Origin of the sequence: Photobacterium ganghwense, from assembly GCF_017329545.1 — a bacterium.
Lineage (GTDB): Bacteria > Pseudomonadota > Gammaproteobacteria > Enterobacterales > Vibrionaceae > Photobacterium > Photobacterium ganghwense.
In genome coordinates, this window is the sequence record NZ_CP071325.1 from 2,590,889 (window position 1) to 2,648,559 (window position 57,671).

Annotated in this window: 57 protein-coding genes and 1 tRNA gene; 22 read left to right on the forward strand and 36 right to left on the reverse strand. The window is 49.2% G+C overall.

Annotation, left to right across the window (positions count from 1 at the left end; genetic code table 11):
- Positions 1-1,506, forward strand: a complete 1,506-nt coding sequence (locus FH974_RS11795; protein WP_207103293.1) for a tyrosine-type recombinase/integrase — start codon at positions 1-3, stop codon at positions 1,504-1,506.
- 31 nt (positions 1,507-1,537) lie between these two features.
- On the opposite strand, the gene FH974_RS11800 is transcribed toward FH974_RS11795, so the two are convergent.
- Positions 1,538-2,389: a hypothetical protein gene (locus tag FH974_RS11800; protein WP_207103294.1), complete on the reverse strand. Its 852-nt coding sequence runs from the start codon at positions 2,387-2,389 to the stop codon at positions 1,538-1,540.
- A 38-nt stretch (positions 2,390-2,427) separates the two neighbouring features.
- On the opposite strand from FH974_RS11800, the gene FH974_RS11805 reads away from it, so the two are divergent.
- Positions 2,428-3,557, forward strand: a protein-coding gene (locus tag FH974_RS11805; protein ID WP_242551828.1) for an IS3 family transposase whose coding sequence is annotated in 2 segments (ribosomal slippage) — positions 2,428-2,680 and positions 2,680-3,557 — 1,131 coding nt in all. Because the reading frame shifts where the segments join, the coding sequence is not laid out codon by codon here.
- On the opposite strand, the gene FH974_RS11810 is transcribed toward FH974_RS11805, so the two are convergent.
- Together FH974_RS11810 and FH974_RS11815 are read right to left on the reverse strand one after the other, a co-directional pair.
- Entirely contained in the window at positions 3,538-3,798 is a 261-nt protein-coding gene (locus FH974_RS11810) for a hypothetical protein (protein WP_207103295.1), read from the reverse strand. The two genes, FH974_RS11805 and FH974_RS11810, sit on opposite strands and share 20 nt — an antisense overlap.
- A 111-nt stretch (positions 3,799-3,909) precedes the next feature.
- The gene (locus tag FH974_RS11815) at positions 3,910-4,464 is read right to left on the reverse strand and encodes a recombinase family protein (RefSeq protein WP_207103296.1); all 555 of its coding nucleotides are present in this window, start codon (positions 4,462-4,464) and stop codon (positions 3,910-3,912) included.
- A 628-nt stretch (positions 4,465-5,092) separates the two neighbouring features.
- Here FH974_RS11815 and FH974_RS11820 point away from each other — a divergent pair.
- Positions 5,093-5,668, forward strand: coding sequence for a MarR family transcriptional regulator (locus FH974_RS11820; RefSeq protein WP_207103297.1), 576 nt, complete (start codon positions 5,093-5,095; stop codon positions 5,666-5,668).
- 439 nt (positions 5,669-6,107) lie between these two features.
- On the opposite strand, the gene FH974_RS11825 is transcribed toward FH974_RS11820, so the two are convergent.
- From FH974_RS11825 to zipA, 6 genes are all read right to left on the reverse strand, one after another.
- A tRNA-Ala gene (locus FH974_RS11825) sits at positions 6,108-6,183 on the reverse strand.
- Positions 6,184-6,459: 276 nt separating this feature from the next.
- Positions 6,460-7,884, reverse strand: coding sequence for a glutamate--tRNA ligase (gene gltX, locus FH974_RS11830; protein WP_047883872.1), 1,425 nt, complete (start codon positions 7,882-7,884; stop codon positions 6,460-6,462).
- A gap of 173 nt (positions 7,885-8,057) precedes the next feature.
- Positions 8,058-8,258: a hypothetical protein gene (locus tag FH974_RS11835; protein ID WP_047883873.1), complete on the reverse strand. Its 201-nt coding sequence runs from the start codon at positions 8,256-8,258 to the stop codon at positions 8,058-8,060.
- Between the two features lie 384 nt (positions 8,259-8,642).
- On the reverse strand, positions 8,643-10,019 hold the full coding sequence (locus FH974_RS11840) for an OprD family outer membrane porin (RefSeq protein ID WP_207103298.1): 1,377 nt from the start codon (positions 10,017-10,019) through the stop codon (positions 8,643-8,645).
- 503 nt (positions 10,020-10,522) lie between these two features.
- On the reverse strand, positions 10,523-12,538 hold the full coding sequence (ligA, locus tag FH974_RS11845; RefSeq protein ID WP_207103299.1) for an NAD-dependent DNA ligase LigA: 2,016 nt from the start codon (positions 12,536-12,538) through the stop codon (positions 10,523-10,525).
- Positions 12,539-12,660: 122 nt separating this feature from the next.
- Positions 12,661-14,055, reverse strand: coding sequence for a cell division protein ZipA (gene zipA, locus FH974_RS11850; RefSeq protein ID WP_207103300.1), 1,395 nt, complete (start codon positions 14,053-14,055; stop codon positions 12,661-12,663).
- Positions 14,056-14,508: 453 nt separating this feature from the next.
- Here zipA and cysZ point away from each other — a divergent pair, with 453 nt between their 5' ends.
- From cysZ to crr, 5 genes are all read left to right on the forward strand, one after another.
- Positions 14,509-15,270: a sulfate transporter CysZ gene (gene cysZ, locus FH974_RS11855; RefSeq protein ID WP_207103301.1), complete on the forward strand. Its 762-nt coding sequence runs from the start codon at positions 14,509-14,511 to the stop codon at positions 15,268-15,270.
- 216 nt (positions 15,271-15,486) lie between these two features.
- Positions 15,487-16,455, forward strand: a complete 969-nt coding sequence (gene cysK, locus FH974_RS11860) for a cysteine synthase A (protein ID WP_047883878.1) — start codon at positions 15,487-15,489, stop codon at positions 16,453-16,455.
- 314 nt (positions 16,456-16,769) lie between these two features.
- Positions 16,770-17,027: a phosphocarrier protein Hpr gene (gene ptsH / locus FH974_RS11865; RefSeq protein ID WP_047883879.1), complete on the forward strand. Its 258-nt coding sequence runs from the start codon at positions 16,770-16,772 to the stop codon at positions 17,025-17,027.
- A 53-nt stretch (positions 17,028-17,080) separates the two neighbouring features.
- On the forward strand, positions 17,081-18,808 hold the full coding sequence (ptsI, locus tag FH974_RS11870; protein ID WP_047883880.1) for a phosphoenolpyruvate-protein phosphotransferase PtsI: 1,728 nt from the start codon (positions 17,081-17,083) through the stop codon (positions 18,806-18,808).
- Between the two features lie 40 nt (positions 18,809-18,848).
- Positions 18,849-19,358, forward strand: a complete 510-nt coding sequence (gene crr / locus FH974_RS11875) for a PTS glucose transporter subunit IIA (protein ID WP_047883881.1) — start codon at positions 18,849-18,851, stop codon at positions 19,356-19,358.
- 342 nt (positions 19,359-19,700) lie between these two features.
- On the opposite strand, the gene FH974_RS11880 is transcribed toward crr, so the two are convergent.
- Complete coding sequence (locus FH974_RS11880; RefSeq protein ID WP_047883883.1) at positions 19,701-20,594, reverse strand: Dyp-type peroxidase; 894 nt, start codon at positions 20,592-20,594, stop codon at positions 19,701-19,703.
- Positions 20,595-20,771: 177 nt separating this feature from the next.
- On the opposite strand from FH974_RS11880, the gene FH974_RS11885 reads away from it, so the two are divergent.
- Entirely contained in the window at positions 20,772-22,370 is a 1,599-nt protein-coding gene (locus FH974_RS11885) for a GGDEF domain-containing protein (RefSeq protein ID WP_053061725.1), read from the forward strand.
- Between the two features lie 119 nt (positions 22,371-22,489).
- Here the strand turns inward: FH974_RS11885 and FH974_RS11890 are convergent, their stop codons facing one another.
- Positions 22,490-22,897, reverse strand: a complete 408-nt coding sequence (locus tag FH974_RS11890; RefSeq protein ID WP_047883884.1) for a hypothetical protein — start codon at positions 22,895-22,897, stop codon at positions 22,490-22,492.
- A 5-nt stretch (positions 22,898-22,902) separates the two neighbouring features.
- On the reverse strand, positions 22,903-23,364 hold the full coding sequence (locus FH974_RS11895; RefSeq protein WP_047883988.1) for a DUF2919 domain-containing protein: 462 nt from the start codon (positions 23,362-23,364) through the stop codon (positions 22,903-22,905).
- Positions 23,365-23,943: 579 nt separating this feature from the next.
- On the opposite strand from FH974_RS11895, the gene FH974_RS11900 reads away from it, so the two are divergent.
- From FH974_RS11900 to FH974_RS11910, 3 genes are all read left to right on the forward strand, one after another.
- Complete coding sequence (locus tag FH974_RS11900; RefSeq protein ID WP_047883989.1) at positions 23,944-24,306, forward strand: DUF2956 domain-containing protein; 363 nt, start codon at positions 23,944-23,946, stop codon at positions 24,304-24,306.
- Positions 24,307-24,394: 88 nt separating this feature from the next.
- On the forward strand, positions 24,395-24,880 hold the full coding sequence (locus FH974_RS11905) for a DUF1499 domain-containing protein (RefSeq protein WP_084712459.1): 486 nt from the start codon (positions 24,395-24,397) through the stop codon (positions 24,878-24,880).
- 70 nt (positions 24,881-24,950) lie between these two features.
- Positions 24,951-25,139, forward strand: a complete 189-nt coding sequence (locus tag FH974_RS11910) for a hypothetical protein (protein ID WP_047883885.1) — start codon at positions 24,951-24,953, stop codon at positions 25,137-25,139.
- Between the two features lie 169 nt (positions 25,140-25,308).
- Here the strand turns inward: FH974_RS11910 and FH974_RS11915 are convergent, their stop codons facing one another.
- The 6 genes from FH974_RS11915 to napF all read right to left on the reverse strand — a co-directional run bounded on the left by FH974_RS11915 (position 25,309) and on the right by napF (position 29,875).
- Positions 25,309-25,443, reverse strand: a complete 135-nt coding sequence (locus tag FH974_RS11915; RefSeq protein ID WP_084712460.1) for a TIGR02808 family protein — start codon at positions 25,441-25,443, stop codon at positions 25,309-25,311.
- Positions 25,444-25,467: 24 nt separating this feature from the next.
- Positions 25,468-26,043 (reverse strand): NapC/NirT family cytochrome c, encoded by a 576-nt coding sequence (locus FH974_RS11920; RefSeq protein ID WP_047883886.1) that lies wholly within the window; start codon positions 26,041-26,043, stop codon positions 25,468-25,470.
- Between the two features lie 25 nt (positions 26,044-26,068).
- On the reverse strand, positions 26,069-26,539 hold the full coding sequence (locus FH974_RS11925; protein ID WP_207103302.1) for a nitrate reductase cytochrome c-type subunit: 471 nt from the start codon (positions 26,537-26,539) through the stop codon (positions 26,069-26,071).
- 85 nt (positions 26,540-26,624) lie between these two features.
- The gene (gene napA / locus FH974_RS11930; RefSeq protein ID WP_047883888.1) at positions 26,625-29,111 is read right to left on the reverse strand and encodes a periplasmic nitrate reductase subunit alpha; all 2,487 of its coding nucleotides are present in this window, start codon (positions 29,109-29,111) and stop codon (positions 26,625-26,627) included.
- On the reverse strand, positions 29,108-29,380 hold the full coding sequence (locus FH974_RS11935) for a chaperone NapD (RefSeq protein ID WP_047883889.1): 273 nt from the start codon (positions 29,378-29,380) through the stop codon (positions 29,108-29,110). Before FH974_RS11935 ends, napA begins: the two co-directional genes overlap by 4 nt.
- Positions 29,381-29,383: 3 nt before the next feature.
- A complete protein-coding gene (gene napF, locus FH974_RS11940) occupies positions 29,384-29,875 on the reverse strand; it encodes a ferredoxin-type protein NapF (RefSeq protein WP_047883890.1) in 492 nt (163 codons plus the stop codon).
- A 380-nt stretch (positions 29,876-30,255) separates the two neighbouring features.
- Here napF and narQ point away from each other — a divergent pair, with 380 nt between their 5' ends.
- Together narQ and FH974_RS11950 are read left to right on the forward strand one after the other, a co-directional pair.
- Complete coding sequence (gene narQ, locus FH974_RS11945; RefSeq protein WP_047883891.1) at positions 30,256-31,953, forward strand: nitrate/nitrite two-component system sensor histidine kinase NarQ; 1,698 nt, start codon at positions 30,256-30,258, stop codon at positions 31,951-31,953.
- A 4-nt stretch (positions 31,954-31,957) separates the two neighbouring features.
- Positions 31,958-32,584, forward strand: a complete 627-nt coding sequence (locus tag FH974_RS11950; RefSeq protein WP_047883892.1) for a response regulator — start codon at positions 31,958-31,960, stop codon at positions 32,582-32,584.
- A gap of 73 nt (positions 32,585-32,657) precedes the next feature.
- On the opposite strand, the gene FH974_RS11955 is transcribed toward FH974_RS11950, so the two are convergent.
- Positions 32,658-32,939 (reverse strand): winged helix-turn-helix domain-containing protein, encoded by a 282-nt coding sequence (locus FH974_RS11955; RefSeq protein ID WP_047883893.1) that lies wholly within the window; start codon positions 32,937-32,939, stop codon positions 32,658-32,660.
- Between the two features lie 227 nt (positions 32,940-33,166).
- Positions 33,167-33,808 carry an outer membrane protein OmpW gene (gene ompW / locus FH974_RS11960; RefSeq protein WP_047883894.1) on the reverse strand — a complete coding sequence of 214 codons (642 nt, stop codon included), beginning with the start codon at positions 33,806-33,808 and terminating at the stop codon, positions 33,167-33,169.
- A 459-nt stretch (positions 33,809-34,267) separates the two neighbouring features.
- On the opposite strand from ompW, the gene FH974_RS11965 reads away from it, so the two are divergent.
- The 5 genes from FH974_RS11965 to FH974_RS11985 all read left to right on the forward strand — a co-directional run bounded on the left by FH974_RS11965 (position 34,268) and on the right by FH974_RS11985 (position 37,177).
- On the forward strand, positions 34,268-34,666 hold the full coding sequence (locus FH974_RS11965; RefSeq protein ID WP_047883895.1) for an MAPEG family protein: 399 nt from the start codon (positions 34,268-34,270) through the stop codon (positions 34,664-34,666).
- Positions 34,667-34,735: 69 nt separating this feature from the next.
- Entirely contained in the window at positions 34,736-35,089 is a 354-nt protein-coding gene (locus FH974_RS11970) for an ArsC family reductase (RefSeq protein WP_207103303.1), read from the forward strand.
- A gap of 14 nt (positions 35,090-35,103) precedes the next feature.
- Positions 35,104-36,234 (forward strand): succinyl-diaminopimelate desuccinylase, encoded by a 1,131-nt coding sequence (gene dapE / locus FH974_RS11975; protein ID WP_047883897.1) that lies wholly within the window; start codon positions 35,104-35,106, stop codon positions 36,232-36,234.
- Positions 36,235-36,241: 7 nt separating this feature from the next.
- The gene (locus tag FH974_RS11980) at positions 36,242-36,940 is read left to right on the forward strand and encodes a M15 family metallopeptidase (protein ID WP_047883898.1); all 699 of its coding nucleotides are present in this window, start codon (positions 36,242-36,244) and stop codon (positions 36,938-36,940) included.
- The gene (locus FH974_RS11985) at positions 36,941-37,177 is read left to right on the forward strand and encodes a DUF2897 family protein (RefSeq protein WP_047883899.1); all 237 of its coding nucleotides are present in this window, start codon (positions 36,941-36,943) and stop codon (positions 37,175-37,177) included.
- Positions 37,178-37,383: 206 nt separating this feature from the next.
- On the opposite strand, the gene FH974_RS11990 is transcribed toward FH974_RS11985, so the two are convergent.
- From FH974_RS11990 to frsA, 4 genes are all read right to left on the reverse strand, one after another.
- A complete protein-coding gene (locus FH974_RS11990; RefSeq protein ID WP_047883900.1) occupies positions 37,384-38,640 on the reverse strand; it encodes a glutamate-5-semialdehyde dehydrogenase in 1,257 nt (418 codons plus the stop codon).
- Between the two features lie 23 nt (positions 38,641-38,663).
- Positions 38,664-39,854, reverse strand: a complete 1,191-nt coding sequence (proB, locus tag FH974_RS11995; protein ID WP_242551829.1) for a glutamate 5-kinase — start codon at positions 39,852-39,854, stop codon at positions 38,664-38,666.
- A 113-nt stretch (positions 39,855-39,967) separates the two neighbouring features.
- The gene (crl, locus tag FH974_RS12000) at positions 39,968-40,372 is read right to left on the reverse strand and encodes a sigma factor-binding protein Crl (protein ID WP_047883901.1); all 405 of its coding nucleotides are present in this window, start codon (positions 40,370-40,372) and stop codon (positions 39,968-39,970) included.
- Positions 40,373-40,557: 185 nt separating this feature from the next.
- Positions 40,558-41,817 (reverse strand): esterase FrsA, encoded by a 1,260-nt coding sequence (frsA, locus tag FH974_RS12005; RefSeq protein ID WP_084712461.1) that lies wholly within the window; start codon positions 41,815-41,817, stop codon positions 40,558-40,560.
- 230 nt (positions 41,818-42,047) lie between these two features.
- Between frsA and FH974_RS12010 the strand changes: the two genes are divergently transcribed.
- Positions 42,048-42,365, forward strand: a complete 318-nt coding sequence (locus FH974_RS12010; RefSeq protein WP_242551830.1) for a hypothetical protein — start codon at positions 42,048-42,050, stop codon at positions 42,363-42,365.
- Between the two features lie 151 nt (positions 42,366-42,516).
- On the opposite strand, the gene gpt is transcribed toward FH974_RS12010, so the two are convergent.
- The 3 genes from gpt to vcdP all read right to left on the reverse strand — a co-directional run bounded on the left by gpt (position 42,517) and on the right by vcdP (position 44,989).
- Complete coding sequence (gene gpt, locus FH974_RS12015) at positions 42,517-42,975, reverse strand: xanthine phosphoribosyltransferase (protein WP_047883903.1); 459 nt, start codon at positions 42,973-42,975, stop codon at positions 42,517-42,519.
- 53 nt (positions 42,976-43,028) lie between these two features.
- Positions 43,029-44,318, reverse strand: coding sequence for an NCS2 family permease (locus tag FH974_RS12020; RefSeq protein ID WP_047883904.1), 1,290 nt, complete (start codon positions 44,316-44,318; stop codon positions 43,029-43,031).
- A 581-nt stretch (positions 44,319-44,899) separates the two neighbouring features.
- Positions 44,900-44,989 carry a small protein VcdP gene (gene vcdP / locus FH974_RS26525; protein WP_479724821.1) on the reverse strand — a complete coding sequence of 30 codons (90 nt, stop codon included), beginning with the start codon at positions 44,987-44,989 and terminating at the stop codon, positions 44,900-44,902.
- A gap of 387 nt (positions 44,990-45,376) precedes the next feature.
- On the opposite strand from vcdP, the gene FH974_RS12025 reads away from it, so the two are divergent.
- Both FH974_RS12025 and FH974_RS12030 read left to right on the forward strand, forming a co-directional pair.
- The gene (locus FH974_RS12025; protein WP_047883905.1) at positions 45,377-47,020 is read left to right on the forward strand and encodes a methyl-accepting chemotaxis protein; all 1,644 of its coding nucleotides are present in this window, start codon (positions 45,377-45,379) and stop codon (positions 47,018-47,020) included.
- Positions 47,021-47,152: 132 nt separating this feature from the next.
- Positions 47,153-48,613, forward strand: a complete 1,461-nt coding sequence (locus tag FH974_RS12030; protein ID WP_047883906.1) for an aminoacyl-histidine dipeptidase — start codon at positions 47,153-47,155, stop codon at positions 48,611-48,613.
- 285 nt (positions 48,614-48,898) lie between these two features.
- Here FH974_RS12030 and dinB read toward each other — a convergent pair whose 3' ends face one another.
- The 9 genes from dinB to FH974_RS12075 form a co-directional block, all read right to left on the reverse strand.
- On the reverse strand, positions 48,899-49,990 hold the full coding sequence (dinB, locus tag FH974_RS12035; RefSeq protein WP_047883907.1) for a DNA polymerase IV: 1,092 nt from the start codon (positions 49,988-49,990) through the stop codon (positions 48,899-48,901).
- 223 nt (positions 49,991-50,213) lie between these two features.
- Entirely contained in the window at positions 50,214-50,435 is a 222-nt protein-coding gene (gene nqrM, locus FH974_RS12040; RefSeq protein ID WP_047883908.1) for a (Na+)-NQR maturation NqrM, read from the reverse strand.
- A gap of 9 nt (positions 50,436-50,444) precedes the next feature.
- The gene (locus FH974_RS12045; protein WP_047883909.1) at positions 50,445-51,467 is read right to left on the reverse strand and encodes an FAD:protein FMN transferase; all 1,023 of its coding nucleotides are present in this window, start codon (positions 51,465-51,467) and stop codon (positions 50,445-50,447) included.
- A 140-nt stretch (positions 51,468-51,607) separates the two neighbouring features.
- On the reverse strand, positions 51,608-52,831 hold the full coding sequence (gene nqrF / locus FH974_RS12050; protein ID WP_047883910.1) for an NADH:ubiquinone reductase (Na(+)-transporting) subunit F: 1,224 nt from the start codon (positions 52,829-52,831) through the stop codon (positions 51,608-51,610).
- 22 nt (positions 52,832-52,853) lie between these two features.
- A complete protein-coding gene (gene nqrE / locus FH974_RS12055; RefSeq protein ID WP_047883911.1) occupies positions 52,854-53,450 on the reverse strand; it encodes an NADH:ubiquinone reductase (Na(+)-transporting) subunit E in 597 nt (198 codons plus the stop codon).
- A 7-nt stretch (positions 53,451-53,457) separates the two neighbouring features.
- Entirely contained in the window at positions 53,458-54,090 is a 633-nt protein-coding gene (locus FH974_RS12060) for an NADH:ubiquinone reductase (Na(+)-transporting) subunit D (RefSeq protein ID WP_047883912.1), read from the reverse strand.
- The gene (locus tag FH974_RS12065) at positions 54,083-54,877 is read right to left on the reverse strand and encodes a Na(+)-translocating NADH-quinone reductase subunit C (protein WP_047883913.1); all 795 of its coding nucleotides are present in this window, start codon (positions 54,875-54,877) and stop codon (positions 54,083-54,085) included. The genes FH974_RS12060 and FH974_RS12065 overlap by 8 nt, the downstream gene beginning before the upstream one ends.
- Positions 54,867-56,111, reverse strand: a complete 1,245-nt coding sequence (locus FH974_RS12070; RefSeq protein WP_047883914.1) for an NADH:ubiquinone reductase (Na(+)-transporting) subunit B — start codon at positions 56,109-56,111, stop codon at positions 54,867-54,869. The genes FH974_RS12065 and FH974_RS12070 overlap by 11 nt, the downstream gene beginning before the upstream one ends.
- Before the next feature lie 3 nt (positions 56,112-56,114).
- A complete protein-coding gene (locus FH974_RS12075) occupies positions 56,115-57,455 on the reverse strand; it encodes a Na(+)-translocating NADH-quinone reductase subunit A (protein ID WP_047883993.1) in 1,341 nt (446 codons plus the stop codon).
- Positions 57,456-57,671 lie beyond the last annotated feature (216 nt).

Sequence of the window (57,671 nt, forward strand, 5' to 3'; positions counted from 1 at the left end):
ATGAAGTACATTCAACGAAGAAACAAGCAATACCATTTCCGCTTCAGAACCCCTCTGCACCTAAATTCAATTGGTTCTATCCCATCTGAGATTACCAAAAGCCTTAAGACTGACAGTTATGTCATTGCCTGTGCTAAAGTCTCAGCAAAGCTTCCTCTCATCAGCAGAATCAAAAACATGAAAGATACATCTTGCCTATCAGAACTCTTCAATGAGTTAACCAACTTTGATGACATTGACAGCAAGAGTGCTTCCTATCGTGACAAACATCGTAATGACTACCAATACGACTGGTACTCTTTCCATGAGCGAGATGTAGGTTCCTCCCTTCAAAATGGTGGAGGTTTCGATTTTAGTGATGTAACCAGTACTCAGCCCAACACAGAAGATAAAGCTCTCATAAGAGATTTTGAACGACTCTATCTTAGGCTGGTGGAGGCAAGAACTGAAAGGTTCTACAACGGTACAACTGAACAGTTCGACTATTTAATTGAACGAGCCAACTCACTTCTCCCTCAACAGGGTGACACCTTATCCAATAGCGATAACAAGCCTCCTTATCTGCTTTCTCAGGCATGGAGTGACTACACAAAAACTAAATCGTGGACATCAACCAAAGGACGTGAGTTTCAACGACACTACGAATTCATGAGTGCTTATTTCGGTGATACCGATGTCAGAGGTCTAACCAAGCAAGATTTGCGTGCAAGCTTAAACCGCTATTGCGAACTGCCAAAAGTAGACCGCAAGCCGTATTATCAGTGGTCAATGGACAAGCTTATCAAAGTAAAACCCGAAGAAGTAAAGCCAGAACAACGTATAAAAGAATCAACAGCGATTGCTTACCTCAAGACGATGCAAGGCTTCTTCAATCAGTTTCTGTTTAAAGCCAACGACATTTATAAAACATCACCTACAGATGGTATTTCAATGGATGTAGATGACTGCCGATACGGTGTTTACACCGATGAAGAGATACAGAAATTTGAACAATTTGCTCTATCAGCGAAAGAACCATACCAAAAATGGGTCATCTTATTAGCTATTTATACAGGAGCAAGGCTGAGTGAAATTTGTACATTTTTGGAACAAGGACACCAGACAGATGAAGCTACTGGTATTCACTATTTCTTCTTAAAAGAAGGTAAATCCAAACACGCTATTAGGGCAGTACCTATCCACCCTAAGCTGATAGAAAATAGCATCCTCGAACAAACCCAAGTCACCATTAAAGCAGGTAGTATTTCAAAAGATTTCAACAAATGGCGGGAACAATTATCAATTTCCAAACAAGATGGTGATGGCTATGACAAAGTTTTCCATTCATTCCGCCACACATTCATTACGAAATGCTACGACAAAGGCGTACAGCAAGACCTAATACAAACGGTTGTCGGACACAGCAAAAACTCAGGAATTACCAATAGATACAATCACTCACAATCGCTAAAGCAGCTAAAGCTATTGCATGATGAAGTGATTTTAAAGGTAAATTATTACAAGTAATAAAAGTACCACGTCATTGTGGCACTCTCAATCAATTTAGAGCTCGCTTGCTCTCAACTTCAAGAACTTCAGTTTTAGCCTTAGGCATCTGCAGTTCCAGCTTATTGACATACTTTTTGGTATCATTTTCTTCAAGGCGAGAAATCACTACATCCCAAATTTTCTGTCTTGTCTCTAAGTCAATAACTCCATCAAACCCTAAGTGACTATTTCCAAACAACATAGAGTATGCAAAAACAGTAGGAATCAACCATTTAGCTTTATCCCCATTTGCACCTCTAATCATACTCCAGATTTCACCTGGAGAATGAAATTGAGCTTTGGTTGTAACACTCAACAACCCATTATCAAGGTACTGGCTGAAAACCTCCTCAAAGTTGTTAATCTCAACACCATTAGCTATAGCTTTACCGATAACTTCGATTTCATTGAGTAACTTAAACAGGTTCATAACTGCATAGCTTTCGATGTCATTTTCAGTTGCTATTTTAATCGAAAGGTACAGATTCCCATTAGCCTTGAATGCAGGATAAATGGAGTGATGCAACGCTTGCCAATGCTTATCAAGATTAGTTACGGTTTGACGAGCTCTTAAACTTTGAGCCAAGCCGTAAGGTAACTCACTTCTTTTTATCACAGGCCCCCAAGAAACCTTACGACGCAAGTGCTTATCCATGTCAACTTTACGACCTGTTTCATTGTCGTAAACAATTGAAATTATTTCCCTCTCTATGTATGGCTTACTAGTTATCACGCCATACCTAACAGCCGAACGCCCAACCGAAAGAACCCAATCACCTTCCTCCATTTCATAAATGAAGGATTTTGCCTGCATTAGCTGTGTATTTGCTCTGACCTGCCCCCCGCTTTCTAATCCAGCCAAAACTTAGTAATGTTCATCTTATAAGAAGGAAGGTGAATATGAAGAAGCGATTCAACGAACAGCAGATCATTGCCATTATCAAGGAAGCAGAAGCGGGATTGCCCGTTAAAGAATTATGCCGCAAGCACAACATTTCCGATGCCACATTCTACCTCTGGCGTAAAAAGTACGCGGGTATGGATGTTTCCGATACCCGTCGCTTGAAAGCATTGGAAGATGAGAATGCCAAGCTCAAGAAGCTATTGGCGGAATCCATGCTTGATGTTGATGCTTTGAAAGCGGCTCTTAACCAAAAGTATTGACCGTCGGAGACAAGCGCAAGGCTGTGCATGTAATGCAGGAAGTCACCACGATTTCGGAACGCAAAGCCTGTCTGCTCGTCGGTATAAATCGCGCATCAATGAGATACAAACCTCAAGCTAAAAAGAGTGATGTGGAGTTATTGGCTCGCATACAAGAACTGGCACTCGAGAGAAAACGGTTCGGATATCGCCGTATTCACCGTCTTCTCCGACGGGAAGGGACAGAGGTTAACCATAAGCGCGTTTATCGGCTTTACCGAGAGGCTGGACTGGCCGTTCGCAAACGGAAGCGAAGGAAATCATTATGTGTCGGGCGAGAGCAACTGTTACTTCCCTCACAGTCCAACCATACCTGGTCAATGGACTTCGTCATGGATGCACTCAGTTCTGGCCGTAGGATAAAGTGCCTCACTATCGTTGACGACTTCACGAAGGAGTGCCTGGATATTACTGTTGCATCAGGAATTTCTGGGGATGAAGTGGTTGCCATACTTGAGGCTATTGCAGCTTTCCGAGGTTATCCTGAGGCTGTTCGAACAGATCAGGGGCCTGAGTTTACGGGTAAAGCTCTCGACCAGTGGGCTTATGATCATGGTGTCATTCTGAAGCTGATACAGGCTGGTCAGCCAACCCAGAATGCTTATATTGAAAGCTTTAACGGCAAGTTCAGAGACGAGTGCTTAAACGAGCACCTGTTCAGAGACTTGAGCCATGCTCGTAAACTGATCAGTGACTGGCGCATTGACTACAATGAAAATCGTCCCCACTCATCAATTGGATACCTAACCCCCTCTGAATTTGCAGTACTAACACGTTCAGGGCTAAACAGTAACGTAACTGACATTACTAAAGAAATGTTGGATTAGTTATTGGGGGCAGGTCAGCTCTTTTAAATTGCTCTTTTTTTGTATAAAGCTTTAGAAAGTCATCCCTAAGCCCCCCAAAATCAGGGACAAAAGATTCACCATTTATAGAAGATGGTAACTCCAGCTTATTGAGATGACTTAAGGCTATAATCCCTGTATTAGTAAAATGGTCATAGTATCTGCCTGAATCTGCTCGAACCAACCAATAACGTCTTTGCTTAGGCACCTCAAAAATGTTCATCACAACTCCAGTTAATCAATCTAAATTTTTCATTAAGTTATGGGCTAACTTATAAAATAACAACATGTTACATTGAAACAGTTTGACTAACTTTCGATACCGTCAAAATTTCTACATCTCTCCCTCTCTCAACAACCGATACAATGTAGCCCTACCTATTCCAAGCTGTTTAGCTGCTTGAGCTTTTGGAACACCGTCATCCAAAAGCTCCTGTATGTCCTCTCTAGTCACTCTAGCTTTAGGTCTACCGATGTGCTTACCTGCTGCCTTTGCTGCTGCTATGCCCTCAGCCTGACGCTCTTTAATCAGTTCCCTTTCCATCTGTGCCACTGCTGCCAGTATCCCTAATACACCTTTCTGTGCTGCACTCATAGCACCATCGAATCTCATTCCTTCCTTATGGAACTGTACTGACACACCTTTTTGGTTCATCAGTTCCACCAGCTCAACAGCATCACCTGCACCGCTACGACAGATACGGTCTAAGCTATGGACATGCAGCACATCACCATCTCTGACATACTCCAAGCATGCCTGTAGCTGTGGCCTGTCTACTGTCTTAGCTGACACCTTTTCCCCGAACACCTTATCTAACTGCACATCAGCTAACTGCCTGCTGGTGGACTGCCCTACTGTACTTACTCGTATGTATCCAACGTGTGCCATTTGTCTCCCCCTGTATCAAAACCTCTAAATACTTTCAGGATTACACGTATCAAAAATCAAAGCCAATACTTTTGAGACACTCTTAGATACAGTCTCATAAGGTATGCTTTTGATACAAATAAAGTAGCATTGAATGCATACAGTGACAGGCAGAAAGGCTAGGTCTGCGGAAATCCTGAGAGATTTTCAATCTGATGAGTAAGACCACTAAATTGCGAGCCCCCTATTTTTTAGGAAAAATTTAAAATGTGTCATTTACCTTGCCACACCTCCCCCGCCACTCTGTTAAGTACAGAGCCCAAAAAACAATAAATTACAATACAAAACGCAGTACTACAAATTGACAAACGTGTCAATTTTTGTTAACATTATCAATTGGTAATAGATGTACCAAACAATGAAGACGAGAAGCACACCCCCGATAGTGATTCACTATCTCAAATGGGTGTGTTTTTTTGTTGTTTTTTCTGTGTTGTTTTCGGTGATTCGTAATAGATGCTTAAAAAGCACTTATCCAATTTATTAAGTATTTCAATAGAATAGCATCCCACTCACCAAATCACCGTAAGGCACTGATTTAAAATAGGAATAAAGAAAACCCACCGTCCCAAAAACTAAAGGAGAATACATGTCCAACAAAGGAGAATACGTACTAACCAATCGTGAAATGAATTTGTTACTAGCCTTAGTTCAATCACTAAGAAAAGGAGCAAATAAAATCTTTGACAAGAAAGATAATTGCTTTACAAACAAAAGCTTCAGAGAACTAGAAAAGCTGACAGACAAGTCCAAGAGCAGTCTTCAACGATTATTCCAAAAACTGGAATCAGAAGGTCTCACCCGTACAGTAATCAATGTGCAAAATGAAGAAGTTCTTATGCTAAAGCCTTCATTTCTACCCTGCTCATACTCTATGTACGAGACTTATTTCAAGAATGCAATGTTCCACCTTGGTAGCCATAAAAGCGCCTGTGAATGGGCTTCAAGATGTCGTAAAGATTACACGCTATACGACTACACTGACTTCTGCCCCACTAAAATCACCGAAATCAATGACATCAATACAGGTGAATTAATCATTACTGGGGTAAACAAAATACGTCCTTTAACTCTTCTTGAAGTTAAGAAATGGAACGAGTACATAGTCTCTGAATCCATAACAGACAGAACAAAACGAAGACAGTCTGTTGCCACAGCTGCGTAATGCGTTAAACGACGTTGCGACACTAATTGCAACACAATCAATAAAACGCTATGATGGCAATGCAAACTAAAACATTAACTTTCAATAAGTTACATAGCGCCATGCCGTCCCACCAACCCCTCCTAAGGGGAAGGCCACAGGTTCGACTCCTGTAGGGAGCGCCATCAAATATCAAAAAGCCCGGTACTCAGCTGTACCGGGCTTTTTTGTTTAGTTCAGCAAAAGGCCTTTTTGTACACCTGTTTCGCACACCAGCGCCCGCTCTCTTACTCCTTCAGTACAAACCGTGTCACCGACGCTTCTGTACCATCACCTCAGCCGCTCATAGGACCTAAAGTAAAAACCGTTGGGAAGAACCAAAAAGCATCGCAGCTAACCCATCCGAACTTTTTAAAGGCTATAAAGCAAAAAACCCCGCCAAAAGGCGAGGTTTTAAATTTGGTGGAGCTAAGCGGGATCGAACCGCTGACCTCTTGCATGCCATGCAAGCGCTCTCCCAGCTGAGCTATAGCCCCAAATTGTGGAATAGATAATAAAAACTTAATGAAATCATGTCAATGAACAAAAAGCCTCTCTCAGCCCCCATGATTTAAAAGCGTTAAACAAATCACAATATCCTTTGTTTTTTGGTTGTTTATCCACCACAAATTAACCCAAACGGGCTACGTCGATACAAAGCCAACGATTGACAACCGCTGCTTGAAATCTGATTAGAGAATAAAAAAACCGGAGCAAAAGCTCCGGTTCTACGCTATCCATAGGTCAAGACAACCTCGATTAAGCAGATATTATTAGCTGTTAGCTTCACGCTCAGCAATGTATGCCAGTGCCATTTGGATACGAGCCATAACACGCTCTTTACCAACCAGGCACATGACAGCATCAACAGATGGAGACTGACCAATACCAGTAACGGCAACACGCAGTGGCATACCCACTTTACCCATGCCCAGATCCAGCTCTGAACACGTATCCTGAATCACCTGATGCAGGTTTTCTGTTGTCCACTCACTCAGTGCTTCTACTTTTGCCAGCGCCAGTTCCAATGCGTCTTTCGCAACAGGACGCAGGTGTTTCTTCGCAGCACCGGCTTCAAATTCACTGAAGTCCTGGTAGAAATAGCGAGATTGCTCAGCCAGTTCAATCAGGGTGTTACAACGTTCACCGACCAGCTTGATCACATCCGTGATAGCCGGACCTGAAGTGATGTCGATTTCTTTTTGATCCAAGTGCCATTGCAGGTATTGCGCAACGTACTCTGGCTCAGAATGCTTAATGTAGTGATTGTTCAACCACAGTAGCTTATCAGTGTTAAATGCCGATGCTGATTTGCTGATGGCATCCAGGCTGAATAGCTGAATCATTTCTTCTTCAGAGAAGATTTCCTGATCGCCATTAGACCAGCCCAGACGTACCAGGTAGTTCAGCAGTGCTTTTGGCAGGTAACCGTCATCACGGTATTGCATCACACTGACCGCACCGTGGCGTTTAGACAGTTTCGCACCGTCATCGCCCAGAATCATGGCACAGTGTGCAAACTCAGGAATAGGAGCGCCCAGCGCCTTGTAAATATTGATTTGGCGAGGCGTGTTGTTGATGTGGTCTTCACCACGAACAATGTGCGTAATGCCCATGTCCCAGTCGTCAACCACTACACAGAAGTTGTACGTTGGGCTGCCATCGGTACGACGAATGATCAGGTCATCCAGCTCGGTATTGGAAATTTCGATGCGGCCACGGATATGGTCATCAAAAACTACCGTACCTTCCTTCGGATTACGGAAGCGGATACAGAATGGTGTTTCTTCTGTCGCCGCAGCATTAGCTGCGATCACTTTCGGGTGGTTCGCATCGTAACGAGGCTTTACGCCAGCAGCCATCTGCTCTTCACGAATTTCGTCCAACAGCTCTTTCGGGCAGTAACACTTGTATGCTTTGTCTTCTTCAAGCATCTGGTCGATCAGCTGGTTATAACGATCAAAACGTTTGGTCTGGTAGTATGGGCCCTCGTCCCAGTTCAGACCCAGCCAGTTCATCCCCTCAATAATGGCATCGATCGCTTCCTGAGTTGAACGTTCCAGATCTGTATCTTCGATACGCAGAACGAATTCACCGCCCGTATGTTTCGCATACAACCAAGAATAAAGAGCCGTACGAGCACCACCAACATGCAGAAAGCCTGTTGGGCTCGGAGCAAAACGCGTTTTAACCGTCATGAATAATACCTAATTAATCGAATCGCCAGGCGAACACCCGGCCCAGAAAATGGCAACTAGTTTAGCACTTGAGACGCGGAAGGAAAATATTGCAGAGAGTATGTCTGGACTGGAAAGCTAATATCGGGAGCAGAAGGGACAAGCCCTCCTGCTTCTAACCTGTTAATGCGAGGTTAGATAACACTTTTTCCGCCTTTTTGCTGGCAGATATGCAATGGGACCCAAGATTCAGTCACCTTGCCTTGCTCGTTTTCTACCATACAACGGTAAATGGGCATTGCCGGTGCACCACCTGATCCCTGATTAGCTATCGCTAAGCCGGAATTTACTGCCCCCAGCAATCCAATCGTCAAAACAACCCACTTCAGTTTCATGGTTAACTCCTTAATTTCCGGTTATTGTCACATAAGGTGTTTAACAACCACTGCATTTGAGATGCTTTAACAGTATAGGTCAGTAAAAAACAACTACTCTCATAGCATATTATTTTTCGAAACGAAGTAAATCACTGTCTCGACGCTGGTACAAGAGACTGAGATTTATAGATAATTTTTAATTCTAAATATCAAACAAAAAAGACACTCTGATTTCCGTCTTTTATGTGTATTTTTCACACTTTATAAAATATCCGCCGTCGCCAAAATCTCACTCACAACACTCAGGACATCTCCCCCCAACGGTAAGCAGCATACCTGACGCAAACATAAAAAGAGCCAGCCCGAAGGCTAGCTCTTTTATAGGCAGTGTAAAACGTTCGATTACTTGATGGTAAATGGCAGGGTCAAGGTAACCTTAATGTCAGACTCGTCTTGGAACAGGTTTGTCCAACCCGTCCAGTTTGGCGTATCTGTATCGTTCACGTATTCGGTGTAGTAGAAACCAATATTAGCGCCTTTCAGAGCACCGTTTTGGATAGCGTAGTTGGCAAACACACTACCTGAGTACTCGAACAGGTCATCCAGGCCATCAACATCTGAAGATGCCATACCCGCCGCGGCACTGAAGCCTGCACTGAAGCCTGGCGCACCCAAATCGCTGAAGTCACGGTTTACCGAACCAAACACGGCAAACTCGCCATCGTGGTTAAAGTCAGAGCGGTTGTTCCACCAGATATCGTAAGCGCCGTTAGAACCGCCGTACTGGCTGGTCAGACGGTATGCAAAGTTACCCATGCTGTTCGAAATATCTGTCGAATCGGCAATGGTGTAAGTGGCTTCGGCACGTACTGTGTACTGACCAAATGTTTTGGCTGACAGGAAAGCCAGGTGGAAAGCCGTGTCGTCATACTGCTCATCATCATCAATTACGTAAAGCTGTGGAGAGAGGTACCAGCCGTTATCCAGCGTTTGCTTCAGTTTGATGTGTGCATTTTTACGATCGCCGTCGGTCAGACCGGCATATGCCACATCCAGCAGCAAACCATTCCCGAAGGTGTAGCGTGCACCCAGCGAGTAGGCATCGCCAGCATCTTCGTTTTTCGTCGTTCTCAGTTCATAAGTATCTTTGAACCATGGTGCCTTATAACGCGTTGCGTATACCGCCCCCAGCTCTAAGCCCCCCACAGAGAAGCCTAATTCACCACCTAGGTAAGTACCGGCCGCATAACTCCAGTTCACCCCCATGGCAGTAGGAACGCTTGGTTGGAAGTAACCCAAACGCGCCTTGGCATTTTCACCCAGCTTAAACTTCGCAGCCACAGTCTGATAGCTAACACCATTGCTGTTACAATCAGTCCAGACATCAGAACAAGAATTAGAACTCGCATTCTTATCGAACGGGTTATTGACGTCCCAGAAGTTCATCTCGTGGTCAGCACCACCGTTCTGCCACATGTCAAAGGTCGCATAAACGTTCAGGTCTAACCCCACCACCCCTGAAGCATAACCGGAGCTAAAGCCCAAGTTTGTGTAGATAGAACCATGGTCAAGGTTAGTTTCTTTATCTGTGTCACTACCGGTCACAGGATCGTAGTTACCACGAGTACGATCGCGCATCCAGAAGTTCACGGCACCGTTGATGGTTGAATCTTCAAAAAAGCCTTCGGCATGAGCCACTGGCGCAGTCGCCATTGACATACCCGCGACAAAACCGATTACAGCAGCACTCAGAGCAGAGCGCTTGAATAGTTTTTCCATGGAATAACTCCTAAATAATAACTAGCTGTTTTGTTCACGTACCTCAGTTGGCCGCCGTAGGTACGCAACAAATTCATTTTTGAGTGCACAGTCCAACTGCGCTTAGTTCACAACTAAGACTACTTTCGCAGCAAAAAACATCAAACATAACTTAATTAATTCTTTAAAAAATATGACTGAGTGCAAATATTCAGGGTGTTCGGTGATCGTGATCAAAAAAGTTCAATCACACAAACAGACAAACAATAAAACACTGAATATCAACAACTTACATTTATTTCACGTTAATAAGTTGCGAGCTAGACAGAAAGAAACGAGCGTTTTCTGCAATTGATTACATTTTCAAATCCTTTAAGAAAACGATTTTTGCCGAAAAATATTTTTCAAATGAAAAAAGATTGAGAAAAATGAGGAGAAAATAAAAAGCCCTAGATAAATCAATACCTGGGGCTTGTTGGAGATATTACAAATTGTAAAAAAAGAAATTAACGAAATTGACGATATTAACGAGAAATGACGTTTATCAGGGTTTGCTCATCCCAAATTTCGATGCCCAACTCCTGTGCTTTTGCCAATTTTGACCCAGCCGCTTCACCAGCCACCAGCAAATCGGTTTTCTTTGAAACACTCCCCGTTACCTTTGCCCCTAACTTCTGCAGTGCGGCTTTGGCATCAGAGCGACTCAGCTGAGATAAGGTACCTGTCAATACCACCGTTTTGCCATCCAATGGCAACTCAGCATCTTCATCGGGTTTTTCAATAGCTGGCCAGTGAATCCCCACCTCAAGCAATTCTCGGATCACACTGAGGTTGTGTTCCTCACGGAAGAAGTTATAAACATGAGCAGCAACAATAGCCCCTACATCAGGCACCTTCATTAACTGCTCTTCAGTGGCATTCTCGAGATTCTCCAGCGTTTCAAAGTAATTCGCCAGGTTTGCCGCTGTCGCCTCTCCTACTTCACGGATTCCCAAAGAGTAAAGGAAACGGGGCAGTGTGGTTTCTTTTGAGGCCGCAAATGAATCGACTAACTTCTGTGCGGATTTAGGCCCCATACGATCCAGCACCGTGACAACCCCCGCCGACAGCTTGAACAAATCCGCCGGGGTCGTCACCATTTCCCGTTCGATCAACTGCTCTATGACTTTTTCGCCGCAGCCATCAACATCCATTGCTTTGCGTGACACGAAATGCTTTAGTGCTTCCTTACGCTGCGCGCGGCAGATCAGCCCACCAGAGCAACGGGTTACTGCTTCACCTTCGACACGCTCGACATGTGAATCACAAACTGGGCACGTTTGTGGGAATACGATTGGCTGAGCATCTGCCGGACGGCGACTTGTTACAACCGATGCAACCTGAGGGATCACATCACCCGCTCGGCGAATAACCACGGTATCGCCGATCATCACACCCAGCCGCTCAATTTCGTCAGCATTGTGAAGGGTCGCGTTACTGACGGTTACCCCCCCGACAAATACCGGTTCCAGTTTTGCTACCGGAGTAATGGCACCAGTTCGGCCAACCTGAAATTCAACATTTCTGAGTACTGTCAGCTCTTCCTGCGCCGGGAATTTATAGGCAATTGCCCAGCGAGGGGCTCGCGCAACAAAACCCAGTTGCTGCTGTAGCTCAATAGCGTCCACCTTGATCACGACACCATCAATTTCGTATGGCAGTGACTGACGCTTGTCACCAATATCCTGGTAGTAAGCAATGACTTCTTGAATGTTATTCAGCTGTCTGACTTCCGGACACATCGGCAGCCCCCAGTTTTTCAACTGGACAAGACGCTGGTACTGGCTCTCTGCCAGCTCCATGCCCTCAACAACACCGACAGAGTAAGCATAAAAATGAAGCGGGCGAGTTGCCGTGATCCGAGGATCCAACTGACGCAGACTGCCTGCAGCTGCATTACGTGGGTTGACAAAAGTTTTTTCGCCTTTCTTGCGGGCCTTCTCGTTCAGATCTTCAAAACCCTGCTTCGGCATGAAAACTTCACCGCGCACTTCCAGACGACGAGGCCATCCTTCGCCACGAAGACGGAGAGGAACAGCACGGATCGTACGTACATTTTCGGTAATATTTTCACCGGTTGTACCGTCACCACGGGTCGCAGCCTGAACCAGTATGCCATTCTCATACATCAGGCTCACCGCCAGACCGTCCAGCTTCGGCTCACAGCAGTACGTCAATGATGCGGCATCCGGTAGCCGATCTTTCATGCGTTTTTCAAACGCCATCAGCTCCTGATCATCAAATGCATTGTCCAGCGACAACATAGGGATCTCATGCTGGATTTGAGTGAAAGCGGCTAAAGGCTGTCCACCGACACGTTGGCTTGGGGAATCGGTGGTGATCAGCTCAGGATGTTCAGCTTCCAGTGCCAACAGCTCCTGCATAAGGCGATCGTATTCTGCATCCGGAATCTCCGGGTTGTCTTCAACGTAATAACGGTAACCGTGGTAAGCAAGTTGTTCACGCAGCTCAGCCAGCTGCTGCTGAATATCATGGCTCATTGTGTTTCCTATCCTCTGCCGGGCTCGGGTTAATCATGAAAAAGCTGGCCCGGTATAAAAAACAAAGCCCTTTATACTGTGGCGTATAAAGGGCAATTTATTCTGCTCTCTGATGAGATTAATCAGACGTTCGTATAGCGATGCGCTTTTTCACGATACTGGCTGATACGGCGTGGGGTGATCAGAGAACGCTCGTGATCCAAAACATCCGCCCCCAGCGTGTCAGCAATGCGCTGAACGGTTTGCAACATCAGATTAAAGTGCTCATCGGCCCGCCCTGCTTCCGCTGGCAACATCAGATAAAAAGCAACCCCCGGGGTTTCAAAATTATCGCTGCCGCCTTCTGGGAAGTGAGCCGGGTGCACCATGTTGGTCACGGTGAAAATAATCGGCCCAGTCCCCGCTTTGTCCAGGTGACGGTGGTAAACCGAATTCTCACCAAAAATCAGGTTGTTTTGCTCAAAAGCATTGAATAATTTACTGCCGCGCAATGTGTGACCGTTACGAGCATGCACACCCAGCATCAGATAATCTGGTGGCAGCACTTCTGGTTCTGGTTCCGGAATCACTTCAGGCTCCACAATGACGGGCTCGGCGACTACTTGCTCGACAGGAACTGCCTCCGCCGGGTTGATTTGCGCAGCATGGCTGATTGGCGCAGCAGGTACATCCACAGGCACAACGTCTGACTGAGCTTGGCTATCGGACTCTACAGGCATAAACGCCATCTGGTGTGCTGTCGCCTGAGGTTGCTTCTCGGCTTGCGGTACAACATGCTCGCTTTCTTCTACGATCGGTGCAAATGTCGGTTCCGCGCGCACAGGCTTATTAGCCGCTGCTTTCGAGGCAACCGGCTGTGGCGCAACGGTTTGCGATGCTGTAGTCGTTCGTGTTTGTGACGCGATTCCCTGAGCAGAAACGGTTTCAGAAACGATTGCTTGATGCGGTGCCATCGCTGGAATCACCGCCTCCGAAGTCACAGTCTCAGGTACAGCCGCTGTTTGTGGTGCATGAACTACAGGCTGTAGCGAGTGCGGTTGCAGCTCTGGCGTAGGCGCAACTTCAACAAAGTCAGTTGGTGACGAAACCACGGGTTGTAGCGCCATTGGTTCTTGAATCACTGGCTGCTGAATACTAGGTTGCTGGATACCAGGCTGTTGGATCGCAGGCTGCTCAGTGACAGGTTGTTCAGCAACTGGCTGAGGTGTGGCCTGAGTAGAAGGCTGCACGTCTAACAACGGGTCAACGTCCAGTTTGGCACCGAAATGCAATTCAGGTTCTTTTCGTTCCGGTTTAACCGGCTCCGGTTGCGGGCTTTCATGGTTCACGACACGTACTGAGCCCACACCATCTTTATCAAACCCGTCAGAGTCCCGAGATGATTCACTCAGCTTGCCCAGCGGTTTTTCGCTAAACTTCGCGGGCTTTTCCTTTCGACTGCTCCACAGACCATGCAGCAACAATGCTGCAATCGCGAGTGCACCAACAATAATTAGAACCAGACGCAATTCCTGCATATGAATACTCTGAATTTACTCGTTTCCCCATCAAGGGGTGAATCAACATTTCTGGTATCCCCCGGTATCGGCGATCCGGTAAGTACCGTGACACAAAAACCCGGTTGCAGTTTTCTCGTTTATCGCACTGACTCAGCAGACACGTAATTTGACGAACCATGTAGCCGGATTTATTACCCATGTGATTTTCTTGTTATCAAGAAAAATACACATCGGCAATCATTACTGTATCAAAACTCAAAACATAATGAGAAGGCGAATATGCTTAATCGTGTAAGATAGTGCTATCGAGCACAAAATCGACCACTCCTTGAACAATTTTACGGCGGCTTGACCTGTCAACAGCCCATGTAGATTGCGTCTTTCCGCTACACAACGTTAATATGCCCTCATACCCAACAAGGCTCATTAACGTATTCAGAGCCGTTGCCCTTTATTCGCCAAGGAGCTTTTATGCAATCACCGCGTCCTATTCAATCGCCATTAAGCGGTGCCGGATACTTTTTCCGTGGCCTGTCGCTGGCAATGCAGCCGGGAACCCGGCGTTTCGTCCTGTTCCCGTTGCTGATCAACATTGTGCTTTTCGGCACCGCGTTTGGTTTTGTTCTAAGTCAGCTAGACGTCTGGATCAGTGGCTGGATGGACAAACTGCCAAGCTGGCTGGACTGGCTGTCATACGTATTGTGGCCTCTCATTGCTATCGCAGTACTGGTTACCTTCTCTTATATATTCAGCACCATTGCCAACTGGATTGCCGCACCCTTTAACGGCTTACTGGCTGAGCACCTGGAAGCCAAGCTAACCGGTAACAAAGCCCCTGATGCCAGCATTGCCACGGTCATGAAAGATCTGCCGCGCATCATGCACCGCGAATGGGTGAAGCTGAAATACTACCTGCCAAAAGCAATTGGTCTGCTGATCCTGTTATGGATTCCGGCCATTGGTCAGACGCTTGGCCCGGTGTTGTGGTTCTTGTTCAGCGCCTGGATGATGACAATCCAGTATGCGGACTACCCATTTGATAACCACAAAGTGCCCTTCCCAGCGATGCGCGATGCGCTTAAGCAAAAACGCGGGAAGTCGCTGAGTTTCGGCAGTCTGGTCATGCTGTGTACCATGACTCCAATCCTGAACCTGTTCGTCATGCCGGTTGCCGTCTGTGGTGCAACAGCGATGTGGGTGGATAACTACCGCAATCAGTATCGCAATTACTGATTCTCGTAACAAAATACCGCCAGAAAGCGAACCGGAAACGGTTCGCTTTTTACGTTTTGTGGCCTAGGTTTACATTTATTAACATGCACCCGCCCTGCCAATCTGAATGCGTCCTTTATAACAATAAGATATAACCACAAATTCCTTTTCAAACGTCTATCTGAGATTATGCTTAGAGTGTCATTTAATTTGAGCGTGTTACGAAGGAACGACACAATGAGCAAAATTTACGAAGATAACTCCCTTACTATTGGTAATACCCCTCTTGTTCGCCTTAATCGCGTCAGTAAAGGTAACGTTCTGGCTAAAATCGAAGCCCGTAACCCAAGCTTCAGCGTTAAATGCCGTATTGGCGCCAACATGATCTGGGATGCCGAGAAAAAAGGGATTCTGAAAGAAGGCGTGGAACTGGTCGAACCAACCAGTGGTAACACCGGGATCGCCCTGGCCTTTGTTGCCGCTGCACGTGGCTACAAACTGACTCTGACCATGCCTGAGAGCATGAGCCTTGAGCGCCGTAAGCTGCTGAAAGCTCTGGGTGCAAATCTGGTTCTAACCGAAGCCCCGAAAGGGATGAAAGGTGCGATTGAAAAAGCCGAAGAAATTGTCGCTTCAGCACCTGAAAAATACCTGCTTCTGCAACAGTTCAACAACCCAGCCAACCCGGAAATCCACGAAAAAACAACAGGCCCGGAAGTTTGGGATGCCACTGACGGCGAAATTGATGTGTTCGTATCCGGTGTCGGTACCGGTGGTACGCTGACAGGCGTCAGCCGTTACATCAAGCGCCAGAAAGGTAAAGCAATCACAACCGTTGCGGTTGAACCAAGCGAGTCACCAGTGATCACGCAGGCCCTGAACGGTGAAGAACTGAAACCAGCTCCTCACAAAATCCAGGGGATTGGCGCAGGCTTCATCCCAGGCAACCTGGAGCTGGATTTGATTGACGAAGTGCAACAGGTCAGCTCTGAAGACGCCATTGACATGGCACGTCGCCTGATGGAAGAAGAAGGCATTCTGGCAGGTATCTCATCCGGTGCGGCTGTTGTTGCAGCAAACCGTATTGCAGAGCGTCCAGAGTTCGCAGGTAAAAACATTGTTGTCATCCTGCCAAGTTCGGGTGAACGTTACCTATCTACTGCCCTGTTTGCCGGAATTTTCACCGAAAAAGAAACGCAACAGTGATCACAGTTTTAACGGATAACGTGATCTGAGTCATCTTAAAGCCCCCTAGCAGGGGGCTTTTTTGTTGCAATTCAGGCGTAGCTCTAATATAAATCCGGTGTGTTTTATTTCCAGCCTCAAAATAAAAGGTCAAAAAACGACCTGAAAGAGACATGGAAAGCGAGAAAAGTCACAAAACATTGACTTGGATTAAACTCAGGCACCGGATTGTTAAGGTAGTTTATACTCCAGATTAGCGAGCATAGCTTAAAAGGGTTAAGCTTACTTTCAGTTACGTTAAGATTAAATAAATAATATTTGTATCGGGGTGAAAAATGTATCAAAAGCAAGTTGAGATCACTGCAGAAAACGGTCTACACACTCGTCCAGCTGCTCAGTTCGTAAAAGAAGCAAAAGGCTTTGACGCAGACATCACAGTGACTTCAAACGGCAAAAGCGCTAGCGCTAAGAGCCTGTTCAAGCTTCAGACTCTAGGTCTAGTAAAAGGCACAGTAGTAACCATCTCTGCTGAAGGTACTCAAGCTCAAGAAGCTGTTGACCACCTGGTTGCCCTAATGGACGAACTGCATTAATCCGCAGCCCGTTTATTACTTTTCCTAGTTATACGTCAAATTAAGGTAAGGCTATGATTTCAGGTATCCTGGCATCTCCTGGTATTGCTTTTGGTAAAGCACTACTACTGCAGGAAGAAGAGATTGTTCTGAACAAGACTCCTGTTTCTGCAGACCAAATCGAGAATGAAATTCAGCGTTTCTTCGATGCTCGAAAAAAATCTTCTGAGCAACTGGAAGTAATCAAGGAAAAAGCGCGTGTTACCTTCGGTGAAGAGAAGGAAGCCATCTTTGAAGGCCATATCATGCTGCTGGAAGACGAAGAGCTTGAAGAAGAAATCATAGCCTTCATTAAAGACAACAAAGCATCAGCTGACTACGCTATCTACTCTATTATCGAAGAGCAGGCCGTTACGCTGGAATCTCTGGATGACGAATATCTGAAAGAGCGCGCTACCGACATCCGTGATATCGGCAGCCGTGTTGTGAAAAATGCTCTGGGTATTAACGTTGTTAACCTGAGTGCCATCAATGAAGAAGTGATTCTGGTTGCCAACGACCTGACACCTTCTGAAACCGCACAAATCAACCTGAACTACGTTCTGGGCTTTGTGACTGATATCGGTGGCCGTACTTCCCACACCTCCATCATGGCACGCTCTCTGGAGCTTCCAGCCATCGTTGGTACCAACAACATCACAGCGAAAGTGAAGAACGGCGACATGCTGATTCTTGACGCAATCAACAACCAGATTGTGATCAACCCGTCTGATGATGAGCTAACCAAATTCAAAGCAATCCGTGATCAGTATCAGGCTGAAAAAGAAGAACTGGCGAAACTGAAAGATCTGCCGGCAATTACGCTGGACGGTCACCAGGTAGAAGTCTGCGGTAACATCGGTACAGTTAAAGACTGTGACGGTATCAACCGTAACGGCGGTGAAGGTGTTGGCCTGTACCGTACTGAATTCCTGTTCATGGATCGCGATGCCCTTCCAACTGAGGAAGAGCAATACCAGGCTTACAAAGAAGTGGCTGAAGCCATGCACGGCGAGCCTGTGATTATCCGTACTATGGATATCGGTGGCGACAAAGATCTGCCATACATGGATCTGCCAAAAGAAATGAACCCGTTCCTGGGTTGGCGTGCGGTACGTATCAGCCTGGATCGTCGTGATATCCTGCGCGACCAGCTGCGCGGTATCCTGCGCGCGTCTGCCCACGGCAAGCTACGCGTTATGTTCCCGATGATTATCTCTGTTGAAGAAATCCGTGAACTGAAAGCAGCTATTGAAGAGTACAAAGCAGAACTGCGTGCTGAAGGTCTGGCGTTCGATGAAAGCATCGAAATCGGCGTGATGGTAGAAACCCCTGCTGCGGCGTCAATTGCGCACCACCTGGCTAAGGAAGTAGACTTCTTTAGTATTGGTACGAATGACTTAACCCAGTATACTCTTGCGGTTGACCGTGGTAATGAGCTGATTTCACACCTTTACAACCCACTGTCACCTGCGGTCCTGACCGTGATTAAGCAAGTTATTGATGCTTCTCACAAAGAAGGCAAGTGGACCGGTATGTGTGGTGAGCTGGCCGGTGACGAGCGTGCGACCCTACTCCTGCTGGGAATGGGCCTGGACGAGTTCAGCATGAGCGGAATTTCTATTCCACGCATTAAGAAGATTATCCGCAACGCGAACTATGCCGATGTGAAAGCCATGGCTGAGCAAGCGCTTGCTATGCCTACTGCCGCTGAAATCGAAGCGCACGTAGAAAAATTCATCGCAGAAAAGACCATCTGCTAAGATAGCTGCAGATAAAATAACAACGCTTAGGAGCAACGATATGGGTCTGTTTGACAAATTGAAGAAGCTGGTTTCTGACGACAGCGCTGAGGCTGGTGCAATTGAAATCATCGCGCCACTTTCTGGTGAAATTGTAAACATTGAAGATGTGCCAGATGTGGTTTTCGCTGAGAAAATCGTTGGTGACGGTATCGCTATCAAACCAGCTGGTAACAAGATGGTTGCCCCTGTAAACGGTACTATCGGTAAAATCTTCGAAACTAACCACGCTTTCTCTATCGAGTCTGACGACGGCATCGAACTGTTCGTTCACTTCGGTATTGACACTGTTGAACTGAAAGGCGAAGGCTTCACTCGCGTCGCTGAAGAAGGTCAAACAGTGAAAGTGGGCGACACTATCATTGAGTTCGATCTGGCACTGCTGGAAGAAAAAGCGAAATCTACTCTGACTCCTGTTGTTATCTCTAACATGGATGAAATCAAAGAGCTGAACAAGCTTTCTGGTGCAACCACTGTTGGTGAAACGCCTGTGCTGCGCGTTAAGAAATAAGACAACATCTGTTGTAGATAGCCACTCGCTATTGTGACATCAAAGCGCTGCCTTCGGGTGGCGCTTTTTGTTTGTCTGACATTGTGTAGCGCCCTGCCGCAACACAAACATAAAAAAGCGAGAGGCTTTGCTCTCGCTTGCTTTGATTCTGTAAAGCCTGCTTTTCTGAGTGTCTGATAGACTCCAGGAGGGCGATGTATATATCGCCCATTTTTCCTAATTCCCCGTGCTCTGCAGAGTCGCCCGCTGTCGCAACAGCATGGCAATCCACTGACCGGGGCAGAACATACACTCAAGCTTGGTACCGGCGCGACCTTGCCGGGATCTTTTCTGCCAGGCTGATTACAGAGACTGCAACATTTCCATTGATGGAGCGAAGAAATACGCCCCGGTAACCGCAGATGTAAAGCGCAGCAGTTGGTCAGTTTTACCGTCAGTATGGCCGTACATGCTTTCCAGCATCGCTTTAAAGTTATGCTGAGTATTGCAGTAAGCAATGAACAACAGGCCATGGTCGCCGCTGACAGTGCCGTATGGCAGGCTGTGACGAACGATTTTCAGCCCTTTGCCTTCTTCTTTAATGTCAACACGGCCAACATGAGATGCTGCAGGAACGTTCTCCAGCTCTACAGAATCTGGTTTGGTACGGCCAATCACTTTTTCCTGAGCCTGAATATTCAGTCGATTCCAGGCTGGCAGGTTATGAACAAAGCGCTGCATCATCACATAACTGCCGCCCGCAAATTCGCCATCCTGAATCAGTGCCACATCAGCACGCGCTTCACGGGTTTTCGGATTTTCCGTACCGTCAATAAAGTCCGTCATATCACGGGCATCCAAGTATTTGAACCCGTAAGTTTCGTCCAGAATGTCCAGCTCTTCCGCTACCGGTTCCATGAACTTGCGTAGCAGGTAGAAATTAAGGTCATGACGACTAGAGTTAACGTGCAACAGAATATCACCACCAGTTGCCGGAGCTGTAATCGCTCCCTCACCTAACGCAGTAAACTCATCAAACTGAGCCGGACAGCCTTTTTCCATCGTCAGCCAGAAAGGTTTACCGAATGCCACAGAGGCACGCAAATCCGCATGTTGCTGGCTATTGACACTCTCAACCAGATCATGAAGTTTCTGGCACTGCTCGACCAAAGCGTGTCGGTCACCTTTAACATTCATGACCACATACAGTGCAAATGGACCGGCCTCTGGCAAAATTAGGGGTTGTGCAGTTGCCATATCTTTCTCCTGTTATTGCTCTCATTGCGCTTCGCGCTTTTCAGTCCGTTGATTATAACGCGTTTTCCATCACTATCGTTGATCATTGTCAGCGGTCGCAAAAATCCGTGTTCGCCTTTACATCTTTGATTAAGTTGTTGAAAATAATGAACACCATTAAGCGCGCATTTGCATATTGTGAAATTCAGCCCTTTTCTCTTCCTTTTATACAGTCTGATTGCCTGGCCATCCTTCGCGCTTGAATCTGTCACGTTGCAATTGCGCTGGCATCATCAGGCGCAGTTTGCCGGTTATTACATGGCACAGGTAAAAGGTTTTTACCGTGAAGCTGGCATCAATGCCACGATTGTTCCCGGCGGAGAGGGAATTAATCCGCTCGAGCAGGTAATGAATAACCGGGCGGATTTTGGCGTTGGCAATACGGAGGTGCTGATCGGCTTCGGACAAGGCCAACCGGTTACCGCGCTGGCGGCCATTTACCAGCACTCACCGTCGATATTATTGGCCCGCTCCGATAGCCAGATTGATACCCTGACCGATCTGAAAGGCAAGCGGGTGATGATGTTTGCCGGCAGTACGGATGCCGAGCTGATCAGTTTGCTGACTGGCAACCAGATTCGCCTGAATGAGTTCGAGGCGGTGAATACCTCAGGGAATATTCAGGATCTGTTATCCGGCCGGGTCGACGTTTTCAACGGCTACCTGAATAATGAGCCCTACCTATTGAAGGAGTCGGGAGTCAAACCGGTGATCTTCCAGCCGGCTCAACATGGCATTGATTTTTACAGTGATATCCTGTTTACCCATCAACATACCACAGAGCAGAAACCGGATCTGGCAGAGCGATTCCGAACAGCCAGTATCAAGGGTTGGTACTATGCACTGTCCCACCCGGAAGAAACGCTGGATGTGATCGAATCACATTATCCGTCGCGAAAAACCCGTGAGCATCTGGCCTACGAACTGGAAACATCACGCCCGATGATCCTGGCTGATTTGATCGAAATTGGCCATATGAATCCCCATCGCTGGCAAACCATTGCCGATCAGTTGAGTCGGCATGCTCTGATGCCACCAACAACAATCAATGCACAGTTCCTGTTTCACTACGACTCCCCTGACGCTGACAACCACCTTCTGGCGATTGCTAACTCGGTATTTATCTTACTGGGCTTAGCGATGACTGCGGCTTTTCTTTACATCAAAAACGCCCGCCTCAAACGTGAAGTCAGTTTGCATAAACTGGCCAGAGAGCGGGCAAACCGTCAGGCACGCCGGGATCCATTGACCGGGGTTGCAAACCGGGTCGCGCTTCGGGAGATGTTGTGGGAAAGCATCTACAAGCCAAAGAATAAACAAGCTTGTCCTGTGTTACTGTTTATTGACCTGGATAACTTTAAAACGGTCAATGATACTTACGGCCATCAGGTAGGTGACATGGTGTTGCAGCAGTTTTGCCAGCGGGTGAAAGCGTTGTTGTCCGGAAGCGATGCTTTTTTTGCCCGGCTCGCAGGGGATGAATTTGTCGTTTTACTGCCCGACGCCCCCCACTCTGCGGCCGAGTCGCTGTCCCAACAGCTCAATCAACTGGCAACTGAACCCTTTCAGATGGGCAAGCAGTCAATACACATTGGCGCCAGTATCGGGGTCACCCGCTACCGGCAGGGAGACACACCAGATTACTTCTTATCCCGGGCTGATACCCAGATGTACAAAAACAAAAAACGCTCCCGACAGGAGCGCTCTTCTTCTGAGTTACCGATCTCTGACCAGTAAGGCAACTCAAATCATTTTTTTAGACCTACTTTTAGACCTACGCATACACCCGCGCGGCCAATCTTTAACGCAAAAAGCAGGTGCAAAAAGTAGGCGTAAAAATAAAGCCAAATCGTCGTTTAGACTGATGTCACGGCAACTTGCAGCTTCAGTTGTTTTTCCCCTTCACTGTCTTGCCCTTCATACAAAATCGGGGTATCCAGTCCAGTGGAAAGGGTTGGAGCAATCAGGGTTCGCCAGCCGCCATCATCAAGTCGCTCCTGCACCTTAAAGGCAATCTTCACTTGTTCGGCGGAGACTTCTATCAATTCAGCACTCCCCACCAATTCGCGTTGATTCTGGCCAATTTCATCCAGTGTGCCAAAAAATACCGTTTCTTCACCTGGCAACAGCGACAGTGACGTATTCACCGACCGGGTCATACCTGCCCCAGTCAGCTCAAAATTAACATCCAGCAACCAGTCAGCCATGGCTAACGGGCTTAATAACGCACTAAACAGAACCAGGCCTTTACCCCAATCGTTCATGTTTGTTACCTCTCTATGGGCTTGTCGGCAAATGTGTTTCTGACCCGAGAACTTCTGAGTAAGTAACCGCCCAGCCATAGCGTCAGTAACAGGCTGATAGCTCGGGTCCAGCTGAACGCCCCGTGGGTCAGGATCAGCTGATGCATTTGCAACGCACAATCTGTGATATATGCCAGCAACAGGATGATTTTCCCCCGCTGCCAGATAAAATTAATGACTTTGTTGTTCTTATATCGGTGACCGGACAACCACATCAGCAACATTGCCGGGAGGCCGATCGCCATTGCCAGGTACAAGTTCTGTGGCAACGGATACAATGTTTCCAGAATCCGGGCTCCTTGCTGTCGACTGGCCCCTGCAATAATAAAAACCAGCCAGCCTTTTGCGCTGAAAAACAGAGTTAGCCATAACATGGCTGAAGGTTTCAGCAGCCCGTGACGGTCATAGGCTTCAATCGGGTATAACACCGTATTTCCCCAAACAATTGCGATTTCAAATGGCGTTTCACATGCTAATGACTGACATGCCATTTGCTGACGTCATACCTTATGACTCAGGCATGTCATCGACTTGCTACATGCGACTTACTCTATGCAATGGAGGCTGATGTGATCATTTTCAACACCAGCGCAGGTCAACGGTGTTTTCTGCTATATCTGACCGGTTTACTCAAGATAAGCCTTTATGATTATCGCACCAGCAGCCGTGGTAAATTCTGTGCTTTAACGCACTTTAAAACAGTTCAACTTGTAGCCAAGTTCACGTTTTTACGTTAAGTAACACACAAATTTCTAGTTTTATTACACAAGTCACATTGGGGATAATTATGCACCACCTCCCGAACCCCCCCTAATAATTCATTACTTTTCATTGCGTTAAAGATAAAAATAAAAATTCACACTTGGGCAAAATTCATTCACACAATGAAATATTTTTACGTGTTGTGTGATCACTTTTCATTGCCTATCGCATTAGCTTTCCCGCTGACGGAGGGTATAATTTGCCTCTGATAAATGATTCGACATTACACAACGACGGCAATCACTATGGCAGTCAAAAAACCACAGCAAACCCCATCTCCGGAAACCCAAGCAGAAGCAATGCGCATTGCCCGCGCGACGCAAAAACCGGGGCAAACCAAGGAACAAACCAAACTGATTGCTCAGGGAATTCAACACGGTATAGAGCAGTACAAGAAGCAACAGAAAGCCAAGGCTCGAGAAAGAGATAAACTACGAAAGAAACAGTCCAAGGATAAGAACCCACTTAACGACCCGGCTACTTCTTACGACCACGACAATATCGCCCCACATGACCCATCATTGGCTACCCCGTCTCGCCAACAATGGCTTCCCTGGGTTCTTCTTGGCTTATCGTGGGTCGGGTTTCTGGCTTTCTACCTGCTGTAACCCATACAGAAGCTGCATTGGCGCTCAGCAAGACCGCCAACAGATATTGCGTTCATCCGAACCCAGACGACATACAAGGAATTCTGTCATGATAACAAGTCGATTACGCTTCTCCCGCTTTCCATTACTGACGGCTTTGAGCTTGGTACTCGCGGCGTGCAGCAGCACTGCTGCCCAACAGTCATCAGAAAATGACACGAGCACTCTCAATCACATCAAAATTGCTCAGCCGTGCGGCGACAAACCTAATTGCGTCTCCACACTTGATGCGCGTCAGGATTTTCAGCTTGCTCCGTTTACGCTGACGGAAAAAGGAGAAAAATACTGGAAAGCGGTCAAACGGGTCGCGACTCTGTTACCGGGAGCACGGATGGTTGAAGATAAACCGGACTATATCCGCATCGAGTGCACCAGCCGGGTCTTTAAGTTTGTGGATGATTTTGAGGTCCAGCGCGACGGCAACCAGCTCATTGTCCGCTCAGCATCCCGAGTCGGGTACTATGACTTCGGCGTCAATCGCGATCGCGCTGATCAGTTCCGAGAGTTATTAAAAGCGCAGGGTTATTTGCAATAACTTATTTGATAATAATTATCAGTTAGATCTATAATACTGGCTGGAATGACTCTTCTTGTTGGGGTGTCTTATGACCAAAGCCAGTTTTTTGCTGTTCTGTGTGATGGGCATCATCTGTATGACACTGCTGCAACTTATTGATGCCAGTGTCGGTATACTGACGCCTGACCAGTATTTGCTGGAGTGGGGTGCCCTGGATGCTATCTGGATCAGCCTGCTCGCTTTAGCGGTATATGAAAATTTTCTGCACCGCGAATAATGCCGCCGACTCTTTTCAGGCTCAGGCTTAGCCTACAGCGAAGGACTAAGACAGGGCTGGAAAGACCAAAGGCTAAGAACGAAAAAGCCATGCCTCCTGACTACGGTCAGAAGACATGGCTTACGTTGGCTGATGCAATCACACCAGTCACCACCGACGCAACCGGTACTTAACTTTGCTTGTCTTTTCCTAACGACAGCAGACCAATGCAAATCACCGCGACGGCCAGAAAACCGCTCAAAATTATGACTGGCATCGCCGCATAACCCAGTGTGTGCCAGATTACCGATTCGAGTGTACTCATACGTTTCTCCTCCTCTACCGACGGCTACTGCCAGCCTTCGATGCCTTTCATATCAGGCAGTTTGTGAGCAATCCCTTTATGACAGTCCACACAGGTTTTCTCACCGGATGCCAACGCGGTAGAGTGCTGTTTCACACTGCGCGCGCCCTGCTCTGAGAAATCCATATACTCAAATTCATGGCAGTTGCGGCACTCTTTGGAATCGTTATTTTTCATCCGGTGCCATTCCCGGTTAGCCAAATGACCGCGCCTTTCCTGGAACTTTTCTTCCGTGTCAATCGTGCCTATCGCAAAGGCCACCAGCTCTTTCGATGCCTGTACCTTGCGCACAATTTTATCGGTCCAGTTATGCGGAACATGGCAATCAGAACAGATAGCCCTGACCCCAGAGCGGTTCGAGTAGTGAATCGTTTCCCGAATTTCTTTCACAATCGGCGCATGACACCCGGAGCAGAACTCTTCCGTATTCGTCGCTTCCATCCCGGTGTTAAATGCACCCCAGAACAGCAGGCCGCCCATAAAACCCATGAACAGGACCAGCCCGACCGCCACTTTACTTGGCGAGGTGAAGCGCCGCCAAAAGGATTTGATTATCTTCATTAATAGCCTCTTCTTTTCTATCCGGCTACTCGCGCAGCGCATCAACACGCTGGAAGTCATTGTCGACCAGTGGCTTCGCATCTGCCTGAGGCACATGGCACTGAAGACAGAAGTAACGCGATGGTGAGACATCAGACAGTACCTGCCCCTGACGAGGAGACTGGTAATGCGTCACACTGATTTTGGTCGCGCCCATGTCGTTGGCATTTTTCCAGCTGTGGCAGGCCAGACATTTATTGGCATTCAGAGAGACTTCATAGTTACGGATGGTATGCGGAATCAGCGGTGGCTGATAAACATAATCACTGTTAATGGTGCCCTGATCGCGAGGGTACCGTTTCATCGGATCAGCCGGACGGGTTTCTTCCAGGTTGGTGGCCCCACGCAACGAAGACAGGCCACCTGTGCCGCCCGGATTATTCAGTGCTTCAGCACTGTGAACAACGCCGGTCAGCATCATACCGACTGCCAGAACTGCTAAGACTAATCGTTTCATTCTATTCTCCGCCTTAATGGCTAAATTCAGGTCGAGAGCAGGCTGCCTGCGTCAGGCAAACAGCCGCTGCTACATAGGTGACTTATCAGGCTTTAGAAATTTTGACCGGGCACTTCTTGAAGTCGGTCTGTTTCGATAACGGATCCGTTGCATCCAGAATCAGCTTGTTCACCAGAATTCGGGCATCAAAGAACGGAATGAAAACCAGCCCGACCGGTGGACGGTTACGACCACGGGTTTCAACGCGGCAGCGCACTTCACCCCGGCGAGACTGAACCAGTACCTCATCGCCACGACGCAAACCACGAGCCTGCGCATCATCCGGGTGGATGAAACACACCGCATCCGGCACCGCTTTGTACAGCTCAGGTACCCGACGGGTCATCGTTCCGGTATGCCAGTGCTCCAGTACACGGCCAGTACACAGCCACATGTCGTAGTCTTTATCCGGGGTTTCCGGTGCCGGCTCAAACGGTGCAAAAATGATATTCGCTTTACCGTCAGCGTTGCCGTAGAACTGATAGCCTTTACCTGCTGCAACGTACGGATCGGAACCTTCAATGAAACGCCACTGGGTTTCTTTGCCGTTCACGACCGGCCAGCGCAGACCGCGTACCTGATGGTAGGTATCATATGGTGCCAAATCGTGACCATGGCCGCGCCCAAACGAGGCGTATTCCTCAAACAACCCTTTTTGCAGGTAGAAACCCTGCGCCTGCGCATCATCATTCAGCGCCTGCGCTTCAGACAGCGGGAACTGGTCAATCTGGCCGTTGCGGAATAACACATCAAACAGCGTTTTACCACGGTACTGCGGTGCCTTTGCCAGCAGTGCGTCATCCCACACTTCTTCAACCTTGAAGCGCTTGGTAAATTCCATGATCTGCCACAGATCCGATTTAGCCTCACCCGGCGCTTTTACCTGCTGATACCAAACCTGAGTACGGCGTTCAGCATTGCCGTAAGCCCCTTCCTTCTCAACCCACATGGCGGTTGGCAGAATCAGGTCGGCAGCCTGCGCAGTCGCAGTCGGGTACGGGTCAGAGCAGACAATGAAGTTCTCTGGGTTACGGTAACCCGGCAGGCGCTCTTCATTGATATTCGGACCGGCCTGCATGTTGTTGTTACACATTACCCAGTAAGCATTCATTTTGCCGTCTTTCAGCATCCGGTCCTGCAACACTGCGTGGTAACCCGGTTTTGGCGGAATCGTCCCTTCCGGCAATTTCCAGATTTTTTCAGCAATCGCGCGGTGCTTCGGATTGGCCACCACCATGTCTGCCGGCAGACGGTGAGAGAATGTTCCCACTTCACGAGCCGTACCACAGGCGGATGGCTGACCAGTCAGCGAAAACGGGCCACTCCCCGGTTGAGAAATTTTGCCAGTCAGCAGGTGGATGTTGTACACCAGGCTGTTCATCCACACCCCACGGGTGTGCTGGTTCATGCCCATGGTCCACAACGACATCACCTTCACATTTGGATCGGCGTACTGCTTGGCCAGCTCGATCAGCTTATCCTGCGGGACACCGGACATTTCTGAGGCTTTCTCGACGGTGTATTCCGCCACCGATGCTTTGTATTCCTCAAAGCTCATCGGGTGCATCTTGCCCGAGTTGGCGTTCTTCGCTTTCACCTGCAGCGGGTGATCATCACGCAGGCCGTAGCCGATATCAGTGTCAGCACGTTTGAAATTGGTGTGCTTATTAACAAAGTCCCAGTTAACGGCATCATTTTCGATGATGTAATTGGCAATAAAGTTTGCAATCGCCAGATCCGTCTGCGGATGGAAGATCATGCCGTTATCTGCCAGCTCAAACGAACGGTGCTGGTAAGTGGACAGTACGTTCACCTTCACATGCGGATGGCTCAGACGACGATCCGTCACACGGGTCCACAATACTGGGTGCATCTCGGCCATGTTCGAGCCCCACAGCACAAAGGCATCGGCATTTTCAAAGTCGTCATAGCACCCCATCGGCTCATCGATACCGAACGTCCGCATGAATGCCCCTACGGCGGATGCCATGCAGTGACGCGCATTCGGGTCAATGTTGTTGGAGCGGAAACCGGCTTTCATCATTTTGGAGGCCGCATAGCCTTCCATAACCGTCCACTGGCCGGAGCCGAACATTCCCACCCCAGTTGGGCCCAGTTTGTTCAGCGCGGCCTTCCATTTCTCGGCCATGACGTCAAATGCCTGATCCCAGGACACCGGCTGAAAATCGCCGTCTTTGTGATATTTGCCGTCTTTCATGCGTAGCAAAGGGGTCTGCAAACGGTCGGTGCCGTACATGATTTTCGACAGGAAATAGCCTTTAATACAGTTCAGGCCACGGTTGACCGGAGCTTCAGGGTCCCCTTGAGTAGCCACAACCCGCCCGTTCTGCGTCCCCACCAAAACAGAACACCCGGTGCCACAAAAACGACAAGGCGCTTTATCCCATTTAATTTTGGTTTCGTCAGAACTAACAATTAAGTTAGTTGCTGAAGCCGGTAGCGAGATTCCCGCTACCGCTGCTGCTGAAGCAGCGGCGTTTGCTTTCACAAACGCACGTCTTGTCATTTTCATGAATCATCCTCAGATTGCGAATCAAAGTGTTCAATTTGGTGATACACTAAAAACGTCGTTAAAACGTGTTCTAAGTTATTGATTTTATCTATGGTATCGGTCACGAAGCCCTGGTTTTCAGTTTCCAGAACCACAATGACTTTCCCTTCTTCACTGTCGCCGTAAATTTCCGCATTGGGCATGGCCGCGATTTGATCTTTCACGGAATCCAGAAAAGCCGGCTTCACATGCACGACCAGACTTGAGATATGGACTTCTTGTAGTGCCATGGCCTAACTCTCTTTGTTTTTAGGATTAACCACTGTGATCGCTGAGGTCGGGCAAACCGACACACACGCACCACACCCGGTACAATTGGTTGCCTCAAGTTCAGGCTGGGCCACGCCACCCGGTTGCAGCCGAAAACGGATTGCCTGGGTTTCACACATGTCGCCGCAACTGCGACATTCAACATGCTGATACGCCAGACACCCCTCTCCGATTTCCGCTACCATTGCCCATGCTGGCGTGGTTTGGGGATGAAACAGCGGTTCCGGACACACATCGGCGCAACGATAGCAAAACGTGCATTCGCCCCGTTTAAAATCGACTTCAGGAAAACCGCCGTCCCCGTGAATAATGATCTGCGTTTCACAGGCCGCGGCACACTTCCCGCATCGGGTGCAGCCGTCCGTGAAAATGTCGTCGTTAACCATCCAGGGTAAGCGTTGTTGCTCAGGTTTCGAGCGTCGGGTCAGTAAGCGGCGACGGGAGCGATCAAACATTGACTCATTCCTTTATGAAATATTATTAATAAACATAGCGCTTACCGACGGGCATACTCGCATCAGTACCGAATTCACCCGCTGAGTTGCTGCATTCGCAGCAAGCTTATTCACAAGCTGTCATTTTCTGACACCGCCAGTGTAAATTTAGTAATAAATGCTTAAATACCTAGTAAGGGTTAAATAGGGGGGGACTTTGTTTTGGATCAATAAAAGTCAACGACAGCTCTCACACTATTGACTGGCATTCTTGAGGCAGACACCCCAAATATTCCAAAAAGGGATAAAACACAATGAGCATTCCCATTCTGCCGCAAGTCAGCGTACACTCAGTTCAGCCACCTTTCCGTCACTAATCCAATAAATAATAAGGAAGAATTGTGCAGAACCGGCCACTAAAGCCCGTGACGACCACCATCGCCCGATCCATGCTCGCCATCCTGCTGTTGTCGGTTGCCACTACCAGCTTCGCCCTGCTGACGCTGGCATCGAGCTTGAACGATGCTGAAGCCATTAACGTTTCCGGATCACTGAGGATGCAGAGCTACCGCCTGGCCTATGATGTCGAAACGGAATCACCCGATTTACTCCTGCATGTTGAACAGTTTGAGCACTCGCTTCTGTCACCTTCCATGGCCGCTTTGTCACACTGGACCGTCCCGGACACCATTCAGTCCCATTACAGCAATTTGCTGCATCGCTGGCAGACACTTTATCCCTTGCTCCGGGATGGTGACGAGCAGGCTTACCTTCGCGAGGTTGCGCACTTTGTCGATCATATCGACGCATTTGTCCTCGAATTACAGGAATTTTCCACCATTAAACTCCAGGTCCTATCGATTGTCGGCGGCCTGGGGTTAAGCCTGATTCTGCTGGTTGCCCTGTTCACGATTCATTTCACTCAGCGCAAAATTGTCAGCCCACTCAAGCAGCTGGTGTTTGCCAGTGAACAAGTGAAAAACGGTCAGTTCACTCTGAACCTCAACCTAAAAAGTGATAATGAGCTGGGTCTGCTGGCTGGCACGTTTAACACCATGGCTTCAGAGCTGGGCAAGCTGTACCGCAACCTGGAAAAGAAAGTGGATGAAAAAACCCGCCGCCTGCGCCAGGCGAACGATTCACTGCAGGTGCTGTATAACTGCTCGCAGGAGCTGACCGAAAGCCGGCTGACCTCGAAGAACTTTGCCGCGATGCTAAAAACCTTGCTTCATATTGAGGGGCTGACCGCGACCAAACTGGTGATCGAGGAAGCCAGCGGTGCCAATACAGAAATCAGCGCCGGCACACCGACTGAAGGTCACTGGCACTATCAGGATTTGGAGCTCGACGGCCAGATTCTGGGACAGCTCTGGTGGCAATACACCCTGCCCTGTCCGGATCAGAGCCTGATCGACAACATCAGCCGCACCCTTGCGCGGGGCATTTATTACAACCGGGCCCAGAAACAGGCTGAGCAGTTACTGCTGATGGAAGAACGGGCCACTATCGCCCGCGAGCTGCATGACTCCCTGGCGCAGTCGCTGTCTTACCTGAAGATTCAGGTGACCCTGCTCAAGCGCCAGCTCAGCCAGGACGAAAAGGAACGGGCGATGGCGATCATCGGTGAAATTGACGCCGGCTTGTCGGGTGCCTACACCCAGCTGCGGGAACTGCTGAGCACTTTCCGGCTGACCATCAAAGAGGCCAACTTTGGTGAAGCTCTGGTCGAAATGCTCAAGCCGCTGGAAGATCAAAGCGATGCATTGCTGATCATCGATAATCAGCTGTCGTCGCTTAACCTTGATGCGCACCATCAGATCCATCTGCTGCAACTCATCCGTGAAGCGGTACTCAATGCCATCAAGCATGCCGCGGCAGACGAAATCATCATCACTTGCAGCCAAAATGAACACGATATTACTATCAGCGTCAAAGATGACGGGATTGGATTTGACCCGGCCAACGAAAAACTTAACCATTATGGTCTGGCGATCATGACGGAGCGGGCATCGCGCCTGCACGGTACACTGGATATAAACACGACCCAAGGCTCCGGGAGCGAGGTATTGCTTCGTTTTCAACTGGAGCCTCAAGGATAACGATATGGCAACCTGGAAAATAATGATTGTCGATGACCACCCGCTCATGCGCCGTGGTATCCATCAGCTACTGAGTTTTGAAAGCGATTTTGAGATTGTTGGTGAAGCCAGCAACGGGGCTGATGCGCTCCAACTCGCATCGGAAGCCGAGCCGGATCTGATCCTGCTGGATCTCAACATGAAAGGGATGTCAGGGCTCGATACCCTCAATGCCATGCGGGCTGAAGGTATTCAGTCTTGCATCGTGGTCCTGACCGTTTCTGACAGCAAAGCTGATATTCGAGCCCTGCTGAATGCCGGTGCTGACGGCTATCTGCTGAAAGATACCGAGCCGGATGAGCTGATCAATCTGCTAAAGCAAGCCCTGTGCGGTGGGAAAGCCTATAGCGAGCAGGTGCGGGAATACCTGGAAGACAACGATTCACAGGAGTCACTGCTTGATTCCCTGACCGACCGCGAGATGCAGATCCTGCAGGAAGTCGCCAAGGGGTTTCGCAACAAGCAGATCGCCGAGTCGCTGTTCATTTCTGAAGCCACGGTCAAGGTACACATGAAAAGCCTGCTCAAAAAGCTTCAGGTGAAATCACGCACTGCTGCGACGGTTCTGTACCTTGAGGCTCAAGGGCAGTAGAACCAGCAAGCACTAATAAACGCAGCTACAGAAAAACCGCAATCGCGGTTTTTTCTTTTTGACGCTGTGTCAGTTAGTGGGACACCGATGCAATGATGTCCTTCTCCCGGGATTCCACCCACTGCAAATCAAACGGCCCCCAATCACAAAGCTGGTAGTAACCGTCATTATGACGTTTGCCGTCCTGAATAAAGGACAGCTCAATCCCAAACCCCGGCAAGGCTTTCAATACGTCCTGAATAGTACGACGCGGCCAGCCGGTAATTTCAATTAACTTCGGCACATTAGGGCGATCAAGCTGCTCAACGAGCAGAGCGAGATACAGACGACGGGCAAAAACCGGATTCAGTTCCATTGAGACCTCCATAAGCTGATGGTTTTTTATTATTCCGTCTTCTGCTGAAGGGATGTTGCGTTTGATCAAGTTGCGGTAGGATTTCCAAGCACGTGCGATACGGTAGAGTGACGCATCTCGCAAAACTGCGGATTTAACGGGGAGATAAAAATGTTATCGCTTTGTAAATCAAATAACTAGGCACAACCCTCTCGGGTTGTGCCTGTGTTTTGATCATCCGGGTAGGATTAGAACGTGTAACCGGCAGAAACCATAAATACCCATGGGTCGATATCAGTATCAATCGTTACGCGATCATTGCCAGCTTTAAAGCTTACGTCAGTATTGATATCGGCATACCATACTGACGCACCAACGAACCAGTTATCTTTCAGCTGGTAGTCAATACCTACGTTCGCTGCCAGTCCCCAAGAATCATCCAGTTTCAGATCCGACAGACCCAGCCCTTTCCCCTTACCGTTAAAATCTTCGTTAAAGAACGTGGTGTAGTTCAGGCCAGCACCCACGTAAGGACGGAACTTGCTGGTGCTGTCCAGGAAGTAGTACTGAATCATCAGCGTTGGTGGTAGGTGCTCTACCTCAGCGATATCACCAACACCATTGCCCAGTGATACGTCGTGTTTGAACGGGGTCGCAGCCAGCAGTTCAATACTGATATTGTCAGTCAGCATGTAGCCCACAGTCAGGCCAAGCTGAGTATTTGAGCTCACGCCAAATTCACCCAGACCCAGTACATCGTCACTGCTTTCATTCGGTACAACCGTCGCGGCACCAGCACGCACCAGGATGTCACCTTGTTTGTGGGCCAGCGCATAAGGGGCGGCAGAAAGGGTTGCGAACGCTGCTAAAGCACAAATTGTTTTTTTCATTATTATTGACTCCATTCCTTTTGAAATCCCAACAGGAAATTTATCGGGCTTGTCGTTTGAATGGTGCAGAATGTAACCACATTGAAACAGGCACGTATTGACTGAAATCAATTTAGAAAAATTAACACCAATAAATAACTTTTGATACAGATCAACAACTTAAAAACGATGGTATTTAATGGGCTACGAGTGTGCTTAAAATGGGCTCAAACCGCACAAAATATAAAAAACAGCTCACACTTCCTGGATTTACCTAACATCCTTTGCACTCTCAAATGAGGAACTGAAAAACATTTTTATCCTCACGAATTAATAGCCATCAGGTGCATATCAGAGAGGTGTTTGCCTCTTGCTCCACGGCATACAACCTCCTTCTGCCGATTCACTCGATGCACCGGCGTCAGACTCTCCCCTATACTGATCCCATTACCGTCAGGAATAATGTAAGAGGATACCGCCATGACCCCGGCATTTTGGTGCATTGTGATTGCGATCTTCATGAATTACCTGCTGGCGGGACTGGGTGGCTGGCTCACTACCCAGCAAACAGGCCGGCTGGATATCCGCTATCCCCGCCTTCAGGCACAGTCTCTAACCGGAATGGCCGCTCGGGTAAACGCCGCGCAGGCCAACAGCTGGGAAATCCTGACTGTCTTTGCCTGCTCCGTATTCATTGCCCACCTGGCCGGTGTGCCTGCGTCCCAGTCAGCCCTGCCCGCCTACCTGTTTATCGCCTCACGCATCCTGTATTGCGCCTGCTATACCTTCAACCTGATCCCCTGGCGCACCGTGGTTTTTGTGGTCGGTATCTTTGCCTGTCTATGGCTGATAAAAATGGCGGCCAGCTATAGCGGTTAAGCCATTGCTAACCCCAGCCATTCTCGTTATAAAGAGGGACCAAATTCACAAAAAGTCAGTCAATCCACTATGAGTACCATCGCCTACGGCATTAAAAATTGCGACACCATTAAAAAAATGAAGAAATGGCTGGACGCAGAAAATATCGCATACCGTTTTCATGACTACCGCGTTGATGGCCTCGACAGCGACATGCTGGAAGCATTTGAAGCTGAACTCGGCTGGGAAGCCATGCTGAACAAGCGTGGCACGACTTTCCGCCAGCTCACAGAAGACCAGAAAGCCAACCTTAATCAGGAAACCGCGCTGGCGCTGATGCTGGAATACCCAGCGATGATCAAACGTCCGCTGCTGGTCCATAACGGCGGCTACCACCTTGGCTTTAAACCGGCCCAGTACCAAGAAATTTTCCAAACTAACTAATTAAGGATACAAGGATGTCAGATAGTCCGGTCATCGCGCTGGCCAAAGATTTAATCAGCCGCTCATCCGTTACCCCCGAAGATGCAGGTTGCCAGGATGTGATGATTGCCCGCCTGAAAGCACTAGGGTTCACCATCGAGCCTATGGTTTTCGAAGATACCACCAACCTGTGGGCACGCCGCGGTACAGAGGCACCACTGCTGGTGTTTGCCGGTCATACCGATGTAGTGCCAGCCGGTAACCTGAACCACTGGCATACGCCTCCTTTCGAGCCAACAATCATTGACGGTTACCTCCACGGCCGTGGGGCTGCCGATATGAAAGGCTCGCTCGCTTGTATGATAGTGGCAATTGAACGTTTTCTGGCGGAACACCCTGAACACACAGGCTCAATCGGCCTGTTGATCACATCTGACGAAGAAGGGCCGTTTATCAACGGTACCACGCGCGTCGTGGATACGCTGGAAGCGCGAAATGAGAAAATCGACATGTGTATCGTGGGTGAACCATCCAGTACCCATGCCGTGGGTGATGTCGTGAAAAACGGCCGCCGAGGCTCCATCACCGGTGATCTGATCATTAAAGGTACGCAAGGACATGTTGCCTATCCGCATCTTGCCGATAACCCGGTGCATCGTGCCATGCCGGCACTGGCGGAACTGGCAACAACTACTTGGGATAACGGCAACGAGTTCTTCCCGCCGACCAGCTTCCAGATCGCGAACCTGGCGGCCGGTACCGGCGCATCCAATGTGATTCCGGGGGAATTCCACGTTCAGTTCAACTTCCGCTACAGCACCGAGCTGACTGAAGAGGACATCAAGCGCAAGGTGCATTCCATTCTGGATGCGCACGGCTTGGAGTATGAGATAACCTGGACGTTCAGCGGCCATCCGTTCCTGACCGATACAGGTACCCTGCTGGAAGCCGTTGTGGCAGCCATTGAAGAAGTGAACCACCAGAAACCTGAACTGTTGACTACCGGCGGAACCTCTGACGGTCGCTTTATCGCGCAAACTGGCGCACAGGTTATTGAGCTGGGTCCGGTAAACGCTACCATTCACAAGATCAACGAGTGCGTAAAAGTCGCAGATTTAGAGAAGCTGACCGATATGTATCAGAAGATCATGGAAAAAGTGCTTTAACACTATCATGTTAATTCACCCAACAACTGCCCGGCCGCACAGCGCCGGGCAACTGACCGGCCAGGACACCAGTCATCTGGTGGCCGTCGGTAACCAGTTTGTCCACCAGCAGATGGCGCCCGCACTGCGTGCCATGCAGCAGGCCGCACAGACCGCCGGGTTTGACCTTCGGCTGGCCAGCGCATTCCGCCCGTTTGAACGTCAGCTGCTGATCTGGAACAACAAGTTCAACGGCTTACGCCCGATACTCGACAGCCAAAGCCAGCCACTGGATCCGGCAACGCTGACGGATCTCGAAAAAATTCATGCCATTCTTCGCTGGTCAGCTCTGCCCGGAGGCAGCCGCCATCACTGGGGCACGGATGTTGATGTCTATGCCGCCAACTGCCTGCCGCAAGACACCGCATTGATGCTCGAGCCCTGGGAATACGAGCCCGGAGGCCACCAGGCTGAATTCAGTGAATGGCTGTGCCACAACATGCATTCATTTGGCTTTTACCTTCCTTACAGGGAAGAGCGCGACGGAGTGGCCTGTGAACCCTGGCACATCAGCTATTTTCCTGTCAGCCAGCATTTACTGGCACAACTGACTCCCGATATGCTGAAAGCTGTGCTCAGTCACAGTGACATTGCCGGAAAGTCGCATATCCTGAAAAACCTTGATAATCTTTATATTAAGTACATAGAGAATATCTGCGAGGTGTAAATGGAATGGCTGCTCAACCCTTGGGTAATCACGCTGATTATTGTCAGTGTTCTGGTCAGCAACATCGCGGCTCTGAAGTACACGGCCAACATGAAGTTTGACTATAAGGACAAGGTCAAATACATGCAGGAAAAACACCAGCGTGAACAGGCCCAAAACAATGCGGAGCAAGACCCAAACGTTGCCGATCAAGCGACAGCACAAGAACAGCAAACAGAGCAACATAAAAACCCGTAAACTGACTTGCTCAAACCGCACCCATAAAAAAAGCGAGAGTTAAACTCTCGCTTTTGTATTTCTGATAGCTCATCCCGCCACTGTTATCAGGTCGCCCGTTCAATCGGCCACAGCGATAACAGCGATAACAGCGAGTAAGCGCGGTGTTTGAAGTCAATGCGCGCTTACGATGCAATTAACGTTATGGCTGACTTAAAAGATAATCATTAAGCCCGAGCCAAGTAATCAGCGATCCCTACCCATTTGTAACTTGTTAGCTCTTCCAGCCCCATCGGGCCACGTGCATGCAGCTTCTGAGTCGAAACCGCCACCTCGGCTCCCAAGCCAAACTGCGCACCGTCAGTAAAACGGGTTGATGCATTCACGTATACCGCGGCTGAGCCTGCTGCATTAACAAATCGCTCGGCCGCAGCCAGATCATTGGTCATGATGGCGTCGGAATGGCTGGCATTATGCTTACGCATGTGTGCAATCGCTTCATTCACGTCTTTCACGACTTTGATACCCAACGTAAAACTCAGCCATTCGGTGTCAAAGTCCCCTTCAACCGCTTTACGCAGGTTGGCGGCTTTGCCTTCCAGCAGCTCATAAGACGCTTCATCGGCTACCAGCAAAACTTGCTTGGCATTCATTCGCTCAGCCAGACGCGGCAGAAACGCTTCGGCGATCTTCTCGCTAACCAGCAGGGTATCCAGTGCATTACAGGCCGACGGACGCTGCACTTTGGCATTTTCTACCACGGTCAGCGAGCGAGACAGATCGGCACTGGCATCCACGTAAACGTGGCTGATCCCAAATCCACCAATAATGACCGGAATCGTACTGTTCTCTTTGCACATCTTGTGCAAGCCTGCGCCACCACGCGGGATGATCATGTCAACGTACTGATCCATCTTCAGCAATTGAGAAACCAGTTCACGATCCGGCTTCTCGATATACTGCACCGATGCCGACGGCAGGCCGGCTTTTGCTAGCGCGACCTGAATAACTTTCACCAGTGCCATATTGGAGTGGAAGGTTTCCCGACCACCACGCAGAATACTGGCATTACCGGTTTTCAGGCACAAGGCGGCGATATCAATGGTCACGTTCGGGCGCGCTTCGTAAATCACCCCAACCACACCCAGCGGGACACGACGACGGCTCAGGCGCATGCCATTTTCCAGTACCTTGCTGTCGAGCTCAGAGCCCACCGGATCATTTAGACTGATCACATTGCGGACATCGTTGGCAATGCCGCTCAGGCGCTCTTCATTGAGCAACAGACGGTCAATCAGGGCATCCGTCATCCCTGATGCTTTCGCCGCTTCAATGTCCAGGGCATTGGCGGCCAGAATAGTGTCGCGATTGGCTTCCAGCTCATCGGCGATAATAGCCAGTGCTTGGTTCTTTTGCTTGGTTGCAGCGGTAGCCAGTTCAAAGGCCGCCTGCTGCGCAGCCTGGCCCATCAACTCAAGATTCATTGTGTTCCCTCAAATGCATTTCTTTAAATAACGACCAGATCATCACGATGAACGGCAACCGGACCGTATTCGTAGCCCAGCACCTGGTAGATATCCTGGCTGTGCTTGCCGGCAATCTTAGACAAATCTTTGCTGGAGTAACGGCAGATACCCCGTGCCAACAATTCACCACGGGTGCTATAGATACGCGCCACTTCTCCCCGCTCGAAATCCCCGCGAACTTCGGTGATCCCTTTCGACAGCAAGCTGCTGCCCCGCTTTTGTACGGCAGCAACCGCACCGTCATCGATCACGATATCGCCTGCTGGCGGAGGCCCGGCCAAAATCCAGCGCTTGCGGCTTTCCAGTGGGGATTCCAGCGGCAGGAAGCGAGTACCAACCGACTCACCATTGGTCAGGGCAGAAATCACATCCGGGCGACTGCCTGCGGCAATGGTCACTTCAATGCCGGCACGACGTGCTACGTCAGCCGCTTGCAGCTTGGTTGCCATGCCACCGGTACCCAGTCCGCCCACACTGCCACCGGCAATCTTGCGCAGGGTCTCGTCAATGGTATGGACTTCACGGATCAATTCCGCATCCGGGTTATTACGCGGATCGGCCGTAAACAGCCCCGGCTGATCGGTCAACAATAGCAGCTTGTCAGCTCCGGTCAGAATGCCAACCAGCGCGGACAGGTTATCATTGTCACCCACTTTGATTTCGGTGGTCGCCACCGCGTCGTTTTCATTAACGATCGGGATAATGCCGTTATCCAGCAGCGCAACAATCATGTCCCGCGCATTGAGGAAACGCTCGCGATCATCCAGATCAGCACGGGTCAGCAGCATCTGCCCCACGTGTAGGCCGTAGATCCCAAACAGACTTTCCCATTCCTGAATCAGTCGGCTCTGCCCTACCGCAGCCAGCAACTGCTTACTGGCCATGGTTTTGGGCAATTCGGGGTAACCAAGGTGCTCACGTCCCGCGGCAATTGCGCCGGACGTAACGATGATGACCTTGTGCCCCTGGCGGCGAAGTAAAGCACACTGCCTTACCAGCTCAACCATATGGGCACGATCCAATTTCAGGGTACCACCAGTCAGTACACTGGTTCCCAGTTTGACAACAATGGTCTGGGAAGCAACGGTCGTTTCTTGCTTCGTCTGCGCCTGAGCGGCACGCACGGCAACACGACTGGTTTGCTGTTCTTGAAGGAAATTTGTCTCTGCCATAGGGATCTAACAAAAATAATGAATAGACTGACGTTGTATCAATACGCTTAAAAAATCACAAGAAAAATGCGCCATTAAGGCGCATTTTTCTTGGCAATAAACAACTTTTTAACTCAGGCGGCGCTACCCAGTTCGGGTTCTTCCAGCGCTTTAGAGGCGGTTAATGAAAGTCCCAGTTCATCAACCAGCAAGCCCTTTAATTTCGGATAGAAATCATCCAGCGTCTGCTGCACAGCCTGAACGTGTTTCGCGGGCACGGTGTCCTTATCCCACTCCCCCTGATCGTTAAACCGACCAAACTGGTAGTGATACTCAAACCCGTTTTTCGTCGCTTCCATGATCAGCCACCAGCCCCAGAACTCACGTTCTTCCGGTGCTTTCTTGGCGCTGATACAGCTCGACAGGCAGTCAAAGAAAAAATGTCCCTCTGCAGAGAGATTCTGGCGAAGATAAGGCCCCAACGCCGTAAGCTTGGTCATCAAACGGCCATGCGGGGGAAAAGTCACTTGCGTTGTCATCGTCGTTCTCCATCCTTAGCAATCAATCAGCGGTGTTATCCCCCAGCCTGTATGGCTGGCCTTGCTGGGCAAGGTAGCCGGCATTCCTTCCGGCTTTTGTACCCACCATTTAAGCCCTAATACGCTGAAATTGCAACATTCCGTTTACAAGATTCCGTTGGCAACATTGCGTTCAGCGACAATGATCAGGCCAGTTTTTCTTTCAGCCAGTCAACCACTGTAGTCATGGCACGGTGGTAGCCGTCATGCAGAGGTTTGTCAGGCAGGGTAATGGCTTTACCGCCCCAGCTCGACATCGCAATCAGCTGGTTATCGATTTCAGTACATACCGGGTCACCTTTCAGGCCAATCCCCAGCATCGGTATCTCAATTTTCCGGCGACCAACCAGCCCTTGCAGCTTCAGCGACCAGGCCGGGAGATGAGAGGTCAAACTCGCTTTGGAGACCCCGTTTTTCCCCATCCGGGACGCCATCATATCCAGGTACATACGCGGCATTGAATCCAGACGTTTTGGATCAGCCAACGCGGTATGAATCATTCCCCCCAAGCTGATACAGGTCTTGAGTCGGGTCGGCTCAAGAAAACCGAGGCGAATGGCCGCATTACCACCGAAACGTAACCCCAGCATGGCAACCCGGGTGTGATCGACCCATGGCACGTCTTTGACCTGTTGCAGTAACGCCTGGTGAAGACGACTGGTGTCTTCCGTCAGTGACCAGTGGCTACTGTGTCCGACAGAGGGCATGTCCAGCGTGATCATGGCAAACCCGGCCGGGCCGAAATAGTCTTTGTACAACCGCCACAGATCCGACTGAAGCGTATCCAGCCCGCCACTAACAATAACGGTCGGCAGCAATTTATCGGTGCAAGGCAGATGGATAAAAGCCTGGAACGTCTTGTTGTCGTACTTCACATCTATGGTACGCATCTGATGTGGCAGCTTTTCCATGGCTTCGCGGTAAGTCTGATTCGACTGCAGCTCCGCCTGTGCGGCCAACTCATCCCCTTTAAGGTGCGGGTAAGCCCCCACACTGTAGTACATACTGGCAATCAGCAGTTCTTCCGCAGCCTTTTCCACCTCGCCGTTTTCGAGCATTTCCCGAGCTGCCTTCTGCCTTCTCGCCCCGACCTGACACCACTCATACACCCAGTTTCCGGGCTTATAGCCAATCACAGTATCCAGCAAATCGTCGCGGGTACGGGCTGCTTTCGAACTGGCAATACGGGCAAAGATGGCCTCCATCTCAATAGGGTCAATCCCCTGCCAGATCCATTGCGGACGACGCATAACCCGATACCAGCCAGCTTCACTGTCGCCATCCAGGGCGCTGTGAATCGGCGTATCTTTAACATGGGCGAGCTTTACCAGGCTGGATGTTTCTTTCGACGTTTGGCGTGGAGCAAACAGCTTTTCAGATAGGTTGGTTTTGGACGGTTCAGACACGTGGGACTCCATCTCTGTCGCGACGCGCTGCCACGGCAAAAAATGGCGGCGTCATGTAGTAGGTTCTTGTGAAGAGTATACCATCCATCAAATGCTTACTATATGCCAGCCCTAACAAAACCGGCATCCGGACTGGACAAGTCACGGGGAATGCCGGTACGCGTTTCTCAAGCCAAACAAACGTCAGCTATGCTTGTACTTACCGAGCAGTATTTCGTACGGTGAACAATATGCGTAGTCCTGATATGCGTAGCCTTATTATGCTGATTAGCGTGGTTTTCTTTTCCGGACAAGCTCTGGCGTTTGGCAGCGGTGGCTCTATGGGGGGAAATCCCGGCGAAGCCTCAGGTGGGGTCAATGCCAAAACCGCCTTATGCCTTGATGTCTCGGGAGAGCGGATACCCGGCAGTTACCAGACCAAACTTGAGCGCCAGTGCGACATTACCGGTAATACCGCCGTTGATCTGATTAACTTCAACAATTTCTATCGCAATAAACCCCACAACGAGTCCTTATCTGATATCCGGGCCAAAGCCCACCGCACTTGATAGGACGATTCAAAGAATGCGACGACTGGCTTTTCACTACCAGTGCCAACCGGTCAAATCACCGTCAATCACAACAAGCAGGCAAAAAGAAAGGAGCCTTTCGGCTCCTTTCCTGTGTGCTTTGCTTCGCGATAACAGATGCTGTCGACAATTAGCGCTTGGCAATCGGGTCAACAAATGTCACTGCCATATCCCAAGGCTGCTCAATCCAAGTATCCTGAGGAATGTCAACCACGTAGTCATCAACCAGGTGTTTACCCGCAGGCTTCGCACAAACGGTCACAAATTTTGCTTTCGGATACATCTGACGAATCACTTCCGCCGTACCGCCAGTGTCCACCAGATCGTCAACCACGATGAAACCTTCGCCGTCACCGTCTGCTTTTTTCAACACGTTCATATCGCGCTGGTGATCGTGGTCGTAGCTTGAGATACACACGGTATCTACGTAACGAATACCAAGTTCACGAGCCAGAATGGCAGATGGCACCAGGCCACCACGGCTAACGGCAATGATACCTTTCCATTGATCCGCAGGCAGTAGTTTTTCTGCAAGCTGGCGGGTATACATTTGCATGTTATCCCAAGTGATGACGAACTTATTACTCATATCCGATGAACCTCTGAGTCAGCGGCAGCGCCGCTGGATGGATTTATAAACTTTTATAGGAAAATAATTTTAGCAAGAAACAGGGCAGCAATTACCCAGACGCTGATATTGATATCCCGCCCTTTACCACTCATCACTTTGACAGCAGCATAGGTAATAAAACCAAGACCAATTCCCTCTGCTATGGAATATGTTAACGGCATCAGTAGGCAAACCACAACTACTGGTGCTGCTTCTGTTAAGTCGCGCCAGTCAATACTCACCAAACCGGACATCATCAGGATGGCAACATAAAACAGCGCGCCTGCTGTGGCGTAGGCTGGCACCATACCGGCCAGCGGAGCAAAAAACAGCGACAGCAAGAACAGGACACCGACGGTAACGGCTGTCAGACCGGTGCGGCCACCAACAGCAACGCCCGAGACACTCTCAACGAAAGAGGTCGTGTTTGACGTCCCCAGAACCGCGCCCACAGATGTTGCCGTACTGTCAGCCAGCAGCGCACGGTTCAGGCGTGGTAGTTTGCCGTCTTTGTCCATCAGGTTCGCTTTTGTCGCCACACCCACCAGGGTGCCGGCTGTGTCGAACAGGTCAACAAACAGGAAAGCAAACACAACAGAAATCAGTCCAACTTCCATCGCGCCGGAAAAATCCAGTTGCATAAAGGTTGGTGCAATGCTTGGTGGCATAGAAACAACACCGTTATATGCCACTTCACCGAACACAATACCCATTCCGGTTACAACCAGAATAGCAATCAGTACCGCCGCTTTGTAGCCACGGTGTACCAGCGCAATGGTCAGGAAAAAGCCCAGCGACGCCATCGCGGCAGGGAAGCTGGTCAAGTCACCAATGTGTACCAGCGTGGCAGGGTTATCAACCACAATGCCCGAGCTTTGCAGAGCGATGAAAGCCAGGAACAGACCGATACCGGCAGAGATCCCCGTACGCAGTGCATGAGGAATCGCATTGATGATCCACTCACGAACCTTCAGCACACTCAGCGCAATGAAGCACAGGCCGGAAAGGAAGACCGCAGCCAGAGCGACCTGCCAGGTATGCCCCATGCCCAGAACAACACTGTAGGTAAAAAATGCATTGAGGCCCATACCCGGAGCCTGAGCGACCGGATAGTTCGCGACAAAGCCCATGATAAAACAGCCCACCATGGCAGCCAGACAGGTCGCAACAAAAACCGCGCCCTGATCCATCCCTGTCGCCGACAGCATAGTCGGGTTGACGAAGATGATGTAGGCCATGGTCAAAAAGGTGGTAAGGCCCGCCAGAACTTCAGTCCGAACATCGGTACCGTGTTCTTTCAGTTTGAAGAGTTTCTCAAGCATTGCTCTCAATTCCTTGGAGATATTACGCAAGTGTTGTTGTGTCTGTCTCGGCCTGAGCCAACATCAAAGTTAACGTCTGCCCGAACGAAAAATAGAAAACGTTTGCGTTTTCTATTTTTGGGTGGCGATTATATGCCTCTAGCTCATCAATTTCCAGAAAATAACGTATTTATCACTAATCCACGCCGACAAATGGATAAAAACCCATCCCACCTTCTGAACCGCCAACACAAACCACTTATAAAACAACAAACTAAAATACAAATACGTTGAGTGTATTTTATTCAGGTGGGATTTTTCCGGGAAACGCAATCGATAATCTGTGCAGATTGAGCCACATATTTAGCCCTTACATCGAGATGTAATCGAATACATCACAGGCTGGCAAAATTCCGGCAACATTTAGGAGAGGGATTCAGGAAAAACACGCAAAAAAAAACGCCACTCCAAAAAGAAGTGGCGCTAAGAATGTAACTATAAACCGAAGAGCGGTTTTAAGAGATTCTCAAATTAAGGGGGTGAACAATACAGTTCGATACTTCGCACTCTGTCACTCAGAACAGAGAGCCAAGAGTCAGAAATTAGTAGCCGAATGAGCTTGGGTACTGGAAGTTAGCAGTATAAACAGAGCGCATGTTCCAATATTTTGTAACAGATTCAAAAACTTTCATTATTATCACCTTTAACTATTAAGCAAATACACACATAAACAATCGTGTTCGGCCTGCTTGGCTTCACTTAATCTCGGTTCCCTGGAGGCGATTGATCGGGCTCATCCTCGAGCAACTTGTTATGTCGTTTATCTTCTCTCTGAAGATGAGGCTAATATACCCAAATCGTAATAAACTTTCAAGCAATTTCTTTAACTTCGTCACATTTTTCATTACCAATAGGGACTATCACGCTTATATTGTAATTTTATTACAAAAAGGAATATTCCTTCTTTAACGCCCTTGAGACCAAAGTGTAACCGAGCCCTCTTGATCCTCTGACAACATGCAACATATGCTTAACACTGGTGATTATGCAATAACTATAATAAGGACAGAGGCAAAACCATGGCACGATTCCAACAACTCAGAGCACTCTCCATTAGCAAGCGTCTATACCTCATGGGTATCACAATTACCTTCCTGACTCTTGCCCCACTCATTCTCTTTGTATCCAGCTATCAGTCTGATTTTATGAGTCAGAAACGTCTTCAGACCCGGCATCTAGTCGAAACGGCATACAGCGTAGTGGAACATTTCTATCAGCAGGAACAACAGGGAGCACTTTCCCGTCCGGCCGCTCAGCAGCAGGCTAAAGCCGCCATCGCCGCTTTGCGGTATGAAAAAAATGACTATTTCTGGCTCAATGACATGACGCCAGCCATGATCATGCACCCGTTCAAACCGTCCCTGGATGGGAAAAGCCTGACCGATTTCCATGATCCGAACGGTACTCCCCTCTTTGTCAACATGGTCAATGTCGTTCGCCAACAGGGACAGGGATTTGTCGATTACTATTGGGAGAAACCCGGCTATGATGTCCCGGTTGCCAAAATCTCCTATGTCAAAGGTTTCACTCCCTGGGGTTGGATCGTGGGCTCCGGTATTTATGTGGATGATGTACAGGCCCTGTTCTTCGCTAAACTGAAACAGCTCGGCGGGATGCTGGCCGGCTCACTCTGTCTGATGTTTGCCATTGCCTGGTATATCGGACGTTCTATCACAGCTCCCTGTGAGGAAACCGTGGCCGCGATGGAAGATATCGCCGGTGGTGACGGCGATCTGACACAACGCCTGCCAAGTCTGGGGAATGATGAGCTGGCCCAGCTTGCTCGCGCCTACAATACATTTGCTGAACGATTATCGGGCATGCTGCGAGACATGGCTCCGGTCAGTACCCAGATCACCGCGGCCGCCACCCAGCTCAACAGTGTTGCCTCACAAACTGCGACGAGTGCTGCCTCATCGCACCGTGGTATTGACAGCGTCGCTGCCGCGATGAATGAACTGCACACCAGTAATCAGGATGTGGCACAAGCGGCCCTGCAGGCGGCTGATGCCGCGACAGAAGCCCACCAGCAAAGCGAAGACAGTATCGCAGTGGTCTCGACCGCATCGGATGAGATGCGAGCCCTGCTGACATTGCTGGACGAGGCCAACAGCAGCGCCCAGGCGCTGGCCCAGGATTCCGAAACCATCGGGTCGGTGCTGGATGTCATTCGCGGCATTGCAGAGCAAACCAATCTGCTGGCACTGAATGCGGCCATTGAAGCCGCCCGGGCCGGTGAACAAGGTCGTGGTTTTGCCGTGGTAGCCGATGAAGTACGCACCCTCGCCACCCGAACGCAAACCAGTACCAATGAGATAGAAACCATTATCGGTAGCTTGCAGACCAAAGCACACAGCGTCAGCACGGCCCTGCTGGAAACGCGGGAGCAGTCGGCCAGTACAGCAGGTCATGCCGAGCAAGTGGCAGATGCCCTGACTGTCGTGGGCAGCCATATCACCCGTATTCGCGAGCTGAACCAGCATATCGCCGAAGCCAGTGGACAGCAGACGCTGGCAGCCGAAGAAATCAATATCAACCTCAGTCACCTGACAGAGCACAGCCACCAGACTGTTGAACAAGGCGACCAGATTGCTGCTAGCAGTGAACAATTACTTGCCAGCGGTCACAGTCTTGAAAGGCACATTCGCCATTTCAAGATTTAGCTGTAACCGGATCAGGCGCAGTGGTATCCTTGAGGTCAATTGCGATGGTGAATTATGCTAATAACTTAGGTGTATATAGCAGATTTCATCTACTTAATCGCACTAAACTGAAAGTTTATAAAGGAGACTGCTGTGTCTGAAATCAGTCAACTATCGCCACAAGTTGTGTGGCAATTCTTTGACCAAATCTGCTCGATTCCTCACCCATCTAAGCATGAGGAAGCTCTGGCACAACACATCATTACATTTGCCGAAGGAGAAGGCCTGGAAGTTCGCCGTGATAGCGTCGGTAACGTCTTTATCAAAAAACCGGCAACACCGGGAATGGAAAACCGCAAGGGTGTGGTTCTGCAAGCGCACATTGATATGGTGCCGCAGAAAAATGAAGACACAGACCATGATTTCCTGACTGATCCTATTCAGCCTTACATCGACGGCGAATGGGTGACTGCAAAAGGCACCACACTGGGTGCCGATAACGGCATGGGCATGGCTGCGTGTCTGGCCGTGCTGGCCTCGAAAGACATTGAACATGGCCCACTGGAAGTTCTGCTGACAATCGACGAAGAAGCCGGTATGACCGGAGCCTTCGGCCTGGACAAAGGCTGGCTGGAAGGCGAGATTCTACTGAATACTGATTCAGAGCAGGAAGGCGAAGTGTACATGGGCTGTGCCGGCGGTGTTGACGGCGCCCTGACCCTGACGGTAAACCGTGAAGCGGTACCGGCGGATCATCAGGCACTCAAGCTGGTGGTAAAAGGCCTGAAAGGCGGTCATTCTGGTTGTGACATTCACACCGGCCGTGGCAATGCCAACAAGATTCTGGGCCGTTTCCTGTTCGGCCACGCGCAAGATCTGGGTCTGCGCCTGCACGCCGTAAACGGTGGCAGCCTGCGTAACGCCATTCCGCGTGAAGCCAACGCAGTGGTTACCCTGCCTGCGGCCAATGTCGATAAGCTGAACGAACTGTTTGCGCATTACCAGGAGCTACTGGTTGCTGAACTGGGTCGTGTTGAAACGGGCATTAACCTGTTCACTCAGCCTGTTGAGCTGCCGTCAGATGTGATCGTTGAAGCTGACCAGCAACGTTTCACTAACCTGCTGAACGCGTGCCCGAACGGTGTGATTCGCATGAGCGACGACATCGAGGGTGTGGTTGAGACGTCACTGAACGTGGGTGTGATCACCACCGATGCGGACAAGATCACTGTGCTGTGCCTGATCCGCTCGTTGATCGACTCTGGCCGCAGCAACGTGGAAGGTATGTTGTCAGCAGTTGCTGCACTGGCTGGTGCTGAGTGCGCATTCTCTGGTGCTTACCCGGGCTGGAAACCAGATGCCGATTCAGAAGTGATGCACCTGTTCCGTGACACCTATGAAGCGATTTACGGTAAAAAACCAAACATCATGGTTATCCATGCCGGTCTGGAATGTGGCCTGTTCAAAAAGCCATATCCGGAAATGGATATGATTTCGTTCGGTCCGACGATCAAGTTCCCGCATTCGCCGGATGAGAAAGTGAACATTGAAACCGTTGGCCTATTCTGGGATCAAATGCAGGCAATCCTGAAAAATATCCCGGTTAAGCAGTAATACCGGATCAGGGTTTCAGCCTGAGTGCATCATAAAAAGCGAGTCCGGGTGACTCGCTTTTCTTTTTGCGCTTTTCCTTTAGCATTTTTCTTTTAGCAAATACTGCGCGTCTTCTCTTCGTTCTTTTACGCACTTCGGCTTACATGGCACTTTCCTGTATCCCTCAATAGCCAGCATCACTGCGGCTTTCCGTTCATCCGTTCAGTCTCGCCCTGACTATCGGTATTCAATGTCTGCCTCCCGTGCCATCCTGAATTGAAGCCCGTGATCGACTCTAGACTTCATTCAAAAGCCTTCAAATGACAGCTGCTGCGCTTTAGTGCCCAGCTCCAGCCCGACATTTATCCCAATCAAACGGATCTCCCTGTCCTTCTGGCGGGTCAGGGCTTCTTTCAGTAACGCGGTAAACTGGGTCTTATCAAGTCGGCCCTGAGTGTGCTCAACCGTTGTCTGCTGAAAATCAGCAAATTTCACTTTGACTCCCTGGCGGGCAATTGTCAGGTCAGGTTTTACCCTGCGCAGCCGGTTTTCCAGTTCAGGATAAAGCCGCTCGATCACCTCCCAGCATTCGTTGTAAGTGCGAATGTTGTGAGAAAAAGTCCGCTCGACGCCAACGGATTTTCGCGCCCGCTCCACCACCACTTCACGCTCATCAATACCATGCGCACGAGACCACAATGACTGACCAAATTTACCAAACTGCTGCAACAGCATATGACGGTCATAATGCTGTACATCACGGCCTAGATACAGCCCCCGCTCATGGAGCCGCTGGATGGTCACTTTCCCTACCCCAGGAATTTTTTCCAGCTGCAAGTCGGCCACAAACGCCGGTACCGCGTCGGGAGTCACCACAAACTGGCCATCCGGTTTATTCAGGTCAGAGGCTATCTTGGCAATAAACTTCACCGGTGCAATGCCAGCTGAAGCAGTCAGCCCCAACTCTTCTCGGATAGCACGGCGGATATCTTCCGCAATCAGGGTGGCCGAGCCATGCAGTAAGGAGCAGTCGGTCACGTCGATATAAGCTTCATCCAATGACAGAGGCTCAATCTTGTCGGTATAACGCTGAAATATAGCCCGGATTTGCTGTGATACCTCTTTGTACACCCCCATTCGCCCGGCAACCAGGGTCAAATGCGGACATAACTGAAACGCCCGTGCTGTCGGCATCGCTGAGCGAACACCGTATTTACGGGCCAGATAATTACAGGTACTGATCACTCCGCGCTGTTCAGAGCGGCCACCGATCGCTATCGGAATATCACGCAACGCCGGGTTATCACGCATTTCAACAGCCGCAAAAAAGCAATCCATATCCACATGGATGATTTTGCGCTGAATCGGCAGCTGCGTGATAGGGGCAACAGGTGACATAAGGTCTCACAGTAACTGTTCATATATACAGTAACCATTATAGTGAGAGCGTGCCGGAGTGTGAAGCCCCACAACAAGGCGGAGGAAGTGTTAGCGAAGACTGAGAAACACGAAAAAGTTACCACTTACAAACCAGTGCTAAAATCTGACAGTGATTATTGATACTGAAAAACAAACACCCCGGCGCAGGCCGGGGTGTTTGGGGGTAAAGCATCAAGCAGAATTACAGAATCTGATTCTTCTTCCACTCAGCTTGGCGCGCAGCACGGGCTTCACGCTTTTTACGGGCGTCACAAGGCTCCGGGCAATCACATTCTTTTTCAATGCCAATGCTGCCAAGACCACCGCAGCTGCCGCTGACAGTTTTACGCTGGAAAATGTAGCCCACTGCCATAGCAGCGATCACCAGCAGAAATACCGCAAACGTTGTCAGATAAATAGCCATGATATTTCTCTACTTCTGTTTCATGTAGGGAGCAAATGCATCGGAAGCAAATTCCGTGAAGCCCTGCTCGGTTTTAACAATCAGGAGAACCGGCAGGCCTTCCTGGTTCGCCAGCGCCAGTGCTTTTTCCTCACCCATTACGGAAAACGCCGTAGCCAGGGCATCAGCCGTCATGCAGGACTCATCCAGCACAGTGACCGATACCACGTGGTTATCAATCGGATGACCTGTATTCGGATCAATCAGATGAGAGTAACGGACACCGTTCTCTTCAAAATAATTCCGGTAATCACCAGATGTTGCCACAGCCATATCACCCGGTTCAATCACTTCCTGAATCGCGCGGCTGCCATCTTCAGTCGGTTTCTCGATAGCAATACGCCATGCTACACCTTCCTGATTTTTACCTTTCAGGCGCAGCTCACCACCCACTTCAACCAGGTAATCAGCAATATTCAGATCATCAAAGTAATCGGCAATCACATCCACGCCAAACCCTTTGGCGATAGAAGACAGGTCAACGTACAACTCAGGGATTGCTTTTCGCAGGGCATTGCCTTCAACACTCAGGTGTTCAATGCCGACAATCTCACGACGGACTTCTAGCTCATCCGCGGTTGGGGTTTTCTCCGGACGCGCTTCCGGGCCGAAGCTCCACAGGTTAACGATTGGCCCGACAGTTACATCCAGCGCACCATCAGTCAGCTTAGACAGCCGAATCGCTTCCTTAACCACTTTTGCCGTGTCTGCTGAAACCGTAAACGGCTCAGTAGAACGCGATTGGTTAAATTGACTGAGCTCGGAATGCTTACGGTAAGTCGACATCTGATCGTTCACCAACTCCAGACGACGATCAATCTCAGCCTGCATGTCCGTTGCAGCCGGTAAGCCTTCCTGCTTAATCAACTTAATAGAGTAATAAGTTCCCATTGTTGAGCCCTGAAACTGAACCAGCTCTCGCTGATCGCCACAGGCCGACAGGGTAAATACAAACACAAGCATCCAGAATGCTTTGTTCAGGGACATCTTCATCAACAACTCCAAAGAGAATCACTGTTAGCGGGTACTTACACCAACAGAATAACCACAGAAAAATTGTCATCACCCGGGGGCATGACGAAAAAAGGCTGACCCTTCATCAGGGTCAGCCAGTTTTTCCGGGTTGCGGCTAATTAGCCACCGAAGTCATCCAGTAGGATGTTTTCGTCTTCAACACCAAGATCTTTTAGCATGCCGATTACAGCAGCGTTCATCATTGGTGGACCACACATGTAGTATTCACAATCTTCTGGTGCATCATGATCACGCAGGTAGTGTTCATACAGCACGTTGTGAATGAAGCCAGTGTAACCATCCCAGTTGTCCTCAGGCTGAGGATCAGACAGTGCACAGTGCCATACGAAGTTTTCGTTTTCAGACTGCAGCATGTCGAAATCTTCAACGTAGAACATTTCACGCTTAGAACGGGCACCGTACCAGAAAGACATCTTACGCGTAGAGTGCAGACGCTTCAGCTGGTCGAAGATATGTGAACGCATTGGCGCCATACCCGCACCACCACCGATGAAGACCATCTCTGCGTCAGTATCTTTGGCAAAGAACTCACCGAATGGACCAGAAATCGTACACTTATCACCTTCTTTCAGTGACCAGATGTAAGATGACATCTGACCTGGTGGTACGTCTGGGTTATTTGGCGGCGGCGTTGCGATACGCACGTTCAGCATGATAATGCCGAACTCTTCTGGGTAGTTCGCCATCGAGTAAGCACGGATGATTGGCTCATCCACTTTAGACTCGTAACGGAACAGATTAAATTTGTCCCAGTCGCCACGGTATTCTTCTGGAATATCGTAGTCTGCGTATTTCACATGGTGAGCTGGCGCTTCAATCTGGATGTAACCACCTGCACGGAAAGGTACAGACTCGCCATCCGGGATTTGCAGCTTAAGCTCTTTGATGAATGTCGCTTTGTTATCGTTAGAGATAACTGTACATTCCCACTTCTTAACGCCGAAGATTTCTTCTGGCAGCTCGATGTCCATGTCAGATTTCACGTTAACCTGACAGGCCAGACGCTCACCTTCACGGGCTTCACCTTTAGAGATGTGGTCAAGCTCAGTTGGCAGAATGTCACCACCACCTGATTTGATTTTCACGCGGCACTGACCACATGAACCACCACCACCACAAGCAGATGATACGAAGATACCGTTACCTGCTAGAACACCTAGCAGCTTGCCACCCGCAGCGGTTGTAATCGCTTTTTCCGGGTCGCCATTTACTGAGATAGTAATGTCACCTGATGGTACCAGCTTGGATTTAGCGAACAGAATCACTAGAACCAGAGCCAGGATAATCAGGGTGAACATAACTACGCCAAGAATAATATCCATTAATTATTCCTTTTTATCCTGATTACAGCTGAACACCGGAGAAGGACATGAAGCCCAACGCCATAAGGCCGACAGAGATGAAGGTGATGCCTAGGCCACGCAGACCAGCAGGTACATCAGAGTACTTCATCTTCTCGCGGATACCCGCAAGCGCAACGATTGCCAGCATCCAACCGATACCAGAACCGAAGCCGTAAACCACAGATTCAGCAAAGTTATAATCACGCTGTACCATGAACGATACACCACCGAAGATCGCACAGTTAACGGTGATCAGCGGCAGGAAGATACCCAGCGCGTTATATAGCGGCGGGAAGAAACGGTCCAGAATCATTTCCAGAATCTGTACCAATGCCGCGATAACACCGATAAAGGTGATGAAGTTCAGGAAGCTGAGATCAACGCCTTGAACCAGAGCACCGTCTTTCAGCAGCAGGTTGTAAACAAGGTTGTTTACCGGTACAGAAATGGTCAGTACAACCGTTACTGCAACACCCAGACCGAAAGAGGTCTTAACTTTCTTGGATACCGCCAGGAAGGTACACATACCCAAGAAGAATGACAGCGCCATGTTCTCGATGAAAATCGAACGAACCAGCAGGCTTAGATAATGTTCCATGTTCCCCTTACTCCTTCGCTTCTACTTGTTCTGGACGGAAGGTACGGATAGTCCAGATCAGGAAACCAATCAGGAAGAAAGCAGATGGTGCCAGTAGCATAATACCGTTAGGCTGGTACCAGCCACCTTCTGAAATCAGAGGCAGAATCTGAACACCGAACAGCTTGCCTGAACCCAGCAGTTCACGGAAGAAACCAACAGTAATCAGTACGAAGCCGTAGCCCAGACCGTTACCAATACCATCCAGCAGAGATGGCAGAGGTGCTGATTTCATCGCGTATGCTTCTGCACGACCCATTACAATACAGTTAGTAATGATCAGACCAACGAATACTGAAAGCTGTTTAGAGATATCGTAAACAAATGCTTTCAGAATCTGGTCTACCACGATTACCAGAGAAGCGATGATTGCCATTTGAGCAATGATACGCACACTGTTAGGAATGTGGTTACGGATCAGCGATACGAAAAAGTTAGAAAACGCGGTAACAAACGTTACTGCCAGCGTCATTACGAACGCTGTTTCCAGTTTGGTGGTTACTGCCAGGGCAGAACAAACACCAAGGATCTGCAGAGCGATTGGGTTGTTATCAATAAACGGCCCAAACAGAACCTTTTTCATTTCTTTAGTATCAGCCATTGTTCAGGCCTCCCTCACGAATCTTCGCCAGGAACGGACCGAAGCCCATGTTACCCAACCAAAAATCGAATGTGTGCTGCACACCATTACTGGTCAGTGTTGCACCGGACAGCGCATCGACACCGTGCTCGCTACCTTCAGGAGCGCCGCCTTTTACGATGCGGATAGCAGGGTTTAATTTGTCGTCAAACAATTTCTTGCCAACGAACTGATCACGCCAATTCGGGTTCTCAACCTCACCACCCAGTCCAGGAGTTTCACCCTGTTCATAGTAAGTGATACCGGCAATAGTATTACCGTCAGTTTCAACAGCGATAAACGCGTACATCATTGACCACAGACCGTTACCATGAACAGGCAGGATCACTTTGCTGATGCCGTCGTTCGCATCTTTCACCAGGTAGATTTTCGCGATGTTTGCGCGACGAATGATCTTCGCTTTGTCATCGTCTGCACCCAGACGAATTGATTGTGCAGGATCTTTCGCTGCATCACGCTGTTTGTAGTCTGCTGGAGAAACACCGTCTTCAGACTGAGCAACAAACTCACCAGTTTCCAGGTTAACCAGCTTAGGTTCGATGAACTGCTGGTATGCTTCGCTAATGTTTGTGCCATCTTGCAGAAGACCGGCAACAGACAGGATGTTGCGCTGAACGTCAAGAACAGCATTTTTTTGCTGCATAGGACGCAGAGCAACCGCAGCTGCTGATACCACGATAGAGCACACCAGGCTCAGCGCGATAACAACAATCAGCGTTTTTTTAATGCTATCGTTATTACTTGACATGACGAGCTAGTCTCCGCTTGATGTTGCCCTGAACTACTAGGTTGTCAAATAGAGGAGCGAATAGGTTAGCAAACAGAATTGCCAGCATCATGCCCTCTGGGTACGCAGGGTTTACCACACGAACCAAAACAGCCATTACACCGATCAGTGCGCCGTACCACCACTTACCTTTGTTAGTAAAGGCAGCAGACACTGGGTCAGTGGCCATGAACATCATACCGAATGCAAAACCACCCAGAACCAGGTGCCAGTGCCATGGCATGCTGAACATTGCGTTAGTGTCAGAACCGATGATGTTGAATAGCGTCGCCGTCGCGATCATACCAATCATGGTACCGGCAATGATGCGCCATGAAGCAATGCCCATAAACACGATCATTGAACCACCAAGAATGATGAACAACGTTGAAACTTCACCAATTGAACCAGGGATACGACCGATGAATGCATCCATCCAGCTGATCGCTTCGCCAGTTACTGTGTTGATCACGCCAGCCTGACCGCCTTGTGCCCACTGGCTCAGCGCCGTTGCACCAGAGAAGCCGTCTGCCGCAGTCCACACCAGATCACCAGAGATCTGAGCTGGGTATGCGAAGAACAGGAATGCACGACCTGCCAGAGCAGGGTTCAGGAAGTTACGACCAGTACCACCAAAGATTTCTTTAGCAACAACAACACCGAAGGTAATACCCAGTGCCGCTTGCCACAGAGGCAGTGTTGGTGGAACGATCAGAGCAAACAGAATAGAAGTAACAAAGAAACCTTCGTTAACTTCGTGCTTGCGGATCATACAGAACAGGACTTCCCAGAAGCCACCTACCAGGAATACTGTTGCGTAGATAGGCAGGAAGTAGGTTGCACCCAGTAGCATTTTGCTACCCCAACCCGCGTCTGCAGACATCGTACCGCCCAGCATCTGAGTCAGCCAGTAGTGCCAGTCACCTGCCACGATAGCTGCCAGTTGCTCACCGGCGTACATGTGGTTCAGGGCAACAATCGCCTGATCACCCACGTTGTACATACCCCAGAACATGGCTGGGAATACCGCAAACCACACCATGATCATGATACGCTTCAGGTCAATGCTGTCACGTACGTGCGCACTGGTGCGTGTCACTTGGCCAGGCGTATACAAAAGTGTGGCAACTGCTTCGTACAGTGCAAACCACTTCTCGTGCTTACCACCCGGCTCAAAGTGGTGTTCAATTTGCTCGAGGAAATTCTTGAGGCTCATGAATTACCCTTCCTTCTCAATCTTGTTCAGGCACTCACGCAACAGTGGGCCGAACTCATACTTACCTGGGCATACAAAAGTACACAGTGCCAGATCTTCTTCATCCAGTTCCAGTGCACCCAGCTGCTGAGCACTATCCGAGTCACCTGCACACAGGTCACGCAGAAGCAGTGTCGGCTCAATATCAAGCGGCATTACACGCTCGTAGTTGCCGATTGGCACCATAGAACGCTCAGAACCGTTGGTTGAGGTGGTCATGTTGAACAGCTGACCAGGGAAGAACTGACTCAGGAAAGCGCGAGTGACAGAGAATTTGTTTTTGCCTGGAACAATCCAGCCAAATAGTTCTTTTTCACGACCTTCGCGAAGTGCAGAAACCTGCAGGTGGTAACGACCCAGGTACGCGTGAGGGCCAGCTGCGTGCAGACCGTTCAGCACAGAGCCAGACAGCACACGAACTTCACCAGGCATCAGCTCAGAGTCAGTCAGTTGCTCGATAGAAGCACCCAGCTGAGTACGAACCAGACGTGGAGAGTTCACAACAGGGCCTGCCAGCGATACAACGCGGTCAGTAAATAGCTCACCAGTCAGGAACAGGTTACCGAATGCGATAACGTCCTGGTAGTTGATGTGCCATGCCATGTTTTGCATGTCAGCGCCAAAAAGCATGTGAATATGCGTACCCACCAGGCCAGCAGGGTGCGGACCGTTGAACACGTGTTCTTCAACATTGGCTTCTTTAGCACGAGGAAGGCTGGCACCAGATTTACAAACCAGTACTTTACCGCTCGTCAGACGAGACAGCACAGTCAGACCGGCTACGAACGCATCGCTTTGTTCGTTGATAATGACTTCTGGATTAGCCGCTAGAGGGTTAGTATCGATGGCAGTTACGAAGATCGCCTGAGTTTCAGCGTCGATCGCAGGGATCTTGCTGAATGGACGCGTACGCAGCGCTGTCCACATACCAGACTCAACCAGCTGCTCAACAACAACTGAACGCTCTAGCTGAGCCAGTTGACCTGCTTCGTAGCTGTTGAACGTAACTTGCTCGTCGCCTTCTACGTCAATAACAACAGACTGTAGAACACGCTTTGCACCACGATTGATTTCTGCAACCTTGCCGCTGGCTGGTGCAGTGAATTTAACACCAAGATTCTTTTTGTCCTCAAAAAGAACCTGGCCTTTCTTCACTACATCCCCTACGCGGATATGCATTGTAGGACGCATACCAACATATTCTTCGCCAAGCAAGGCGACACGAGAGATGGCCTTGCCATCATTTATCGCCTGGGTAGGAGTCCCTGAAATTGGGATATCCAGACCCTTCTTTATTGTAATCATACGCACTTGCACTACATTAACGGGAAAAAAAACTTTTCATTGCGCAATTAGACACGACTTTCCTTCGTCCGATGCTGGCTCTATCCTCCGCCAGCGCCGCAACATCCTATTTACTTACTCGTCACACTTTTTGTCGCGAGTAATTTCAAGGCCGGGATTTTAGCATTAAATCAGTAGAATTTACTATGCCAAACCTCGCTAATCGGACTGAAAATC

What these genes read in the sequence shown, in the direction of transcription:
- FH974_RS11795 (WP_207103293.1), top strand. Translation starts at nt 1, where the DNA reads ATGAAGTACATTCAACGAAGAAACAAGCAATACCATTTCCGCTTCAGA.
- FH974_RS11810 (WP_207103295.1), bottom strand. Translation starts at nt 3,798, where the DNA reads ATGAACATTTTTGAGGTGCCTAAGCAAAGACGTTATTGGTTGGTTCGA.
- FH974_RS11815 (WP_207103296.1), bottom strand. Translation starts at nt 4,464, where the DNA reads ATGGCACACGTTGGATACATACGAGTAAGTACAGTAGGGCAGTCCACC.
- FH974_RS11820 (WP_207103297.1), top strand. Translation starts at nt 5,093, where the DNA reads ATGTCCAACAAAGGAGAATACGTACTAACCAATCGTGAAATGAATTTG.
- gltX (WP_047883872.1), bottom strand. Translation starts at nt 7,884, where the DNA reads ATGACGGTTAAAACGCGTTTTGCTCCGAGCCCAACAGGCTTTCTGCAT.
- FH974_RS11835 (WP_047883873.1), bottom strand. Translation starts at nt 8,258, where the DNA reads ATGAAACTGAAGTGGGTTGTTTTGACGATTGGATTGCTGGGGGCAGTA.
- FH974_RS11840 (WP_207103298.1), bottom strand. Translation starts at nt 10,019, where the DNA reads ATGGAAAAACTATTCAAGCGCTCTGCTCTGAGTGCTGCTGTAATCGGT.
- ligA (WP_207103299.1), bottom strand. Translation starts at nt 12,538, where the DNA reads ATGAGCCATGATATTCAGCAGCAGCTGGCTGAGCTGCGTGAACAACTT.
- zipA (WP_207103300.1), bottom strand. Translation starts at nt 14,055, where the DNA reads ATGCAGGAATTGCGTCTGGTTCTAATTATTGTTGGTGCACTCGCGATT.
- cysZ (WP_207103301.1), top strand. Translation starts at nt 14,509, where the DNA reads ATGCAATCACCGCGTCCTATTCAATCGCCATTAAGCGGTGCCGGATAC.
- cysK (WP_047883878.1), top strand. Translation starts at nt 15,487, where the DNA reads ATGAGCAAAATTTACGAAGATAACTCCCTTACTATTGGTAATACCCCT.
- ptsH (WP_047883879.1), top strand. Translation starts at nt 16,770, where the DNA reads ATGTATCAAAAGCAAGTTGAGATCACTGCAGAAAACGGTCTACACACT.
- ptsI (WP_047883880.1), top strand. Translation starts at nt 17,081, where the DNA reads ATGATTTCAGGTATCCTGGCATCTCCTGGTATTGCTTTTGGTAAAGCA.
- crr (WP_047883881.1), top strand. Translation starts at nt 18,849, where the DNA reads ATGGGTCTGTTTGACAAATTGAAGAAGCTGGTTTCTGACGACAGCGCT.
- FH974_RS11880 (WP_047883883.1), bottom strand. Translation starts at nt 20,594, where the DNA reads ATGGCAACTGCACAACCCCTAATTTTGCCAGAGGCCGGTCCATTTGCA.
- FH974_RS11890 (WP_047883884.1), bottom strand. Translation starts at nt 22,897, where the DNA reads ATGAACGATTGGGGTAAAGGCCTGGTTCTGTTTAGTGCGTTATTAAGC.
- FH974_RS11900 (WP_047883989.1), top strand. Translation starts at nt 23,944, where the DNA reads ATGGCAGTCAAAAAACCACAGCAAACCCCATCTCCGGAAACCCAAGCA.
- FH974_RS11905 (WP_084712459.1), top strand. Translation starts at nt 24,395, where the DNA reads ATGATAACAAGTCGATTACGCTTCTCCCGCTTTCCATTACTGACGGCT.
- FH974_RS11910 (WP_047883885.1), top strand. Translation starts at nt 24,951, where the DNA reads ATGACCAAAGCCAGTTTTTTGCTGTTCTGTGTGATGGGCATCATCTGT.
- FH974_RS11915 (WP_084712460.1), bottom strand. Translation starts at nt 25,443, where the DNA reads ATGAGTACACTCGAATCGGTAATCTGGCACACACTGGGTTATGCGGCG.
- FH974_RS11920 (WP_047883886.1), bottom strand. Translation starts at nt 26,043, where the DNA reads ATGAAGATAATCAAATCCTTTTGGCGGCGCTTCACCTCGCCAAGTAAA.
- FH974_RS11925 (WP_207103302.1), bottom strand. Translation starts at nt 26,539, where the DNA reads ATGAAACGATTAGTCTTAGCAGTTCTGGCAGTCGGTATGATGCTGACC.
- napA (WP_047883888.1), bottom strand. Translation starts at nt 29,111, where the DNA reads ATGAAAATGACAAGACGTGCGTTTGTGAAAGCAAACGCCGCTGCTTCA.
- FH974_RS11935 (WP_047883889.1), bottom strand. Translation starts at nt 29,380, where the DNA reads ATGGCACTACAAGAAGTCCATATCTCAAGTCTGGTCGTGCATGTGAAG.
- napF (WP_047883890.1), bottom strand. Translation starts at nt 29,875, where the DNA reads ATGTTTGATCGCTCCCGTCGCCGCTTACTGACCCGACGCTCGAAACCT.
- FH974_RS11950 (WP_047883892.1), top strand. Translation starts at nt 31,958, where the DNA reads ATGGCAACCTGGAAAATAATGATTGTCGATGACCACCCGCTCATGCGC.
- FH974_RS11955 (WP_047883893.1), bottom strand. Translation starts at nt 32,939, where the DNA reads ATGGAACTGAATCCGGTTTTTGCCCGTCGTCTGTATCTCGCTCTGCTC.
- ompW (WP_047883894.1), bottom strand. Translation starts at nt 33,808, where the DNA reads ATGAAAAAAACAATTTGTGCTTTAGCAGCGTTCGCAACCCTTTCTGCC.
- FH974_RS11965 (WP_047883895.1), top strand. Translation starts at nt 34,268, where the DNA reads ATGACCCCGGCATTTTGGTGCATTGTGATTGCGATCTTCATGAATTAC.
- FH974_RS11970 (WP_207103303.1), top strand. Translation starts at nt 34,736, where the DNA reads ATGAGTACCATCGCCTACGGCATTAAAAATTGCGACACCATTAAAAAA.
- dapE (WP_047883897.1), top strand. Translation starts at nt 35,104, where the DNA reads ATGTCAGATAGTCCGGTCATCGCGCTGGCCAAAGATTTAATCAGCCGC.
- FH974_RS11980 (WP_047883898.1), top strand. Translation starts at nt 36,242, where the DNA reads ATGTTAATTCACCCAACAACTGCCCGGCCGCACAGCGCCGGGCAACTG.
- FH974_RS11985 (WP_047883899.1), top strand. Translation starts at nt 36,941, where the DNA reads ATGGAATGGCTGCTCAACCCTTGGGTAATCACGCTGATTATTGTCAGT.
- FH974_RS11990 (WP_047883900.1), bottom strand. Translation starts at nt 38,640, where the DNA reads ATGAATCTTGAGTTGATGGGCCAGGCTGCGCAGCAGGCGGCCTTTGAA.
- proB (WP_242551829.1), bottom strand. Translation starts at nt 39,854, where the DNA reads ATGGCAGAGACAAATTTCCTTCAAGAACAGCAAACCAGTCGTGTTGCC.
- crl (WP_047883901.1), bottom strand. Translation starts at nt 40,372, where the DNA reads ATGACAACGCAAGTGACTTTTCCCCCGCATGGCCGTTTGATGACCAAG.
- FH974_RS12010 (WP_242551830.1), top strand. Translation starts at nt 42,048, where the DNA reads ATGCGTAGTCCTGATATGCGTAGCCTTATTATGCTGATTAGCGTGGTT.
- gpt (WP_047883903.1), bottom strand. Translation starts at nt 42,975, where the DNA reads ATGAGTAATAAGTTCGTCATCACTTGGGATAACATGCAAATGTATACC.
- FH974_RS12020 (WP_047883904.1), bottom strand. Translation starts at nt 44,318, where the DNA reads ATGCTTGAGAAACTCTTCAAACTGAAAGAACACGGTACCGATGTTCGG.
- vcdP (WP_479724821.1), bottom strand. Translation starts at nt 44,989, where the DNA reads ATGAAAGTTTTTGAATCTGTTACAAAATATTGGAACATGCGCTCTGTT.
- FH974_RS12025 (WP_047883905.1), top strand. Translation starts at nt 45,377, where the DNA reads ATGGCACGATTCCAACAACTCAGAGCACTCTCCATTAGCAAGCGTCTA.
- dinB (WP_047883907.1), bottom strand. Translation starts at nt 49,990, where the DNA reads ATGTCACCTGTTGCCCCTATCACGCAGCTGCCGATTCAGCGCAAAATC.
- nqrM (WP_047883908.1), bottom strand. Translation starts at nt 50,435, where the DNA reads ATGGCTATTTATCTGACAACGTTTGCGGTATTTCTGCTGGTGATCGCT.
- FH974_RS12045 (WP_047883909.1), bottom strand. Translation starts at nt 51,467, where the DNA reads ATGAAGATGTCCCTGAACAAAGCATTCTGGATGCTTGTGTTTGTATTT.
- nqrF (WP_047883910.1), bottom strand. Translation starts at nt 52,831, where the DNA reads ATGGATATTATTCTTGGCGTAGTTATGTTCACCCTGATTATCCTGGCT.
- nqrE (WP_047883911.1), bottom strand. Translation starts at nt 53,450, where the DNA reads ATGGAACATTATCTAAGCCTGCTGGTTCGTTCGATTTTCATCGAGAAC.
- FH974_RS12060 (WP_047883912.1), bottom strand. Translation starts at nt 54,090, where the DNA reads ATGGCTGATACTAAAGAAATGAAAAAGGTTCTGTTTGGGCCGTTTATT.
- FH974_RS12065 (WP_047883913.1), bottom strand. Translation starts at nt 54,877, where the DNA reads ATGTCAAGTAATAACGATAGCATTAAAAAAACGCTGATTGTTGTTATC.
- FH974_RS12070 (WP_047883914.1), bottom strand. Translation starts at nt 56,111, where the DNA reads ATGAGCCTCAAGAATTTCCTCGAGCAAATTGAACACCACTTTGAGCCG.
- FH974_RS12075 (WP_047883993.1), bottom strand. Translation starts at nt 57,455, where the DNA reads ATGATTACAATAAAGAAGGGTCTGGATATCCCAATTTCAGGGACTCCT.